Raw genomic sequence first — 57671 nt, 5'->3', positions numbered from 1 at the left:
AATCCCCCTCCTTCAACCCATCTATGATTCATTGTAAACCATTTTCCAGTAAATTGCCTGTTCCAAAAATAAAAGCCCTCTTCCCGTTGGAAAGAAGGCTTTGATTGTGATTCTGCAGGATCTTGTCATATACCTCGGCATGGCTGTTTGGTGCCGAGGGTCGGACTCGAACCGACACGGTGGAAACCCACCCCAGGATTTTAAGTCCTGTGCGTCTGCCAATTCCGCCACCCCGGCAAAGGATAAAAAAATGGAGCGGAAGACGGGATTCGAACCCGCGACCCCCGCCTTGGCAAGGCGGTGCTCTACCCCTGAGCCACTTCCGCTCATTGAGATGGTGGTTCGGGACGGAATCGAACCGCCGACACGAGGATTTTCAGTCCTCTGCTCTACCAACTGAGCTACCGAACCACTGTCATCTGAATTCAGTTCAACCGACGAGATTTATTTTATCACGCCCGTCCACAGAAATCAACACCCTTTTTCAAAAAATCCGGGTCCACGAACAATCAGGATGATCGTTGGTTTTCTCTCCAGTTGGGGCCGTCCACGAAATATACGTCAACATAATGGCGAATCCGCTCCATGATCCGTTTGGCTTTCATCCGCTCCACACCGCCTTTGTGGGAATGGGCCAAATGATCCTCCAGCTCGTCCAACGACAGGTTGGAAGTGTAAATGACAGGCAATCCCTCGGCTACACGATATTGCAAAACCGCCCCCAGCACTTCATCGCGAATCCACGGTGTCAACGTTTCCGCGCCGATATCGTCCAGAACCAACACGGACACTTTTTTTAGTGCATCCAACTTTTCCGCTACGGACCCTTCGTTGATGGCATCGCGCAACTCCCGCATAAATTCCGGCACATACACCATCAGGGAATCCACATTGTAATTGACCAATTCCTGTGCGATCGCACCTGCAATCCGGCTTTTGCCCACACCCAGCGGTCCATACAGATATAATCCGCGGCGAGGCTTGCCATGAGCAAACTGACTGCAAAAATCGATGGCCGCTTCAATGACGTCCGCTCGATGCTCATCCTGTTCGATCAACTCAAATGTGGCCGTCAATACATCTTGCGGGATATGGTGACTGCGGATCAAACGGCTTCGCTTTTGCTGTTCTTGGTGAGCCTCCCACTTCTCACAAGGCGTCATCCGGAAATCGAGATATCCCGCATAAACGGACAGCTCCGACCGGTGTCCCTGCACCAGGTTGGGGCATCGGTTTAATCCCGGACAACGGGAACAATGTTCATGCTCCTGCACGTACTGGTGCAAACGAGACAAAGAACGGCGGTATACTTCCATCGGTATATCCGGATGACGCTGAACGAATACTTGTAGAGAAGGGTGAGACAACAAGGTCCGCAACTGTCGTTCCGGATCGGTTTTCAGCTGTTTTTTCCAATGACTGACGTACTTGTCAATCGAATTCACTGACGATTCCCCTTTTCACCGAGGCGTTTGCGCATCAAGGTGAGTTTCGCTTGGATCCGGGCCCGTTTTTCAGCCAGACTTTCCGAGTTTTTTTCGACAGCCCGGGCATCATCCCGTGTCTGGGTAGCCTGTTGTTGGGCACGCTCCATCTGCATGGCCACCGCGTGGGGGAGCTTCTCTTCCCGGATCGCTTTGGTCCGGGAGCCTGCCGAGGTAAATCGTCTGTTCTCCGACTGTTTTTTCCACTCCCAATTCAATTCGCGGCGGGCGATTTCCATCGCTTCCCGAGCGGTTCGCACTTTTCTTCGTTTCCAATGACCGGCGATTTTTTCCACCAAGGCTTTGGGCAGTTTGTAGTCATGCGTATACAACACGTATTCCAGCAGGACGTTGATCACACCATGTGGCAAACCGTATTCGTGCATCAGACGGGCGACCAATTCGACATCGGCATCCGGGATACGCATACCATCCTGAAAATACGACAGCAATTCCAAGGGTGACAGTTGCTCCAGTTCCCGGATATGTTTCTCTTCTTCCGTCATCGCATCAGGTGATTCCTCCGGTTCGGGTAAAGCCGCCTTTTTCCCTTCTTCTGACATCAACGCTTTCTTTTTAATCATCGGCGGTTCGCCGTACTGCAACCGGTATTCTTTTTTGACGAACCGGCGCAAGCGCTCGATGTCAATCTCACCGCCCCTGGTGATATACGGATTTTGCAACGCCCGAAGCAAATCCGGATCACTCAGTCCGTACAGGAATCGGATCTCCTGAATTTGCCGCTTCACCTCATCCGTCCACGCCTCATCCGGAATCACCGTTTTCAAGCGGGAACGGATCATATCAAACGTATCCTCATCCCAGTGAAACGGCGGGGCTTGTCCATCCTTCACCTCTGATGGCTCCCGCTCCAACGGCAAAAACGATTGGGTATCCGCCTGTGCAGCCGCCACCTCCGAAGGAGACAAACATCCGAATACTTCCTGAAACGATTTGGTGACATTCACTCTCTCATCCGGTTCACCTGTATCTCCTTCTTTGTTCAACAACTGCCGCCGGAGTGCCAGATAGGCATCCTTGCCCAAACGGTGATACAACGTAATACTGAGTACATCACTTTGGAAAAAGCGCTCCGGAACCAATGGCGGCACCAACTCGTACTCGATCCGGTAGGTCGGGTTGTCACGAACCTCATACGTGTTGAGCAGACCCACACCTTCCAGTAAAAATCGATTTTCCAACAAATCCTGCCAAGAAACGGACAGCAGATTCATCAGATACAAATGGGAATGGGCATCCGATCGACCAGCCCGATCCGGCGGTGCCTGATACGCCAGGGTGAGATACAGAGCGATGGCGGTCGAACCGACGATGGGTTGATACAAATGCAACAATCCGATGATATCCGCCAGATGGATGGGGCGGCGGGTTCGGCAGATCCATTCGTCGCGAGGTGTACACTGATTCCATAACATCGACATCCACCAAGCCCCCCGTCGCTTCGTCCAAAATCGTTCTCTTATTTTATCACAGGAAAACGAAAGCGACATAACCGCCACTGAGCCACACCGGTTCGACAAGATCAGGATTTTCCCGTCCTGTTCAGCAAATCCTCCAATTCCCGTACAAATGCATCGATATCCTGAAATTGACGGTAGACGGATGCAAACCGCACATAAGCCACTTCGTCCACATCCACCAGTCGCTCCATGATCATCTCGCCAATCTCCTTGGTGGGAACTTCCGTTTCCCCCCGCTCGCGCAAGGTACGTTCAATTTCATCCACGAGCGCTTCCAGCCGTTCCAGGGGCACATCACGCTTTTCACACGCGCGGAACAAGCCCCGCAGGATTTTTTCTCTGCTAAATACCTCCCGGCCCCCGTCCTTCTTAATCACCATCAGTGGTTTTTCCTCCACAGTTTCAAAGGTGGTGAACCGCCTGCCGCACGCCTCGCATTCGCGACGCCGACGGATCGATTTTCCCTCGTTGGCCGGACGGGAGTCCAGAACCCGGCTTCCCATGCTCCCGCAAAATGGGCACCGCATGCAACATTCCTCCCCGTATTGGACCGTTAACTGTTTCGTATGTAAAGCGCTTTGCCCAGTCCGTCGCTTTGATAGTATTCCATCTTACAGGAAATTTGCAACAGGAAATCAACGTGAGACAAAAAGAAAAAACCGGCTGTGAGAGTCGTCCGTCCGTTCCTCTCCTTGCCGGTCAACATGGTGAGATTGGCGGGGAATCCATTGTCAGACCGTAGCTTCTTGTCTCACTTTCGTTTCATGGTTCAGAAACGAACCAATATGCTTGACCAAATCGACCACACGACAAGAGTAGCCCCATTCGTTATCGTACCACGCCAGCACTTTCACCTGCTTCTCGCTGATCACCATCGTCGAGGGTGCATCAATAATGGCCGAGTGGTCGTTGCCGTTGAAGTCGGAGGAGACCAGCGGGAGTTCACAGTATTGAAGGTATCCTTTCATCGTGGTTTCCGCCGCTTCTTTCAGCACATGGTTCACCTTTTCGACCGTGACCGGCACGCGCAGATCGGCCACCAGATCCACCACCGACACGTTGGGCGTCGGGACGCGCAATGCCAACCCGTTCAGCTTGCCGTTCAGTTCGGGCATGACTTTGCCAATCGCTTTGGCCGCACCTGTTTTGGTGGGAATGATCGATTGGGCACAAGCACGGGCCCGGCGCAAATCCTTGTGCGGATTGTCCAGGTTTTTTTGATCGTTGGTATAGGCATGAACCGTGGTCACCAACCCGCTTTCGATACCAAACGCATCATGCAGTACTTTTACCACCGGCGCCAAGCAGTTGGTGGTGCAGGAAGCATTGGAGATGATATGATGTTTCTCCGGATCGTAATCTCCTTCATTGACCCCCATGACAATGGTTACATCTTCGTCCTTGCCCGGAGCTGTAATCACCACTTTTTTCGCGCCCGCCTGCAAGTGAAGTCCGGCACCCTCCCGGTCACGGAATTTGCCCGTCGCTTCGACCACGACATCTACACCCAGTTCCGCCCACGGCAACCGGGAGGGGTCACGATCACCCACCAGCTTTACTTTGTATCCGTTTACAATGATCCCGTCATCCACCGCACGCACGTCGTCCGTCATCATGCCGTGCACGGTATCGAATTTGACCAGATGGGCCAGCGTCTCCGCCGGATAAGTAGCGTTGATAGCAACAATTTCAATGTCGGGATCATGAATCGCCTTGCGAAAAACCATCCGCCCGATCCGTCCGAATCCGTTGATTGCCATTTTTAGTGGCATAATAATTCCCCTTCCCGTCCTTTATATAACACATCATTCCCCTATATATTATAATCAGTATGTCACATTTTGCAACGTGGAAAATAGAAAAACCTCGCCCTGAATTTGGTGGGATGAGTTGATTGACATACGCGATATTGATCAGATACGCCCCATCCATAAGTCGGATGACCGAAGACTGAGTTTAAAGAAAAAGGCGCACCCGGATCGAATGAATCGATCCAGGCACGCCCTTGAGCGGTTTATTCGGGTGCCAGCGGTCCGTAAATCGTCTTGTATTTTTCGTAGAAAAACATCACCCGTTGGATGTAATGTCGAGTTTCCCCGTAGGGAATCTGTCGGACGTGCGCTTTGGTTCCGTCCCATCTTCCCTGCTTCAGCCATTTTTGCACGTTGCCCGGCCCTGCATTGTACGCGGCGACTGCAGCCACCTTATTACCCTTGAATTCCCGAGTCAAACCGGCGATCCACCAAGTGCCGATATGTATGTTGATCGCGGGATCTTTCACGTTCTCACGAAACGTTTTAGGAAATTTGCCGTGTTGAATGGCCCAATCCACTGTGCTGGGCATCAACTGCATTAATCCTTCGGCTCCTTTGACGGATCGCTTGTTGGGGTCAAATTTGCTCTCCACCCGAATAATGGCCATCACCAAGAAGGGATCGGCTCCGTTAACCTCAGAGCTGTAAAAGATCTGCTCCTCATATTTCAATGGGTACATCCAACGTACAAACAAAGGAAGTGCCACCAATAAGACTGCTGCCACAGTCAAAAACGCGATCAGCATCGTCCGCTTGCGAGGCAGGGCAACTAGCGCCGGTCGTAACCATTTTTTGAGTTTAGCAATTTCCATATTTGATCAACCTGTCTTTCCGTTTCCGCCAAATTTCCTGAATTATCAATCAAAAAGTCAGCAAAACGTTTTTTTTCTTCAATGGATATCTGACTGGCAATCCGTCGCCTAGCCTCCTCTTCGCTCAGACCGTCCCTGGCCATCAGCCGTTGCAATTGCAACGATTCCGGGACATATACAACGATAACTTTTTCTACCGATTTCGTCAAATTCCCTTCTATCAACAGCGGGGTGTCCCAGACGACGATTCCGTCGGGATCGCGTTCCCGCCACCGCTTCGTCAGTATTTGCATCTGTTCTACGATCAGGGGATGCAACATCTGGTTCAATGTTTCCCGCGCTTCGGCATCGCGAAACACCCGTGCCCCCAGCGCTTGCCGATTCAATGTCCCGTCGGGGTGGAACACCTCCTTACCGAAACGGGCACGAATCCGATGCCATCCTTCGGTGTGTGGTTCCACCACCTCCCGCGCCACTTGGTCGGCATCGATAATATGCGCCCCCCGTTCAGCCAACATCCGGGAAACCGTACTTTTCCCCGTCGCAATCCCGCCGGTCAATCCGATAACCACATCCTATCCTCCTTCTGGAGCATGTCTGGTGAATATTGTGCCATTGATTTCCCGACTCGCTCCGCCTGCGCGTGCAAGAAGCGAGTTCATACCGCTCCGATCCGGAGCGCAGAACGCGGGCAAAGTAGGCTTCGCTGAGAGGAAGTTGCCCGCGGTTGCATGCCTGCGATTTCCGGTGCTTCACTCGGGATGGCTTGGTATGTGGCTCATCCGTGAATCGATTTGCTCCTTCAAGACACGCCCCTAGTGAATCAGACGGAACAGACCAATGGCAATCATCAGTAAACCGGGCAGGAACTCCACCGCTGATACCCATCGTCGTCCCGACACTTTCCATCCTGTCCGAATACCGGCCAACAGAAACAGTGCACTGGTTCCGGCGATCGCCAATGCGAGAGGGAACGGCGGATACCCCATCATCGCCGCTCCCAAACCGGCTCCAAAGGCATCCAACGAGAGTGCCAATCCCAACCACACAGCTTCCAAGGGAGAAATCACACCGGATCGGTCCATGTCAGCCGCCATCGGCGTTTTCAAAATCTGTACGACCAATCCGAGCATCCGGATTTCAAAGGACAGTACCGTCTTGCCCGTTTCCGCTTCCCGACGCGCAACCGGTTCCTCCTCCCGTTGTTCGTTGTTGATCAACGTCCATACGCCGATGCCGATCAAAATGAGTGCACCCATCAACCGGCTCCAAAACGGGGAGAAACCGTGTGCGATCCAACGTCCCGCATGCAGGGAGAGAAGCATCAACCCGCCAGAGAATCCAGCTATGACACCGACCGAAGCGATCGGAATCCTCACTTTCCGCATGCCGTAGGTCATACCGGCCACGAAACCGTCAAAGCTGACCGCACTGGCCAGCAACCACATCGACAGGGTGGGCCACACTTCGCTCTCCCCTTTCTCATCAAACTCCACCCTATTTTATGTGGAAAGGGGAGCGGATAGTGCTTATCCCGGCGTCACCGCTGGCAATGCAGGCAGACATGCGTACCCCGACCGGCGACGACCAGCCGCGTGATTGGTTCTCCGCAGCGTACACAGGGCTCGCCTTTGCGTCCGTAAACTTGAATTTGCAGTTGAAACATCCCCATCTCCCCCTTGCTGTCCACATACGAACGGACGGACGAGCCGCCCAGCCGCACCGCCTCGGCCAAGGTGGAGCGGATGCTTTCGTACAACCGCCTCTGCTCCGCTTCGGTCAATGCATCCGCTGGTCTCTCGGGATGGAGTCCGGCGGTAAACAACGCTTCATCGACATAGATATTGCCCAAACCGACCAGAAACTCCTGGTTGAGCAGGAGCGCTTTTAGCTTGGTTTTGCGTCCGGCCAGCCGCGCGCGGAACACATCCAGCGTAAAGTCGTCCGACAGCGGTTCCGGCCCCAGTTTGTTGAGCGGAGGATGTTGTTCCTCCTCCCCCGCTGGATAGAGATGCATGGTACCGAACTGCCGCACGTCGCGGTACCGCAACTCCGTTTTGTCGGTAAAGCGGAAAATCACATGTGTGTGCTTTTCCACCGGCTCATCATGTTGCGCCAGCGAATACCGGCCTTCCATGCGCAAATGGGAGACGAGTACCCAATCACCGAAAAAGATGCGCAGAAACTTGCCCCTGCGCCCCACACCGGTTACCTTAGTTCCGATCAACCGCTGAACAAACAGGTCGACATCCGGCGGTTCCTTGACGATTTTGGGCAGGAAAACGGCAACATCCGCCACCGTTTTCCCAACGATCAATTGCTCCAGCGTTCGTCTCACTGTCTCCACTTCAGGCAATTCCGGCAACGTTCAACCCCTCCTGCGACCATTACTTCGCTTGATACCATGTAGGACCGTGATGGACATCCACTTTGAGCGGAACGGACAGCGCCATCGTACCCTCCATCACTTCCCGTACTGTTTTCTTCATCCAATCCAACTCGGATGCCGGCACTTCGAAAATCAACTCGTCATGCACCTGGAGCAACATGCGGCTTTGGGCGCCCTTCTCCTTCAACACTTCATCCATGCGTACCATCGCCGACTTGATGATGTCTGCCGCAGTTCCCTGGATCGGGGTGTTCATCGCCGTCCGTTCGGCGAAACTGCGCAGGTTGTAGTTACGTGAGCGGATGTCCGGCAGATAACGACGCCGGTTCAGCATCGTGGTGACGTAACCGTCCTGTTTGGCCTGCTCCACAACGCGCTCCATGTACGCTTTGACACCCGGATAGCTCGCAAAATATCTTTCGATGAACTCCGCCGCTTCTTTGCGGGAGATGTTTAGGTTTTGTGACAATCCGTAATCGCTGATCCCGTAGACAATCCCAAAATTGACCGCTTTGGCGTGGCGACGCATCAACGGTGTCACTTCTTCCTCTGACACGCCGAATACATCCATCGCCGTCTTGGTGTGGATGTCCATATCCCGTACAAACGCTTCCTTCAGGTTTTCGTCTCCGGACAGATGGGCCAATACACGCAGCTCGATCTGAGAATAATCGGCGGACAGGATCAGCCAATCCGGCTCGGACGGCACGAACACCTGACGGATGCGACGTCCCTCTTCCAAGCGGATCGGGATGTTTTGCAAATTGGGTTCTGTGCTGGACAGACGACCTGTCGCCGTGATGGTCTGGTTGAACCGGGTGTGGATTTTGCCTGTCTCCGGGTCGATCTCCTTCAGCAACCCCTCTACATAGGTGGAAATCAGTTTGCCCACCTGGCGGAAATGAAGAATCTTCTCCACGATTTCGTGTTGGGGGGCCAGTTTTTCCAGCACGTCAGCACTGGTGGAATAACCGGTTTTGGTCTTTTTCAATACCGGCAGGCCCAATTTGTCAAACAGGATTTCACCCAATTGTTTCGGCGAATTGATGTTGAACTCTGTGCCCGCCAAATCGTAAATCTCTTGGGTCAAGACATCCAATTGTTTTTTCAGTTCCTCACCCAGCTTTTCCAACCGCTCCCGATCCACTTTCACCCCAACGCATTCCATGTCGGCCAGTACGCGGGAGAGCGGCATTTCCAGCTCAGAAAACAACGACATCATCCGAGCGTCGTCCAATTCCTCGACCAGCAAGGGATGGAGGCGCACCATTGCCGCCGTTTTCCGCGCCAGATGGCGGGCCAGCTCGTCTTCATCCGGTTGGCGCCGCTTTTGTCCTTTGCCGTAAAACGATTCGTCGTCCGGCAGACTGCCGTCCAGTTTGCGTCGCACCACATCGGAAAGCTCATGAGTGGACTCCGACGGGTTGAGCAGATAGGATGCGAGCAAAATATCGAACGAAAATCCGGTGACTTGTACCCCGTGACGTCGCAGCGCGACCGTGGCGGCCTTCACATCGTATCCGATCTTTTCCTTTGATGAATCGGCCAACCACGACAGCAGCACATCGTGTTGACGCGCGGTTTCCCACGGCAGGTACACGTGCCGCTCCCCATCGGACAGCGCCACACCGATAATATCAGCGCGATGATAATTCGTCTCGCTCAATTCGACGTGACAAGCGAGGCGTTCCTGTGTGAGCAGCTCGTCCAACTGCGCATCCGATTCATGTACGATTTGGACCTCAATCTCCTGAGCATCGTCTCGATCCGCAGTCTCCTCTGCTTCCCCCAACCGATCGATGAGCGATTGAAAGGCCAGCCGCTTGAACAGTTCCAGCACCCGCTGTCGGTCATACTGGACAAATTTGATATCCTCCAGGTCAAATGTCAGGGGAACATTACAATGGATGGTGGCCAGCTTTTTGCTGAGCCGGGCTTGTTCCCGGTGTTCGGCCACCCGTTCCCGCAACTTTTTGCCAGGCAGTTCATCCACATGCTCCAACACTTCTTCGACGGAACCGAACTGATGGAGCAGTTTGAGCGCCGTTTTTTCCCCCACTCCCGGGATGCCCGGGATATTGTCCGACGGGTCGCCCATCAGCCCTTTCAAATCGATGATCTGTTCCGGCTTTAAGCCGTACCGTTCCTTCACTGCATCGACATCGTACCGTTCCGTTTCGGTGACACCCTTGCGCGTCAGCAACAGATGCACCTTGTCGGTCACCAGCTGAAGCAAGTCCTTGTCTCCGGTGACGATCAACGTGTCGAGGCCGGACCGTTCAGCTTGGCGAGCCAATGTGCCGATGATGTCGTCGGCCTCAAAACCTTCCAGCTCAAAATGGCGGATACCGAACGCATCCAGCACCTCTTTGATCAGCGGGATCTGCTGGGAAAACTCGCCCGGTGTCTTTTCCCGCTTTCCCTTGTACTCCTGATAGTCGTCGTGGCGAAACGTTGTCTTGCCTGCGTCGAACGCCACGAGTATATGGGAAGGTGCTTCCTCTTCCAGCACCTTCATCAACATCATCGTAAAACCGTACACCGCGTTCGTATAGACGCCTGCCGAATTGGATAGGAGCGGCAGGGCAAAAAACGCACGGAACGCGATGCTGTTGCCGTCAATTAATACCAGTTTGTCCATGCCATCGTTCCCCCGCAATCTTTTCGGGCCGGTGATCACCCGACCATTATTGGGTCGTGTCTGGTCAATCCAAGAATCAATGCAGTTGTCTTAGACACACCCTAACCGTTCATTTGCGCACATGTCCATTGTACCCCGAGTAAGCCATTCGGCACAAACAGGCTCCCTTTTTGGGCTAAGTTGTGTTCTGGCGAATATCGTTGTCTTCTGATGCCTTAACCAGATACGCTCCAGGCGTGTTGATCCATCCGAATCTTCCTGCCCGATTTTTTCAAACCGGGACAAATGCGGTTCCCCTTCTTGCCTCTCTCCAATACATTATCACGAAAGCACAGAGAGGAGTTGGATTCCATGAGCGGAGGATTTGGTTACGGATATGGTTTCGGCATCGGCCTGCGCCGTCTGTTGATCTTCCTGTTGGTGATCGCCACCATTTTCGTCTTTGCCGGAGTGGGCTTCGGTTACTGATTCTGATCCTAACCAGGAAGAACTACCAAGAAGCACCCCGTGCATGCACATGGGGTGCTTTTTCATTTTGATGACAAAGCCCTCTCTTGAGACTTCTTTTTTTGAGGAGGGATATTCTTGAAACATTCGTCGATCGTGCACCGCATTTTCCAACAGATTCCCGTGCACAAAGAACTGGCCAACAAACTCCATGGCAAGCGTTCCGTCACAGTCGTGCAATAAGGCAAATCGCAAAAGCACCGCGCCTTTGGCGACCGAAGCGCCCATATCATTGGGAAAAACGGTTCCGTCCGCAAACGGACGCGGTCAACATCAATCGCCCCATAAAGCAAAAAGGGAGCCGACCACTGCCCGGCCCAATCGGCCGGGCAAAGCGGGTTATGGCTCCCATCTTTATTGATACCCTAGCTGAATCCGGGTGGGCCTTTTTCATTCTACAACTAAAACGCCATCATCGCTTCACCACTTTGATCGCATCGGCGACCACATACCCACTACCGGAAGTCCAACGGGAGACGCCGATGATCCAATCGTCACCCGCTCCCAACGAATATGTGCCGAGCAACACCCATTTTCCGCCGTTGATGCGCTGATCCGTATACACCGTCATGTTACCGGTGGTCGTTTTGATCACGAAAGGCGTCGCACTGTTGTACCCGCTGTTGGCCGGCCACCAAGCATATACATCATAGATGCCGGCCGTGGCGATGTTCAGTTTGTACCAAACCGCATCGCTGATGGGCTGCGGGGTGGCAAATCGGTAGTCGGAACCGTATTTCTGCGTATTCCAAGAGCTGACCTGCCAATTGGCACTGGCTGAAAACCGCCCCGACGTGGCGTTGTCGACGATAATCGTGGGTGCCTGAGTCACCAGGGACATATAATAGGTCCAGTCCCATCCCGGTCCTGGGTCGGTATGCGTCGCTCCCGGAACCTCATAATGCCCGATGATGTGCGCCCGATCTTTCGGGATTCCGTACGTGTCGCAGATCCAACGCGTCAGGTTGGCCGAGGACCGATACATCGTATCCGTATACCAACTGGGATCGTTCACGTATCCCTCATGTTCGATCCCGATACTGTGGACGTTGTAGTCCCAGTTTCCCGCATGCCAGGCAATATCCTTGTTTTGTACCATCTGTGTGATCGCCCCGTCGCTGGAGCGGATCACATAATGTGCACTCACTTTGGCCGACGGGTTTTGAAACCAACTAATGGTCCCCGCGTAGCTACCTTCCGTTGTATGAATAATCACATAATTGATCGCATTCCCATCCGCCTCCCGATTGGCCGTGGTGTAATTGCCACTGTTGGCCGGAACCCAAAGAGCGCCCGGATAATCTGGTGTGGCAAAGGGCAGAACCTCTTTCACTCTCTCATAAAGACCGCGGTTCAATGTTACCGCCGTGGGCGGCAGCCATATGTCTTCGCCCCCGGCGGAACGATAGGCGCCGCGCTGGATGATCCGAAACACTTCATCCGCGTACCATTTGGCCGTCAAATCGGAACCAGTACCACCGTACGCCGCTACTGTCGTGTACCAATCCCCCAGTTTGGACGGGAGGCGACCCGCGTGTTGTCGGCGTGCTTCCTGTGCCATGACAGCGGCCGATCCCCTGATATTCTGCTTAACATCGGTTTTCAACGTTTTCACCGACACGCCCAACAAGCGAGCCGCTTCTTTCAATGTGTGGTTGTTGGGATTGTCCGCCAAGTGCATGATTCCGTATCCGTTCAATTGACTCGGTTTCCCTCCGTGATCCATCCATCGAGATTCGGCATAACCCACAGCCTTCAATACCTGTACGGGCAATCCGAACTCTTTGGCCGCCTGCTGAAAATAACGGGATAACCGACCGACCCGCAACGTTTTTTCCGACAGTACCGGCGTCGATACCGTCGATCTCATCAACGGCTTCGACGATGCCCGTTCATGTTCCGTTGACGGGGAGGCAGCCTGCATCGTTGGCGACAAAGCCAGAACCCACCCCAACGTCAACGCCAACCAACACAGCGTTCGACCCAAGCGCATCACGATTCCTCCTGCTCATGGTGATATGCCAGAAACAGGATATTCCCGACCCGCTTGGGCGGTTCTTAGGCATTCACGGAAAAGAAATGATCAGCGTCAATTCTCCCGTCAACCGTACTTGTCCGATCCCGTACGGTAAAATGAAATGATCTCCTTTTTTGACGGAACGGGCACCTGAATCACTGACCAACTCCCCGTTCCCGTCGATGACGCTGACATTCATGAAAGCGTGTGGTTGCCACAAGTCCATGTTCCCGTTGACATCCCATTTTTGAACTGTGAAATAGTCACATGTGATGAAGGTGGTGACACTCCCACCCGGCACCTTACTTACTTGCGGGCAGCAAACCGCGTCCCGATGAGGGTACCGGATCACATCCAACGCCCGCTCGATGTGCAATTCCCTTTTGTTTCCCGCTGTGTCGACCCGGTCGTAATCGTATAGTCGGTAAGTGGTATCAGAATTTTGTTGCGTTTCCAACACCAACATTCCCGCACCAAGTGCATGAACGGTACCGCTGGGTACGTAGAAAAAATCTCCCGGTTTTACTTTGACCCGATGCAGTAACCGGTCCCATTCCCCCTTTTGCAATCGTTCCTCAAATTCTTCCCGGGTTTGTGCCGAATGACCATAGACCATCTCTGCGTCATCGGTGCAATCAATTACGTACCAACATTCCGTTTTGCCGTTTTCTCCCCGCTCCCATCGGTTGGCATATGAGTCGTCCGGGTGCACCTGAACGGAGAGATCATCGTTCGTATCCAATATTTTGACCAAAAGGGGAAACGATTCGGACGGATGGTGACCGAACAGCTCCCGATGATGATTCCACAGCTCTCCCAGTTTCCAACCCGCATAGGGACCATCCGCTACGGTGCTCTGCCCGTTCGGATGTGCGGAGATCGCCCAACATTCGCCGGTTTTTTCGGACGGAATGTCGTAATGAAACCTTTCTCTCAGCGTATATCCACCCCAAATCCGCTCCTTGAACACCGGTTTGAGAAAAATAGGCGCCGGTTGCAACAAACAACCACCTCCGATACAGAGAATATCTTCGACTTTGTTTGACTTTCAGGGGCAATCTTAAAGAGAGATCCGGAAAAGCGAGAAATCGTGACAATGTGGTTAACACGCACACATTTGAGGAGCGGGACCGAATTTCCCGTCGAGGTGCGGAGCGGAGACGGGAAATCGGTGCCCGCCGGATAAATGATGCTTGCGATACGGATCAATTACCTAGACCGCAGCCAACAATTGGAGCGCCTTCTCCTTCGTCGCTACCTCCTGCAAAGCGTTTCGAAACTTCTCGTCGATCAGTTTTTGTGCTAATAACCGAAGGATTTGTAAATGCTCATTTCCGGCTTGTTTTTCGGGTACAGCGATTAGGAAGACCAACTGAACCTTTTCTCCTGATGAGTCCCACACCAATCCTTCCTTTTTCATGCCGAATGCGACACGCGGTGTTTTCACAGCATCTGATTTGCCATGCGGGATGGCGATACCGAACCCGATTCCGGTATGGCCTTGTTTCTCGCGTTCTATGACGGCTTCCCTGAACCTTGAGGCATCGATGAGTACACCCGCACGATCCAACATTTGAATCATTTCATCTAAAACCTCTTCTTTATGGCAACCGTTTAATTGCAAATTAATCAAATCCTCAGTAATCAATTGTGCCATGTTCATTTTCTCCACCCCTCGCCCGTGTTTTCTTACTTACCATCGGAGACCTTTTTTTTCAGTGCATTTACCAACAATGCCGTTACAACCGTCCCCACCACGATGGCAAAGGCAAACATCGGAACATGGTCAACAGCTTGGAATACCGCCACAATCGGACCCCCATGCGGCACATGGTCGGTGACGCCTCCCAGCATGGCGATAACGGCCGCCACCATGGAACCGATCATGATGCTGGGGATGACACGGAGAGGATCCCGGGATGCAAACGGAATCGCCCCTTCCGTGATTCCAACCAGTCCCATGGCCAAAGCTGCTTTCCCTGCCTCCCATTCTTCAGGGTAATATTTTCGTTTATCCAGGAGTGTTGCCAAACCCATGCCCAGCGGTGGCGTGCAAATGGCAGCAGCGATTGCTCCCATGATAAAGGGCTGTCCTTGACCGATCATCGCCGCTCCGAACAGAAATGCCACTTTGTTGATCGGGCCGCCCATGTCAAAAGCAATCATCGCCCCCAAAATCAGCGCCAACACCACTTTGCTGGCACCTTGCATACCGTTGAGCCAATCGGTCAACCCTGTCATGATAGCAGATATGGGTGCACCAATCACATAGATAAAGAGAACAGCGACCAAAATGGACGTGACCAGCGGAATCACCAAAATGGGCATGATGGGCTGAATCATCTTCGGAACACGCAAAGACTTGATGCCTTTGGCAATGTAGCCCGCCAGAAATCCGGCGATAATCCCACCGATGAACCCGGCACCCGCTTCGCTGCCGTAAAAACTCCCGTTAGCCGCAATATAACCACCGATCATACCGGGAGCCAGACCAGGACGATCCGCGATACTGTAAGCAATAAATCCGGCCAAGATAGGGACCATGAACAGAAAACCGGCCTTGCCTACCTCCAGTAACGGTTTCCAGAATGAATGCTCGGGAACCACAAAACCTTCGGGAGTGGGTTTTCCTCCGAACCCGAGCGACAATGCGATCAACAATCCGCCGACCACCACGAACGGGATCATATAGGAAACCCCGCTCATGAGGTTGCGATAAAAGGACCGCTGTGATTCCGTCTTTTGCGCTTGTGTGTCCTCCCGTTCCCGTGCCACTTTTTCCGGGTCCCGGTATACGGGAACATTGCCCTCAGCGAAGCGTTTCAACAACTCTTCCGGTCGATGGATCGCATCCTGCACCGAACATTCCAAAACCCGTTTACCGTGGAAACGTTGCTTGTCCACATCCTTATCCGCGGCCAGAATGATCCCGTCCGCTTCCAGAATCTCTTCTTGAGTGAAAGCATTTTCCACACCGATAGATCCCCAAGTTTCCACTTTGATCGTATGTCCGGACTCTTCCGCCGCTTTCTTCAACTTTTCAGCGGCAATGTACGTGTGAGCGATACCAACCGGACAAGCCGTCACTGCAAGTAGTTTCATCCCTTCCCCCTCGCTTTCACAGTTCATTTAGAAATTGTTCGACGGTATCCACATTTCGCAGTGCATGGAGGCGAACCGGATTTTCCGACAGTTCCACCAAATCCGAAAAGACACGTTCTGCCGTTTCTTTGTCTTGCCACTTCACACACGGCATAAAGACGAGGAAGACCGGCTCGCCATGCCAATCCACCGGTTTGTTCAACCGGGCCACCGCCACAGTCGAATGAAGCACGAGATCGACTCCACCATGCGGGATTGCCACACCTCCCCCGATGTAGGTGCTTGATATTTGCTCCCTTTCCCATGCGCTTTCGACAAATCCTTTCCCTGCGTACCCCGCTTCAATCAGCCGATCGGCCAATAATCGAATGACTTGGTAGCGGTCTACGCCGTCCACATCGAGTAAAACCATCCGTGGATCGATAAACGCTTTCAATGTGGCAACGGAACCCTGTCGGTTCGATTCAGTCGGTGACTATTCTTCCATCACTGCGCGTTGGATGTTTTTCCGATCCCGCTCCCCGAGCAAAGGAGACACATGTACAACGGGAATGTCCGACTCCGTCAATGGGACTGTACTAATCAAAAAATCGGGACGTTCCGACGCGAGCGATTGCTTCAGCCGGGAAGCCGGGATTGTGTCGAGGATGGTCAAGGACGGGAACCAGCGGTTGATTTTGGCTGCCATCAACTGAGAAGTGCCGACACCCGTCGTGCAGACCAGGAGTACCTTTTTCGGTTGTACGTGATGTTTTTTCAACCGCTCCCAAGCCGCTTGAAAATGCATAGTCAGATAGCCCGCTTCGTCTTCCGAAACCCTGCCTTCCATATCGAATTCCATCATAGAAACCGCCAACAGTACGGTTTCAAACATATAGCGGTATGCCCGCTTGATATCATGAAGGATCGGATTGGTGACGTGTAGGCGATGTCTGATCCGGTGAACCGCCGTCTGCATGTGAATCATCAAACCGACCAACAGCTCCCTATCCCGAGTAAGCGGCAATCCCGTCAATTCTTCCATTTTGGCTATCAATTTTTGTGACAGGTGAACCGTTTCCTCATCGACTTTTTCGAGGGATTGCGGCAATTGGCCAATGTTGACGGGAACAAAATGCACTTTGGCACCCAACAGATGCATCGCCAAGTAAGCGATTTCATCCTCGGGCAGGGTGACAGCGAACTTTTTTTCCAATTCCTCTGCCAATTCTTCCGCTAGGCGGTATTCCCGTTTCTCCTGAAGTTGGGCCATTTCAGCGGATGACAGATGGATTTTGCACCCCATTTTGACTCTTTTGATGGCGATCGCCACGTGAATCGTCAACCGTTCGACCGCCTCATCGGTAAAACGCACATCCGATTTCCGTTCGATCTTTCGGACGATATGTTGAATGAAAGGATCTTTACAGAAAGGGTTGAAACGGTCATTTCCCAAACCAGACGACATTTGCGAGAATTTCGCCAAGGCCAATCTTCTGGATCGTTCCTCCCCCTCCACCCATAAACCCATATTGGGTTTGCGAATCAAGCGAAGACCGTATCGCTCCAACCATTGTTCCACCAAGGTCAAATCTTGGCTGACCGTGGCTTTGCTCACGTACAACCGATCGGACAATTGTTGCAATGTAAACACACGCTCTTCCTCAAGCAGTATCTGCAAAAGACTGATTCTGCGATGGAAGGGGTCCGCCAATGTGGTATCAGGGCTGGCCTCATGGGCGTGGTCCAGATGGTGCAATATGGCCTCCCGTTCCTCGCTGGTCGCTCGGAGCGCAACACCCATCCCGGGTTGCCTGATAATCTCCGTACCCAAAAAAGATTGCAACCAACGATCCAATCGTTTCAAATCGTTTCGAACGGTTTTTTCGGATACGTTCAGCTTTTCGGCCAATCTTTCAGTGGTGATATAACCATCCGTATGAACCAAATACCGCAACAATTGCTTTTTCCGCCCATCCATCGCACATATCACCACCCAAACCACTGATAAATCAGCCCCTGTCATTCATTATATAGGGGCATGTCTTTACCAAAATAAAAAATTGTTACCGGAACTCTACGGAAACCGTTGAATATCGTGCACAAAAAAGACCTGTTTCAAATGAAACAGGTCAGGAAATTACCATTATCAGTTCAAATCGGCCTGTTTACCGGTTTCGATATACACAATACTTTCCGCGATATTGGTCGCGTGATCGGCGATCCGCTCGAGATAGCGCGCAACAAAGCAAAGCCGCAACGCCACTTCAGTTTCCGCCTTGTTCTGCTTGATAAACCCGATCAGTTCATTAACGATGGCATGGTACATCCGATCCACTTCGTCGTCCGTGTCGGCCATTTTGCGGGCAAGCGCTACGTTTCCGTCGATGTAGCTGTTAATCCCGTCATGCACCATTCGCTGGGTGATAGCGGCGATTTTCGGGATATCCTCCAGTTCTTTGAACAATGACAGTTTATTCTCGACCAATTGCACTGTCACCTGTGCGATATTGACAGCCAAATCGGCCATCCTCTCCATGTCCGACGCGATTTTCATCGCCGCGATCAACCGCCGCAAATCGGTAGCCACCGGTTGTTGCGTGGCAATCAATTTGGCGACGACATCGTCGATTTTTCCTTCCATTTCATCGATGGCCGGATCGTGTTCCATCACTTCCCGCGCCATACGGACATCCATTCTGGATAGTGATTTGACGGCTTTGTCAATCGCGATTTCCACGTGTTCCCCCATCTGCAGCAACAGGTTTTTCACGTCCTGCAACGACTGGTCAAATTGGCGAATCATCACGATCCACTCCTTATCCTAGCCATACCGGTCAGCCAAACCGACCGGTGATGTAATCCTCGGTCCGCTTGTCCTGCGGATTGGTGAAGATGTTTTCCGTCAATCCGGTCTCCACGACTTCACCGTTCAAAAAGAACGCCGTATAAGTGGAGACCCGGGCGGCTTGCTGCATGTTGTGGGTAACGATGACAATCGTGTATTCCCGTTTCAACTGTTGAATCAATTCTTCCAAACGTTCGGTCGAGATGGGATCGAGCGCGGAAGCAGGTTCGTCCATCAGGATGATCTCAGGCTCCACGGCCAACACGCGCGCCAACACCAGCCGTTGCTGTTGTCCTCCCGAAAGTCCCATCGCCGAAGCGTGCAGACGGTCTTTCACTTCATCCCACAGGTTGGCCTGCCGCAGCGTACGCTCCACGATCTCGTCCAGTTTTTTCTTGTCCTTGATACCGTGAATTTTGGGACCGTAGACGATATTGTCATAGATCGACATCGGAAACGGATTGGGCTGCTGAAACACCATGCCCACCCGTTTGCGCAACTCAACTACGTCCCGTTCGGGCGCGTACACATCCACTCCGTCGATCTCCAACGCTCCTTCAACACGGACATTGGGAATCAAATCGTTCATCCGGTTGATACTGCGCAGGAATGTGGACTTCCCGCAACCAGACGGCCCGATCAGTGCGGTGACGTCCCGTTCCGGAATCGACAAGCGGATCTGTTTGAGCGCCTGGTGTTCGCCGTAATATAAATTGAAATCCCGCACTTCGATTTTTCCGCTCATGACAACGACTCCTTCTCCCCTGGTTCCTCCTCCTGACGCATCAGCCGAAGCGTCCGGTCAGATAATTCTCTGTCTCCTGCCGTTTAGGATTGGTGAACAACCGGTGCGTCTCATTGTGCTCGATCAGTTCTCCCATCAGGAAAAACGCCGTGTAATCGGAGATACGCGCCGCTTGTTGCATGTTGTGTGTCACGATGGCAATCGTGTAATCCTTTTTCAGCTCCTGAATCAGCTCTTCGATCCGTGCCGTAGAAATTGGATCCAACGCGGATGTGGGCTCATCCAGCAGGATGATCCGGGGACGCATCGCGATCGTCCGCGCGATGCACAGACGTTGTTGCTGACCACCCGACAATTGCAAGGCGGAAGTGTGCAGGCGGTCTTTCACTTCATCCCACAAACCGACCTGCCGAAGGCTTTGCTCCACAATGTCCGGCAATTCTTTTTTCTTCACACCATGGATACGCGGGCCATAAGCGACGTTATCAAAAATCGATTTTTGGAATGGATTGGGTTTTTGGAACACCATACCCACCTGACGTCGCAGATTGACCGCGTCGATCGCAGGATCGTTGACGTTAATCCCTTCGATCAAGATTTCCCCAGTCACGCGAGCGTGCGGGATGGTGTCGTTCATCCTGTTCAAACAGCGGAGAAATGTCGACTTCCCGCAACCGGACGGCCCGATGAACGCCGTCACCGTTTTTTCGTACAACTTGAGATTGATGTTTTTGACGGCGTGGTTATCCCCGTAATAGACGTTGAGATCCCGCGTTTCCAACAACACCTTGCTCGACTCGGGCGCAACTGGCTGTTTCGGATTCGGTTGAACTGACCAAGCTATCGTTTCCACCCGTTCCGCTGTTATCACCATCGTTTGATTCCTCCCATCAAGAACCGGATGTCATCCGTTTGTGAATCCAACGTCCCAACGCACGGGCCGTCAGGTTGAAAAACAATACGGCCAATACCAGCACGGCGGAAGCCCCTGCAGCCACTTCTTTGGCATCAGGAATAATCGCTTCCGAATTGATTTTCCAGATATGCACCGCCAACGTTGATGCCGGACGGAACGGATTAAACGGAGAGGAGAGGGAAGTCGGATCCCAGTTGGTAAAGTCCAGCATCGGCGAACTCATCCCAGCCGTGAACAACAGCGCCGCCGCTTCCCCGAACACACGCCCCGCAGCCAAGATCGTACCAGTCAAGATTCCAGGCAACGCCGCAGGCAACACCACTCGGGTAATCGTCTGCCACTTGGTAACACCCAACGCATACGACGCTTCTCGTTGCTCACGCGGAACCGCACGGATGGCTTGCTCCACCACTCGCACCATCAGCGGTAGGTTAAATACCGTCAATGCCAAAGCACCCGCCGCAAGCGAAAATCCCCATCCGGTATATTGTACAAACACCAGAAAACCGAACAACCCCACCACGATTGACGGCAGGGAGGACAGCACCTCGATGCTGAGTCGGAGGATGTCCGTCCACTTACCGGGCTTGGCATATTCCGCCAGATAAATGCCGCCTCCCAAGCCGAGCGGGATGGTGATCAACATCGTCAACACTAACAGATACAACGAGTTGAACAACTGCGGTGCCACCCCGCCACCTGCGGTAAGCGTTGACGGTGGGGAAGTCAGGAAGTGCCAATCGATTACGTTAAGACCCCGTACCAGAATAAAACCGATAAGTCCTGACAGTATGCCTATAATCAACAACGCAATCAGATAAAAGACGATTGTCGCAATCCGGTCGGCCAGTTTTGCGTTCATCAACTTTCTCCCCTTCTCGTCATCCAACGAATCAGCACGATAAAGACCAGCGTCATCAATAGCAGAATCAATGCCATCGACCACAACACATCATTGTAAACAGTTCCGGGAACAGTATCCCCCATGTGCAACGTGATCACGCTTGTCAGGGTGCTGATCGGTTGGATCAGGTTAGTCGGCATGGTATCGGTGTTCCCGATAACCATCTGCACGGCCAGCGCCTCCCCGAATGCACGCGCCATTCCCAGAACGACCCCTGTCATCAGACCGGGCAACGACGTACGTACCAAAACGCGGGAGATGGTTTGCCAGCGCGTGGCTCCCAATGCATAGGAAGCTTCCCGCATCGAACGGGGAATCGATTGCAGGGTGTCGACGGCGATGCTGGTGATCGTGGGCAGAATCATCACTGACAGCACCAGCACCCCGGCAAGCAGACTGAATCCGGGGCCACCTGTCACATCCCGCAAAAAAGGAACAATGACCGTCAAGCCGACAAACCCGTATACAACTGAGGGGATGCCAACCAGCAGCTCGATGACCGGTTGCAAAATCTTTTTCCCCCACGAAGGAGCGATCTCCGTCATATAGATCGCCGCACCGATACCCAGCGGCGCACTGATGACCGCCGCCAGCACCGTCACCATGAACGACCCCAGGATAAACGGCAGGGTACCGAAGGACGGCGGTGTTCCCGCCGGCGCCCATTTCCCAGAGAAAAACTGGGACAGCGAAACACCGTCAAACAGGAACGTAGAAATCCCCTTGGAAGCGATGAAATACAGCAATGAAAACAACGTGAGAATAATGACCCAAGCACTGATCAACGTCATCAATCGCCCTTGCAGTTCCAATCGACGCTGTTTTTTGTCGGGGCGCAGCAATTGGTTCGCCCATTCACTCGTCGCTCGGTTCTCCATCCTGTCGAAATTCAACCCCTTCTACACGGAAAAGCAGGGGACAGCCATAAAGTGGCCTCCCCTCGCTCTTCCGGAGTGTGTCTATCTAAGTTCGGATGTTATTTTTTATTTTTTACATTACCTTGGGCATCCCGTTCCACTTTCATCTCGGTCATCGGGATGTAGCCCATTTTTTCAACCAAGTTCTTTTGCACTTCCGGGGTGAGAATGAAATTGATGAATTTTTCTTCCAGCTCTTTGTTTTTGCCGTCAGCGTTGGTGTACATGTGCTCGTACGCCCAAACTTTCCATTTGTTGGTATATACGTTTTCGTTGGTCGGTTCCACGCCATCCAACTTGACCGGCTTGATCGATTTGTCGAAGTAGGAGAAGGCGAGATAACCGATCGCTCCCGGCGTTTCCGCAACGATTTTACGCACGGTTCCCGAGGAGTCTTGCACAATGCTGTCTTTGCCCCGGTATTCATTCGCTCCGTTCAGAGCATATTTGACGAAAGTCGCGCGGGTACCGGAGTTTTCCGGACGGTTGACCAGCACGATTTTTTGATCGGGACCGCCCACTTCTCTCCAGTTTTTGATTTTGCCGGTGAAGATGTCGACCAACTGTTGTTGAGTCAGATTGTCGATGCCCACTTTCGGGTTGACGACCGGCGCCATACCAACGACAAACACTCTGTGATCCACCATTTTGGTCGGATCTTTTTTCTTCTCTTCGGCAAACAGATCGGAGTTTCCGATGTCGGCGGAGCCGTTCAGTACAGCACTCAAACCGGCACCGCTACCCCCACCCTGAACCGTAATTTGTGTACCCGGATTTTGCGCCATGAATTGGTTCGCCGCTTCCTCCACCAACGGCTGCATCGCAGTAGAGCCAACAGCGGTCAATTTTCCGCCCGCAGCTCCACCGCCCTGTTGATTCCCTTTGGCACAGCCGACGGCGAGACCGAATACCAACACCATCGAGCTGATGGTGGCCAATGTCTTCTTCCACATGGATGAGTGCCCCCTTAAATGATCACGTTTGGTTTTCTGATCCATCCATTACATACATTAGCTTGCGTCTTTTGTCGGCTATTAAATCTAATGTTAAGCTTTTGTTAAGAAAAGGGGGCTGGTCATTGATCTGAGAAAGGAAACCATTTCCCCTCTCGCCCCTTCAATGCATTCACAATGAACGTTTCGTTGGGAAATGGCCACACGTTTAAACAGGAGCGGTCGAAGTACTCGTTGAACAGGCGGAGCTTAGAGCGGGAAAACGGAAATGACAGATTTTGTCTATCACTCAGAGTTCTATAAAGGAAACGTCAATGTAAACGTCGTTCCTTCTCCCACTTGACTTTCCACATGAATCGTACCTTTGTGCACTTCCACCAGATGTTTGACGATAGCCAGACCCAACCCGGTACCGCCCGATGCTCTCGATCGGGCTTTATCCACACGGTAAAAGCGCTCAAAGATCCGCGGTAAATCCTCTTTAGGAATGCCGATTCCCGTATCCGCTACCTGCAACCGCCAAGAATCTGCATCCCGTTCCGCTCGAACAGTCACTTTTCCACCCGATGGGGTATACGCCATCGCATTGGAAAGCAAATTGAGCAGTATTTGCCGGAAGCGGTCCCGATCCACAGTCACGGTAAACGATGGATCCGGCAATTGCACCTCCAATGTCAACTGTTTGGCACGGAATTGGTCCTCCATCGTCTTTGTGGCGGACTGGATCAACTCACCCACCGGGACCGATTCCAGATCCAGATGGATTTGCTTGGATTCGATTTTCGACAGATCGAGAATATCTCCCACCAGTCGCTGCAGGCGGTTACCCTCTTCCAGGATGATTTCCAAAAACTCGCGGCAGGTGTTGGGGTCTTGCATCGCTCCGTCCAACAATGTTTCCGTAAACCCAACAATAGACGTAATCGGTGTCTTCAGTTCATGAGATACATTGGCCACAAACTCTGACCGCATCTTTTCCAACCTGCGAATGGCGGTGATATCATGCAATACCGCCACCACACCCCTGCCGTCTTTTTCGACACCCATCGGCGACAGACTGGCTTCTACAATCCGTTCCTCGGGATAGAAAAAGTGAAGCTCTTTTCGCTGACGCTCCCCTGTCTCCTGGCACCGGGTGATCAGTTGGATCAGCTCATAGGGGCCGGGCAGATGCTGAACCGATTTGCCCTGGATGTCAGAAACGGGAACACCGAACAGCCGTTCAAATGCCGGATTGGCCAAAATGACGCTACCGCTGGGGTCAACTAGAAACAACACACTTTCCATCGTCTCGATGACACTGGTCAACCGACGTTCGCTTTTGCGAATCGCACTCATCTGACTGCGGAGACTGCGTGCCATCCGATTGATCGCCTCTCCCAAGCGACCGATCTCATCCTCCCCGTAAACCGCGACACTGCGATACAGCTTGTTGTGCGCGATATCTTCCGCTACCCGGGTGATATCCTCGATCGGCCGGGTCACATCCCGGGCGAAGCGCGAGCTGGCCAGTGCCGCCAACAGATAAGCGACAGCCAATCCGCCCGCCATCGAAAACCATATTTGTCGGATGGAACGGTTGACATCGGTCACATCCAACTGGATCCATACCGCCCCCAGGATTTGACCATGCCGAATCACGGGGATGGCGGTGTTCAAGCGGTTATCCCGTTTGTGCGCGAATTGATTGGAAGGGGCCATCCCTTTCAACGCCTGCCGAACTTCCGGCAGGTGACGGAGGTTGCGTGTCCCTGCCTTCTGCTTGACGGAATCCCCCAACACTGTACCGTCGCGATCCAGAATCATCACCCGTGCTGACAACGCCCGACCAAATGCGTCCGCTTGGGCATCAAACGAATCCTGCTTTCCCCAGTCCAACGTCTGCGCCAACAAGGTTCCCTCTTTGTTGAGTCGCCCCGTCAGCGAGTCCAGATAGGTGGCCTGTAACAGCAGCCCAACAAATAACCCCGTCCCCAACATGGATAGACCAATCAACACCAAAAACATCCAGGTCAAACGACTGCGTAACGTTCTCATTTTTCCTTCGGACCCTCGAATTTGTAGCCGATACCCCGTACTGTCTTGATAAACACCGGATTACGTGAATCTTCCTCGATTTTGTCACGCAAATGGCTGACATGTACGTCCACGATCCGGGAGTCGCCCACAAAGTCGTAATTCCAGACGGCATTGAGCAGCTGTTCGCGCGACAATACGCGTCCGCGATTTTTGGCCATGTAAACCAGCAGTTCAAACTCCTTGGGTGTCAGTTCCACTTCTTGCTCATCTTTGCGCACTTCGTACCCTACTGGATCGATGTGAAGGTTTCCTACCTGAATCGGTTGCTGTTCTACCGTATCACCCTGCTGCTCGATCGCTTCCATCCGGCGCAAAATCGCCTTGACACGAGCAACCAGCTCTCGAGGACTGAAAGGCTTGGTCATGTAATCATCGGCGCCCAGTTCCAAACCGAGCACTTTATCGAATTCATCCGATTTGGCCGTTAGCATCAAAATCGGGAGATGCCGTTTCGGTTGTTGCCGTAGTTTTCTGCATACATCCAAACCGTCCATCTTGGGCAACATCCAGTCCAATACCACCAGATCCGGAGGATCCTGTTCAATCTTTTGCAACGCGGTTGTGCCGTCATAAGCACTGTCCACGGAAAACCCTTCTTTTTCCAGGTTGAATTGCACCAATTTCACGATGGACGGTTCGTCGTCCACGACCAACACTCTCTTTTGACGATCCATTCCATTCCCCTCCGGTTGCGGCTTTCGATTCCCTGATCCGGGATGAGGAGTCAGGGAATCCCTCCTCATCTTAGCATAAGTCAATTTTCAACCCGGAAAACGTTAAGATTATGCTGAGAAAAAGAAAACGTTTTCATGTGGGTTGGATGCACCATCGAGACGCAAAAAAACGCCGGCTGAAAAGCCGACGTTTCATTGCCGTTCTTGCCTGATTAAAAATTGTCCAACGCGTGATGCAACAACGATGGGATGGGTCGGGGCGGAGCAACGAGCAACTCGCCTTCCACGACGGAACGCCCGTCTTCATCCCGCACCATCGCCTGTACGGTTACCATTTTTTTCTCCGGATGCTTTTCCGTCAGTTCCACGGACAGGGTGACAGTAGCGCCGTGCGGCAACAATCGGGGAAAACGCAACCGCTGTTCCCGGATGACACTGCCCGGCCCCGGTAAACGCGTAGAGACCAATGATGTCAGCCATCCGACCAAAAGCCCCGGCGGAACGGCCAACTGTCCGTACTCTATATCATGGGAATGCAAATAAATTGGGTTGGTATCTTCCATCACACCTAAATGTAGGAGGATGTCACGATCGGCAACGGTCCGGGTGACTTCCACACGCTCTCCGACGCCGAGATCATCCCATTTTTTCCCGGCGGTTTGCTTGTTCCCGAGAATCATCCTTGACGCCTCCACTCCATGTATGCGCTCTCAATGCTATCATGTCACAAAATTCAATTTCAGTCAATTCGAACAGAAGGGGTAAATCTTGGGATCTCTTTATATATGTTCTCCAGAAAACGGTGTCTTATCCATGCCCTGCTGATCGCCTGCCCGATCCATTCATCGGAGAACGGAATGGAACCATCTATCTCCCCGACAAGTGGCAACTTGGCATTCCCGATCCGATCCGTGATTGTGTATTCCGTTTTTGCGCCCTTTTGGGAAAGAACCGAGTGGGAATTGACTGGATACCACGAAATCCCTTCACCATCCGCCGGAGACACCGATGCATTCTCCCGTGATGACAGCAGCTGCGTCCGAGGCCAGATACAAGGCGCAAGCGGCCACCTCTTCCGGTTTGACGAATCGTTTGATCGCCTGTTTGTGCAACAAATGTTTGTGCAAGGCTTCCTCCTGACTGATCTGTTCCGTTTTCGCCAGATGTTGCAGTTGGTTTCGAACCAACGGCGTATCCACTGCACCTGGCATGATCGCATTGACGGTTATCCCGTATTCGGCCACTTCCAGCGCAACGGTCCGCGTCAATCCCACTACACCGTGTTTTGCGGCAATATAAGCGGATTTGAACGGAGAAGCGGTGCGTCCGTGAACAGAGGAAATGTTGATGATGCGGCCGAATCGTTGTCGCTTCATGACAGGCACCGTATATTTGGTCAGCAAAAAAGGCCCGGTTAACATCACATCGATCAGTTGCTTCCACTTTTCCAACGGAAAATCTTCCACCCGATCAATATGCTGCAGACCCGCATTGTTGATGACGATGTCAATGCGCCCATGTGTCTTCTCCACTTTCTCCACCAGTGATCGAACCGATTGTTCCTGTGTGACATCCAGCACATGCCCCTCGGCGAAACCACTCCTTGTTTGATCCGCGATGCGCCGAGCCGCGTTTGATGCAGCTTCCTCATTCAAATCCCCGATCACGACGCGGTCTCCGTTGTTTGCAAACGCTTCCGCGATACTGTAACCGATGCCTCTGGCCGCACCTGTCACCACCACGACACGCCGTTGATCCACAAGGTTCTCCTCCTTTATCTTTGTTGTTGTTTGGATGTACATATTCCTCTCTCAGTTACGGGAGCTCAAAGGTCACCCTTCGGACGGTTTCCGCTCTATCTCACTGATTTCATGACAACACTTACATTCATCATATACAGCAAAGCCCGGGAAAACCCCGGGCCGAAGTATCTTTATCCCAATACCTTCATCACTTTGCGGACTGATTCCGCCGATTTGTCCAATGCTTGTTTCTCTTCCTCGGTCAAATCCAGTTCGATCACTTTTTCCAGTCCGTTGCCACCGATGATCGTCGGTACGCCGAGGTACATGTCGTGGTATCCATATTCGCCTTCCAGATAGGCAATGGCCGGCAGGATGCGCTTTTTGTCTTTCAAAATCGCTTCGGCCATTTGCACCAACGAAGCAGCCGGAGCATAGTATGCGCTGCCCGTACCCAGGAGGTTGACGATTTCACCGCCGCCTTTGCGGGTGCGCTCGACGATGGCATCCAGGCGTTCTTTCGGCAGGAGTTTTTCCAGCGGAATGCCGCCTGCATAGGAGTAACGGACCAGCGGTACCATGTCGTCACCATGACCGCCCAACACGAATCCGGTCACGTCTTCAACGGAGACGCCCAGCTCTTGTGCTACAAAAGTGCGGAAGCGCGCAGTGTCCAATACGCCAGACTGCCCGATGACGCGGTGTTTCGGGAATCCGGACGTCCGGTACACCTCGTAGGTCATCGCGTCCACCGGGTTGGTCAATACCAGCAGGATGCTGTTGGGCGAGTATTTGACCACCTGCTCAGTGACGGAGCGCATCACTTTGGCGTTGATGTTGACGAGGTCATCCCGGCTCATGCCCGGTTTGCGCGCCACACCCGCTGTGATGATCACCAAGTCGGAGTCGGCTGTTTCAGCGTAGTCGCTCGTTCCGACGATGTTGGCGTCAAAGCCCTGTACCGGACCGGCTTCCAACATGTCCAGCGCTTTACCTTTGGTCGGTCCTTCCGCTTCGGGGATATCCACCAAAACGATATCGCCCAATTCTCTTTGCGCCAGCATAAGTGCGGTGGTTGCACCTGTGAATCCTGCACCGATGATGGAAATTTTTCTTCTACGGATGGCCATCTGCTTCTACCCCTCCTGTCAGTGTTTGTTACCGAGACCTTGAATCCTCTTTTTTGTATCTTGCAATTACAGATTATCAATCAAACGATCGGCAAATTCAGAGCACTTCACTTCGGTTGCGCCTTCCATCAGGCGAGCGAAGTCATAGGTCACCGTTTTTTGGCTGATCGTTTTGCTCATCGCGGCATAAATCCGATCTGCCGCTTCCTGCCAACCGAGGTGCTCCAACATCAGCACACCGGAGAGAATGACCGATCCCGGGTTAACTTTGTCCAGACCCGCATATTTCGGCGCGGTTCCGTGCGTGGCTTCGAAAATCGCATGTCCCGTGTCGTAGTTGATATTGGCTCCCGGCGCGATCCCGATGCCGCCCACTTGTGCCGCCAAAGCATCGGAAATGTAGTCTCCGTTTAGATTGAGCGTGGCGATCACGTCATACTCTGCCGGGCGCGTCAGAATTTGTTGCAGGAAGGCGTCGGCGATCGAGTCCTTCACGATCACTTTGCCTGCTTCTTCGGCCTCTTTTTGCGCCTGATTGGCCGCTTCCACGCCTTTTTCCGCTTTGATGCGGTCATATTGCGCCCAGGTAAAGGTCTGATCCGCAAATTCACGTTCCGCCAACTCATAACCCCAGTTTTTAAAGGCACCTTCCGTAAATTTCATGATGTTGCCCTTGTGTACCAGGGTGACACTTTTGCGTCCGTGCTTAAGCGCATAGTTAATGGCCGCTCGCACCAACCGATCCGTTCCCTCCCGAGACACCGGTTTGACACCGATACCGGCGGTTTCTGGGAAACGGATTTTTTTCACACCCATTTCCTCTTGCAGGAAACGGATCACTTTTTTCACTTCTTCGGACCCGGCCGGCCACTCGATCCCGGCATAGATGTCTTCCGAGTTCTCCCGGAAAATGACCATATCCACCAGCTCGGGATGCTTGACCGGGGACGGCACGCCATCAAAGTAACGAACCGGGCGCAAGCATACGTAGAGATCCAACTCCTGTCTGAGCGTCACGTTCAACGAACGAATCCCACCACCGACCGGTGTGGTGAGCGGCCCCTTGATCGCTACGTAGTATTCACGAACCGCTTGAAGCGTCTCTTCCGGCAACCATTGGCCGAAACGGTTGTATGCTTTCTCCCCAGCATACACTTCATACCATGCGATCTTTTTGGCGCCTCCGTAAGCTTTTTCAACAGCAGCATCCAAGACGCGACGGGCGGCTGCCCAAATGTCCGGGCCTGTCCCGTCACCCTCGATAAACGGGATGATCGGATGATCCGGAACATGCAATCTACCGTTGTCGACAACGATTTTTTCACCGGTGGTCGGTTTCTCCCAGAGTGCCATGTCAACCCCTCTTTCTGTTTCTGTCTCAAAAAACAGGGGACAGGCTCAAACCCGCCCCTGACGGTCTCTTATGCAACCGCTTACCGTTGATCGATCGGAATATACGGACGGTTGTACGGTCCCGTGTATTCTGCACGCGGACGGATCAGACGGTTGTTGGCGTATTGTTCCATCACATGCGCGGTCCAGCCCGTTACGCGGCTCATCGCAAAGATCGGGGTAAACAGATCGCGCGGGATACCCAGGTAGGTGTAGACGGAAGCGGAGTAGAAGTCCACGTTCGGCTTCAGACCTTTTTCCTGGTCAACCAAGCGCTCAATGTGCGTGGACATCTCATACCATTTCTTGTCACCTGTCAGATCAGCCAATTGACGGGACATCTCGCGGAGGTGTTTGGCCCGCGGATCGCCATTTTTGTACACACGATGGCCGAAGCCCATGATTTTTTCCTTGTTGGCCAATTTCGACTTGATATAGGATTCCACACGATCCAGTGATCCGATCTCCTCCAGCATCGCCATCACGCGTTCGTTGGCCCCGCCGTGCAGGGGTCCCTTCAAGGTGCCGATCGCAGTGGTGATCGCCGAATACATGTCGGACAGCGTCGCTGTCGTTACGCGGGACGCAAACGTGGAGGCATTCAACTCATGGTCAGCATGGAGAATCAACGCTTTGTCAAACGCTTCCACCGCCACGCGATCTGGTTCCTTACCGGTTAACATGTAGAGGAAATTGGCTGCAAATCCGAGCCCGCTCTTCGGAGCGACGGGTTCCAATCCCTTGCGCATCCGGAAGAACGCCGTGATGATCGTCGGAATCTGCGCTGTCAGCTTAATCGCTTTCTTCTCGTTTGCTTCTGCACTGTTGTCATCCGCTTCCTTGTCATACAATGCCAATGCCGAAACAGAAGTACGCAATACGGCCATCGGATGTGCGCCTGTTTTCGAATACACTTTCAACTGTTCCAATAATTCAGCCGGCAAAGTTGCATATTGATCCAATTGCCGTTTCAGTTCATCTAGCTGCGTACGCGTCGGCAGATGGCCTTTCCACAGCAGGTACACAACTTCTTCAAAACTCGCCTTTTCGGCCAGCTCGTCGATGTCGATACCGCGATAGGCCAACACGCCGTCAATAATCGAGCTGATCTCGGAAGTTACCGCTACTACGCCCTCCAATCCCTTCGCAACCGTCATATGATCGCTCCTTTGCTTCTGGAATGCACTGTCAGGGGACCATTGTCGCAACGCCCCGAATCAAACGGATCATATTTTTATTACAATTCGATTATACGAAATCGCCCGTCGGTTGCCAGCCTTTGTTCGGGATTGCACAACATTCGTAATCTTCCCATATAATCGGGTAACAACCGATCGCATATCTTCTCGATCCGTACCGGAGCGTACCCCCTGCAGTCTGACATTGTTTTATCTCCGTATTTCCCTGAACCCCGCCATCATTAGTGTAACATAAAAATAACACTGTTGGTATCCATCGTCGCAAACCTTGTCGACACCAGATTGTGACGGTTGTAACGTTCTGAATACTTGGATGCGGGGAAGGAAATGGTATAATCATTCATATCAACTGCAAACAGCGAGGAGGAACGCCATGGCACAGCATCCCGGGGTGGGTATCGCGATCCGTGCCGCCGTCGTTTTGCTCGCGATCATCACGGCCTATTATGTACTGAGCTTTTTGATCCCGCTGGTATATCCGTTTTTGATCGGTTGGGTGATCGCCCTGCTGATCCAACCACCCGTCCAATTTTTGGAACGTCGACTTCGTCTTCCCCGTTGGTTGGGCGTATTCCTGATCCTGTTTCTTTTTGTCGGTTCAATCATCACAGGATTGTTGATCCTCATCGCCCAAATGGTACTGGAGTTGACGCATTTGGCCCAGCGCCTGCCGGTTTATCTGCAATATTTTAATCAATACATAGTGGATATACTCACCAAGGATACCCAATTGTCCCGTACCATCGACAACGTCCAAAAATACCTTCAACGCAACCCGGAACACAAAGCGAAAATCATCAGCAGCATTCAAAAAAACCTGGACGTGTTGGCCAACAAAGGAACGGAGATGATCACCGATTTCATCTCAGGTGTCGGATCGTTTCTCAGTGACTTGCCTTATATTGCCACCGTGGTTGTATTCATCGTGTTGGCGGCATTTTTCATCGGAATCGACTGGCCTCAATTGCGCAAACGCATGCTGGGCATCATCCCCAATCATGCGCGCAAAACAGGCGGGATTATCATGCGTGACCTGCGCCATGCCTTATTTGGATTTGTTCGCGCCCAGTTTACATTGATCACGATAACGGCAACCATCGTCTTGATCGGTTTGTTGATTCTGGGAGTCAATTATGCGTTGACGATGGCGCTGATCGCACTCCTGCTCGACCTGTTGCCGTATATCGGAGTCGGTTCGATTCTGGTTCCCTGGTCGATTTACCTTTTGCTGACCGGCGACTACCATCTGGGATTGGGGATTGCCATATTGTACGGCGTCATTGTGATTGTCCGGCAACTGTTGGAGCCCAAGCTGGTCGCTTCCAATGTCGGTCTGGACCCGCTGCCGACCTTGATCGCTCTGTTCGCAGGGCTCAAATTGTTGGGTTTCATCGGTGTCATCATCGGCCCGGTCACGGTGGTCATCCTGATGGCTTTGTACCGTGCAGGAGTGCTGGGAGACATCTGGCGATTCATCCTACAGGGCTTCAAAGTCGAAACTTGAATAAGAGAAAAGCCGTTTCCCGTCGAGCATTCGGATTGACCGATGGGAAACGGCTTTTTTTCGAATCGACATTCTTATCGCCGGTATGACCAATGAAGACGACTATTGAATTTTTTTAGCAGCCAACGTTTGAGCCACAACCGAGCTATACCGCGAGTATATGGAGTTAACAGGAATATCCCGATCACATCGCTGAAAAAGCCGGGAATCACAAGACAAACGCCACCCATCAAGATACACAGGCCATCCAACAGGGTTTCACCGGGCATTTCACCGTTTCGCAATTGGATCTGCAACAGACGCCATGTTTGCCATCCCTGTTGTCGTGCCAGATATGCTCCAAGCAGGCCGGTGGCCAGCACAAGCACTACGGTCGGCAATGGTCCGATCCAGTTGCCGATAGCGACCAATCCGGTAATTTCCAGCACAGGAACGACGATCAGCGCCAAGAGGATCCATCGGAACATGGAATGCTCTCCCCTTCAACCGTTTGTTCCACCAACAGCCGATACAGTTCCGGATTATCACGTTGGATGTTGACCCGCTTCATCTTACGATTCACCCAGATATGTGTGGTGGAGCCGATTGTCAACAACCGGTTGTCGGCAGGTCGAATCACTTCATATGCAAACCGGATCTTGCTGCCGGTCAGCTCCTCCACCACAGTGCGCACGATCACTTCCTCGTCATAATGGGCTGGAGACAAATACCGGCAATGCACGTCCACTACCGGTAATAACAACCCTTTTTCCTCCAAGTCTTGGTAGGAAGTGCCCAACTCGCGAATCATTTCGGACCTTGCCACTTCAAACCAAACGATATAGTTGGTGTGATACACCACGCCCATTTGATCCGTCTCTTGATAACGAACGCGAACAGTGGTTTCAAACACACGTCGATTTCCCATGTTTTATTCCTCCACGACGACTGCGATTTGTGTGGCCATGAACAAGTTGGACAGTATATAAGGCTATTATAACAAATATGGTGAGTAAACCCATCATGTCTTGGGATCTCCCTCGATATTTACATATTTTGATGCAAAGAAACACATAATGTGAATAGCCAAAAGTAACGGTTCCGGATACAATAAAAATACACACCATGTGAACGGATAACTGGATGAAAGGAAAGGAGTGAGGCCGATGAAATTGGCTCGCAGAAGAAAGCGGCGTAAACGGTTGCGCCTGTGGATCTATCCTCGTTTGCGCGTCATTTGATCGGGCTTACTGCCATTATCAAAGAAATCGTTCCCGCCTGCCGGGACACCCTGATAAAAAACGAGGGACCGATTCCGCTGTTTCAGCGGAACGGTCCCTTTTTGATCTGTTAAAGCACTTTGGCCCGTCCGGAGTAAATTTGTCCCCGATCGGAATCCACTGTGATCTCCATTCCGTCTTTCAAGATTTCCGTTGCATTCTCCACACCGACGATGACAGGGATGCCAAGGCTCAATCCCACCACCGCCGCATGGGAAGTCAAACCGCCTTCTTCTGTGATGACCGCGGCAGCCCGTTCAAAGGATTCCATCATGTCCCGATCGGTTGCCGATGTGACAAGAATCGCTCCATCCACCATTTTTTCACGCAACTCTTCCGCCGACCGTCCCACGACTACGGTTCCCGTGACCACCTGTTTGCCGACCCCTTGACCGCTCGCCAACACATCGCCGATTACATGTACCTTCATCAGGTTGGTACTACCGGATTGACCGCTGGGAACACCTGCCGTGATAACAACGAGATCACCGTGGCGAACGTATTTGGTAGCCAACGCTGAACGAATCGCCACTTGCAACATCTCATCCGTATTGGTCACTTTGGTCCCTTTAACGGGATACACGCCCCAAACCAGCGACAGCTTGGCCATCACCCGATCATTGGGCGTCACAGCGATGATCGGCGCTCGCGGACGGTATTTCGAAACCATGCGGGCGGTAAATCCGCTTTCGGTAGACGTAATAATCGCCGACGACTGCAAGCTTTCCGCGGCGTGCACCACCGCCTGACTGATGGAATCGGTGATGCTGACTTCCTGCTCCAAACGGCGCTGGCGGAACAGATCCCGATATCGGAGCGCTTTTTCCGTCCGCAGTGCGATCCGGTCCATCGTTTCCACTGCTTCCACCGGATATTTTCCTGCGGCCGTTTCTCCCGACAACATCACTGCATCCGTTCCGTCCAGAATGGCGTTGGCGACGTCGCTCGCCTCCGCCCGTGTCGGACGCGGGTTGCGCTGCATCGAATCCAGCATCTGCGTGGCGGTAATCACCGGCTTGCCGAGATTGTTACATTTGCGGATCATCTCTTTTTGCACCAACGGCACTTCTTCGGCAGGGATCTCCACACCCAGATCGCCGCGAGCAACCATCAAGCCATCAGCCACTTCCAAAATCTCATCCAAATGCTCCAAGCCTTCGCTGTTCTCGATTTTGGCGATGATCTGAATATCCGCATCGTGCTCTTCTAAAATTTTGCGGATTTCCAAGATATCCTCCGGTTTCCGCACGAACGAGGCCGCAATGAAATCGACCCCTTTTTGGATGCCGAACACGATATCATCGGCATCCTTGGATGTAATACCCGGCAGATTCACCTTCACACCGGGGAGATTGACTCCTTTGCGATTCTTCAACAAACCACCGTTGGCCACGCGGCAATGGATCTCGGTTCCTTCCACCGCTTCCACGTCCAACCGAATCAAGCCGTCATCGATCAAGATGGTGGAACCCGGTTGCACATCAGCCGGTAATCCCTTATAAGAAACCGATACGCGTTGGGCATTCCCCAGGATGGGTTCCGTCGTCAGGGTCAACCGATCGCCAGCCTTCAGCTCTGCTTCTCCGCCTTGCAGCTCACCTGTACGAATCTCCGGTCCTTTGGTGTCCAACAGAATGGCAACCGTTCTTCCCAATTCGGCTGCTGCCTGCCGGACCGCGTCAATGCGCCGACCGTGCTCTTCGTGCGAGCCGTGGGAAAAGTTGAGCCGTGCCACGTTCATCCCGGCCAAAATCAACCGTTTCAGTGTTTCCGGATCTTCACTGGCCGGTCCGATCGTACACACGATTTTCGTCTTCCGCATCCTTCTCCCCCTCTTCCGTCAAATGGCCAAAATGCCTGCCAGATCATAAAGCGACAAGTCGGGTTGATGTTTCATACGGAACGCTTCATCAAACGGTATGCCGACGATGTCCCCTTTCTGGATGGCCACCATCTGATCCTTTTTCCCTTCAAGCAACAATTCGACCGCTTTGGCACCCATCCTGCTCGCCAACACCCGATCCATGGCCGTCGGCGATCCGCCACGCTGAATGTGCCCCAACACCGTAACACGGGTTTCCAATCCCGTCCGCCGTTTGATTTCTTCAGCCACTGTTGAACCATCGGACACACCTTCGGCCACGATGATGAAGCTGTGTTTTTTGCCCCGACGGTTACTGCGGTTCAACCGTTCCACAATTTCATCCCAATCAAACGGCGCTTCCGGAATGATGATGGACTCGGCGCCGTCGGCCAATCCGGCCCACAACGCGATATCCCCGGCGTCACGTCCCATCACTTCGATGATGTACGTCCGCTCATGGGAAGTGGCCGTATCCCGGATCTTGTCAATGGCGTCGATGACTGTGTTGATCGCCGTGTCAAACCCGATCGTGAAGTCAGTACCTGGGATGTCATTGTCGATGGTTGCCGGAACACCGACAGTGGGGAACCCGTGCGCCGTCAGCTTTTGTGCGCCGCGGAACGATCCGTCCCCACCGATGACGACCAGCCCGTCCACTCCGTGCTTTTTCAGTTGTTCAACCGCTTTCTGTTGGCCTTCCTTGGTTTTGAACTCTTCACAACGGGCACTGTATAAAATGGTGCCTCCCCGATGAATGATATCACCGACGGAACCCAATTGGAAAGGAACAAAGTCTCCCTGAATCAATCCGCTGTATCCGCGGTATACCCCCAACACTTCCAATCCATGATGTACGCCCTTTCTCACGACGGCGCGGATGGCGGCATTCATACCGGGTGCGTCCCCGCCGCTGGTCAGTACTGCAATGCGTTTCATCCTGTTCCACCTCACGTTTGAATGTGTGTACTCAATCGGGATGATAAAGCATCCACGTTTTTTGCCCTAAGGGACGTTTTTTGTCCCACATGGTCAAAAAGAGACCCCGACCGCCTAGATGGTCGAAAACAACATGATAGGAACCGGAAACCGTTACTGCCAAGTCCTTGGGCAACACGGCTCCGGCCAGTGAGTGTGAGAATGATCCGAAGGCGCCTATTTCCTTTCGCGGTCAAACTCAACGGTTGCTCAACCGAAAGAGGCCATCCTCTTCTGATACCACCGGATCTGGGTACATCTGATGCCGAATACGGCTGGGAAGCGAGCGGGCGGTTCTCACACTACGCTGGTGTAAACTCCGATCCTCGCATATTTATTGTACCGCTCTTCCCGTAATTCTTCACCATTCATCTGCAACAAATCCTTTAATTCTTCCTCGATCGCTTTTTTGATCTCTGCGGCTTGTGCATCCGGGTCTTTGTGTGCGCCTCCCTTGGGCTCAGGAATGATCCGGTCGATAATACCCAGCTCTTTCAAATCCTGAGCCGTGATTTTGAGCGCCTCAGCCGCTTGTTGGGCATGCGCCGCGTCCCGCCACAAAATGGCTGCTGCGCCTTCCGGCGAGATAACAGAATAGTACGCATGCTCCAGCATCAGCAAGCGGTTACCGACACTGATCGCCAATGCACCGCCGCTACCGCCTTCCCCCGTAACCACGCAGATGATGGGCACGGTAAATCCGGCCATCTCGCGCAGGTTGCGGGCAATCGCTTCACTTTGCCCCCGCTCCTCCGCCTCGACGCCCGGATGTGCCCCTTGCGTATCCACAAATGTGATGATCGGTCGTCCGAATTTATCCGCCTGTTGCATCAGGCGAAGCGCTTTGCGGTATCCTTCGGGATGCGGCAGACCGAAATTGCGGGCGATTTTGTCCTTCGTATCTTTCCCCCGCTCATGCCCGATCACTGTCACCGGTCGTCCGTTCAATTTGGCGATGCCGCCGACGATGGCAGGGTCATCCCCATACAGACGGTCTCCATGCAGCTCGACGAAATCGGTGAAAATACGGCGAATATAATCCAATGTCGTCGGACGGGAGGGGTGTCGGGCGATCTGCACTTTTTGCCACGGTGTCAAATTTCCGTAAATCTCCTGCTCCAATCGCTCCGCCCGTGCCTCCAGCGTCCGGATCTCTTCGGACAGATCCAGGGAGGATTGTTGGGTGAATTTTTTGAGCTCGGCAATCTTTTCTCGCAGTTCGGCGATCGGTTTTTCAAAGGGCAAATATCCGTTGCTCATTCGTGTTCCCTCCCGTACGAGTGCAAGTCCAGCAGACGAATCAGCATCTCACGCAGTTCCGTGCGAGGTACGACCATATCCAATTGGCCGTGTTTCAGCAAAAACTCGGCCGTCTGAAAGTCTTCCGGCAATTTTTGCCGCACCGTCTGCTCAATCACCCGTCGGCCGGCAAAACCGATCAGTGCACCGGGTTCTGCGATGTTGATGTCACCGAGCGAGGCGAAGCTGGCGGACACACCCCCGGTAGTCGGGTTGGTCAGCACGGAAATGAACAATACTTTTTCCCTGTGCATCCGCTCCAAAGCCGCACTGGTTTTGGCCATCTGCATCAGGGAGAGAACCCCTTCCTGCATCCGTGCGCCGCCTGAGGCGGAAAACAGGATGAACGGATACCGTTTGGTTACCGCTCTTTCCGCCGCACGAGCGATTTTCTCACCAACAACGGAACCCATGCTCCCCATCCGGAAACGGGAGTCCATTACGCCGATCACGGCAGGATAGCCACCGATCGTGCCTTCCCCCGTAACCACGGCCTCATTCAGATTGGTTTTCTCCATATCCGACTTCAGCTTTTTTCGGTAATCAGGAAAACCAAGTGGGTCTTCGGAGAGCATGTCCACGTCGTACTCGAAAAATCGTCCTTCATCTACAGTGGCACAAATTCTCTCCGGTGCAGACATCGAAAAATGATAGCCGCACGCCTTGCAGACCTTCAGGTTTTTCTCCAGTTCTTTGGCATACATGATCGTGCCACACTTCGGGCACTTTTGCATGATGCCCTCGGGGATCTCCCGTTTGGCCTGTTCCGAAGGCATAGTAATGGTCGCATATTTTCGTTGCTTCTTGAACAGATCCTTTAACACGTTAACACCTCATCCGCACATAAACTCGGCTTCAATCTATATTTTACAAGATGGAACGCAGTACCTCTTGTGCTTCTTCCAGCTCACCGCTGGGAACGAGCACTTCATATTGGCCAACAGCATAATGCGACGGACGAATCCGTACCCAAAACCCTTCCGATTCCATCTTCTCCCGGATCCGTTCCGCCGTTAACCGATCGGGAGCGAGGTAAATCACCGTCCACATAGGCTTCCTCCAAACTCGCCCTACATCGGAGTCATCATAGCATAGCAGGAAAAACCGCTGCAACGCTTTCGACATACCGAAACCTGCCAACTCCACTGTCAACCACTTTTACGGCATGGAGGGAGTTGACAAAGTTCCGTAAGCGCCGTCGACCGATCGAGGTAGTGGATACATTTTTCCTCTCGCTCCTGTTTCGCTTTGTCCAACAGTGGCTCGCTGGAAACTGGCCGTCCCTTGCCGGGTTTCACGATCACCGTCACGCACTCGTGTTGGCGAGACCTGACTGCACCAAGTGGTGCTTCATCGCTTCCGCAGCCCGCTCTGGGTCATGCGATGCGATCGCCGCCAGCACCTCCCGGTGTTCCGCCAACGCTTGCAAGGGTCGACCGGGCCAGGATGAAGCGTTTAGGCGTACACATTGACTAAAATGCAAGATGGGATACCACACACGCGACAACAACCGGTTTTTGGCGGCTGAGATGATCTGCCGATGAAAAGCGAAGTCTTCCGCAACCGGGAGTTGGTTCTGCCTGATCTTTTCCTTCATCTTCTCCAGTATATCCGACATTTGTGCAATTTCTTCGGCAGTGACGCGCTCAGCTGCCAGCCGTGCCGCATCCATCTCCAACAATAGACGCATCTCCAGCAAATCTTCTTGGGACCGTTCATCACGCAAAATATAGAACGCCAAAATATCTACCAAATAATGTGCATCATGCCGGTTCAGAAACCTTCCTTCGCCTCGACGCGTCGTGATTAAACCGAGCAACTCCAATGCCCGTAACACTTCCCGCACGGAAGAGCGCCCTGCTCCCAGCCGTTCGGCCAACTCCCGTTCCGAAGGTAAACGGTCCCCCGGCTTTAACCGGTCCTCTTCGATCAAATGATTGATGCCGTGCAAGATGGCTTGAAACTTGTCGGACCCCACCTCCGGCAACATCAATTTCCCACCTTCCTCATCCGTCCAAGGTTGCTTCCGGATCGCGGCGCGTCAGGCGGATGGTGCGCTCATAGACTTCTTGAACATCCACTTGAATTCGCGCCTCACCGGTCTCCATCGCCGCCTTGGCCACTGCCATCGCCACATGCGGTGCCACTCGCGGATCAAACGGTGCGGGGATGACGTAATCCGGCTGCAACTCGTCTTCACTGATCAAATCGGCGATTGCATACGCCGCCGCGATTTTCATCTCTTCATTGATCGCCCGGGCCCGTACGTCCAAAGCACCACGGAAAATTCCCGGGAATGCCAACACGTTGTTTACCTGGTTGGGGAAATCGGAGCGTCCCGTCCCCACCACTTTCGCTCCGGCCTCATAAGCGTCTTCCGGCATGATTTCGGGTACCGGATTGGCCATCGCAAAAATGATCGGGTCTCGGTTCATCGAAGCGACCATCTCTTTGGTAACCGCTCCTTCAACAGACACCCCGACAAACACGTCCGCCCCTTTCAACGCATCGGCCAATGTGCCCTGCACCTTGTCCCGGTTGGTCATTTGGGCCAGGGATTCCTTCATCGGGTTCATCCCGTACGGGCGCCCCTCATATATGGCCCCCTTACTGTCGCACATAATGACATCCCGTACACCCATGCGCAGAAGCAATTTGACGATGGCGATCCCGGCCGCTCCGGCTCCATTGGCCACAACGCGAATCTCTTCCATCTTTTTGCCGACTACTTTGAGGGCGTTGAGTAACCCTGCCAGTGTCACGATCGCTGTACCATGCTGATCATCATGAAACACGGGGATGTCGATTTCTTTCTTCAACCGTTCCTCAATGATGAAGCATTTCGGTGCCGCGATGTCTTCCAAGTTGACGCCGCCGAAAGTGGGAGCGAGCAACTTGACCGTTTCCACGATCTTATCGATCTCCGTGGAATCGATGACCAGCGGAAACGCATCCACACCGGCAAACGATTTGAACAGCACTGCTTTTCCTTCCATCACCGGCATGGCTGCATGCGGACCGATGTTACCCAACCCCAAAACGGCCGTCCCATCCGACACGACGGCCACCAGATTTCCTTTCATCGTGTAATCGTACACCTTGTTCACATCGCTGTGAATCTCTTTACAAGGCTCGGCCACGCCTGGAGAATACGCTAGACTGAGATCGCGGGCATCATGGACGGGAACCTTGGATTCCACACGCAGTTTTCCCTGGTGCTCCAGATGCAGCCGCAAAGATTCTTCACGCAGTGATGACAACGTCCATCCTCTCCTTTTATGTACACCCCCGGTGGTCTGACCACTTCAAAGTACAACTATTATACCAAAGTGATAGTCGGAATAAAACGATGAACCCAGTTTTGTCAACGGTTGATCGGTTTTTTGCCAACCGAGAGGAAACCGATTTTCCGGTACACTGTCACCCCCGGTGCAGTAGGGTTTGGGGAAACTTGTCGGGATATTTCAGTCCGAAGCTAAAGAAGCGTACCAAATCGGTGTGGGCCGCCAACCCTTTATATGACAAATGGAAAGGCCCACTATGTAAGTGTGCCCTCCCCATACATTTGTTTGTTTCAGTTCAGCGATTTTTCATCCAGTCCAACGTTTGTTGAAGACCCACTTGAAAAGGTGTTCGCGGAATATCTCCGATGTGTTTGATACTTTTGCCCGTCCAATAAAAACGGTCGATCGTACAGATAGTACAGTTCCACCATTTCACGCATCGTTTTGTCTCCGATCCCCAGCAGTCTCAACATCCATTTCTTCACTGAAACCACTTTTGGTTCATATCCCAGAATCTTGGACGCGTATTTGATCACCTGGTGCCCCGTGATCCCGCCCTCTCCGGGAACGTTCCACGCCTGCCCGGCTGCATGATCCTCCCTTGCCAATCGGACCAAAGCCTTTGCGGCATCAGGCATGAAAACGTACTCTCTCTCCACATTCAGCGGACCCACCCAGTAAACGGTTTTCTTTTCCAAAAACGACCGCAAAACCGAATGCAAATGTCCGCATAAGGTCCGTAAAAATCAGGGAAACGTGCAACGACTCCCTCGATCTTCCCTTTGTCGTGGGCTTTTGCCAACATTTCCTCCATCTCACGCCGAATTTTCCCTTTTTTGGTTTGCGGATCGGTGGGGTGCGTTTCCGACACCAAAGGTGTTTGGGGGTATCCGTACGCATAAACGGAATGTACCAACACCATCCTTTTCGCCAGTCCCGAAGCGCCTTGCAGGATCGTGTTCATAATGGGAATCTGCTTGGATTCCCACTCCGGGTAAGGAAGTCCCACCGAGTGAAAAACCAGCTCCACTCCGTCACACATCCTGCGGACAAACGCACGGTCAGTGGCGTCACCCGGACAAATCTCGACCGGGAGATTTCCGAATTGCTCCTGCATCCTTTGAGCATTGCGGGCCACAGCGCGCACCTGATAGCCTACTTCGATCAATTCTTTGACAAGGGAATGTCCCCTCCTCCCGAAGCTCCGCATACCGTAGCAATGGGTGCGGACATCACGATTCCTCCCAACCTCACTGGTTTGACGCTCCAATCATCGCCACCAATAACTTTGCTCCAGCAAAACTGTCATAACCCCGCATTCCCGTTCAAACCAATGTCGCATCTGCGTCTTCATCACCAAAAACTCCGATGCTGCATGGGAGACACCGATCAATGACATCGAGGTGGTTGGGACGTAGTCCATCATTTCTTGAAAGCGCCTTCTGCTGTCATCTCGCTCAACGCCCTTTCCAACTCGGATAACAGCACCGCGTTTGCCCCTTCCCTTTGACGTGGAACAGAACAATCTCAACCGAAAATACACAATATTAATTCGATTATAACGGGGAAAGGGGTTACGGTAACAGATGAAAAACGAAAAATTCATCACACGAAAAAGATCCCTCAAAAAAAACACCGGCTTTCCGCGAAACCGGAAGCCGGTGTTTTTTGTACGGATTCGCCTTTATCCTTCCTCATCCATTCCGGTTGATTTATCCTTATCCGCCTCATATCGCTCCATATCGGGATGACGGTGCGCGATGCGGGCAGAAGCCGCCGCCGCAACACCGGCCACCAGATCGTCCAAAAATACATGGATTTTTCCATTTCGATGATTCAACCGTTTCAAGATCCCCACTTTGATTTTGTCTAAATAGCCGAAGCTGGTCAGCCCAATTGTCCCGTACACGTTGATGATGGATAGCGCCAGGATTTCATCCACACCGAAGAGCGGCTCATCAATTTCCATCATCGTTTGCAAGGGTTGCGGCAGTTTCTTGGCTTCCGCCAGTTCATCGAGGGCAATTCCCGTAAGGAGTGCGTTCTGGACTTCCCTTTTTTTCAGGACGTGGGATACGCTTTCCACACATTCATCCAGAGAAAGTGTATCATTGTAGGGCCGCTGGAGCCCGTACACGATCTCCCCGATCGCTTCCAGCGACACCCCCCGCTTCTCCAACAGGTTGACCACATGGCGATAAAACACGCCACCCACCTCTTCCAAAAAACGAATCGTTCCCCATCTTATGCACCTGAGGGAGACAAGGTTCCACTTCGTCTCACGATTTGAAACGCGTGTTTTCCTAGGATAGCCTCGATTTGCGTTCGGCATTCGTCTGTGGGGTCGATACCGAATTTGTCGGTGGGCAGCGCCAGAACTTTTCGCGTACGCTCGTAATACAGATAAACGGGCACCTCTCCACGGTGGGCGAGCAGAACGCGTTTCAATGCTTCCAAGCGGCTTTTCTCCTCACGATCTGCCGGGATACGGATATATGCGCGCCTGTTTTCCGTCTTTTTTGCTGCATCGGGACGTTGGGCCAACACCTCCAACTCTTCCACCTTGTCGGCCAATATTTTGACGCCGTTCTCATGGTGATTTACCCTTCCCGTTACCAACACGAGCCGGTCGAGACGCACCGATGCGCGATACCGTTCCAACACGCGGGGAAACAGAACCACTTCCACCTGCACACCTCTCTCCTCGATCTGTGCGAATGCCATCGCCTCGCCGCGTTTTGTGGTGATCGGCTTCACTTCGGTGATCACGCCCGCCACGGTCACCGTTTCCGATTCGCGGCATTCATCCAGTTGAGCAGCTGTATGGGTGGCATACGCTTCGATCAAGCGGCGGTAGGGTTGCAGGGGATGGCCGGATACGTACAAGCCCAGTAATTCCCGCTCCAGCTCCAACTTCTCCTTTTCCGAAAACGGAGTCACATTGTCATAAGAGAAACGGGTACGCGGTCCCTCAGGCTCCTCATCCCCGAATAATCCCAGCTGGTCCTCAGATCGGCTTTTTTGCACTGAAGTACCGTACTCCATCGCTTCATCCAACATGGCCAGCCATTGGGCGCGATGACCGGGAAACGTGTCCATCGCCCCGCATTGGATGAGCGCTTCCAACACCCTGCGATTGCAGACGCGCAAATCCACCCGCGCGCACAAATCGAACAAGTCGCGAAACGGACGCTTTTCCCGCTCCCGGATAAGCGTACGGATTGCACCCTTCCCCACGTGTTTGACTGCAGCCAGACCGAAGCGGATCGCACCATCTTCCACTGAGAACGCAGCGGCGCTTCGGTTTACATCCGGCAACCGCACTTCAATACCCATACGGCGGCACTCCTCGATGTATTCGGCCATCTTACCGTGACTGCCCATCACCGTAGTAAGCAAAGCAGCCATATATTCCAGGGGATAATGCGCCTTCAGAAACGCTGTCTGGTAAGCCAGCACAGCATAGGCGGCGGAGTGACTGCGGTTGAAACCGTAGTCGGCGAATCGGACAATCAGGTCGTACACTTTTTCGCCTGTCTTCTCGTCATACCCGTTGGCCACACACCCCTTTACAAATGCGGTGCGCTGTTCGTCCAGCAACGTCCGATTTTTCTTGGAGACAGCCCGCCGGAGCAAATCGGCCTGCCCCAAAGTAAATCCAGCCATCTTGGCGGCGATTTGCATGATCTGTTCCTGATAGACGATAATCCCGTAGGTGTCACGCAGGATGGGCTCCAGATCAGGATGCGGATACTGTACTTTTTCCAACCCGTGCTTGGCACGGATAAACCGCGGAATCTGATCCATCGGTCCCGGGCGGTACAAGGCCAAGACGGCGATCAGATCTTCAAAGTGAGACGGTTTCAGCTCCCGGAGCACCTTTCTCATCCCTGCCGACTCCAATTGAAACACGCCGGTCGTTTCACCGCGGGAAAGCAGGGCGTACGTTTGGGGATCATCGTACGACATGCGGCTGAAATCAATCGCTTTTCCGTGATGCTTCCGGATCAACTCGATCGCCCGTCCGATCACCGTCAAGTTGCGCAATCCCAGGAAATCGGCCTTGAGCAATCCGATCCGCTCCAGCACCTCCATCGGATACTGGGTCAACCTGCCCCCATCGTGCCCTTCCTGTAACGGTGTATGTGCTGTCAACGGCTGATCGGCGATCACCACTCCGGCGGCGTGCGTAGAGGCGTGACGGGGAAGCCCTTCCACCTTCCTAACGACCTTCATCAACTCCGCAATCCGGGGATGATCGTTGCACAGCTGTTGCAACCGCGGTTCAGCGGCAAACGCTTTTTCCAGCGTCATGCCCGGTGCCGCCGGAATCAGTTTCGCCGCACGATCCACATCGGCGTACGGTAACCCCATCACCCGGCCCACATCCCGTACCGCAGCACGGGGAGCCATCGTACCAAAGGTGATGATCTGAGCAACACGATCAGCGCCGTATTTACGCGTCACATACGCAATCACTTCATCCCGCCGCTCGTAATCAAAGTCGATGTCAATGTCGGGCATCGATACCCGCTCGGGGTTCAAAAAGCGTTCAAACAGCAGGCCATACCGAATCGGATCAATATCCGTGATCCGCAACACGTACGAGACGAGACTGCCCGCCGCCGATCCGCGCCCGGGTCCGGTCATGATCCCCTGCTCACGGGCAAACCGGACAAAGTCCCATACGATCAAAAAATAATCGCTGAACCCCATCCGCTCGATCACGGACAACTCATAATTCAACCGCTGCTTCGCTTCCGCGGTGGGGGTTCCGTATCTTTCCCGCAAACCGCGTTCGCACAACTTCCGCAAATACGAAGCGGCTGTCTCCTCATCCGGCACGGGAAAACGCGGCAATAATCGCTGTCCCAGCGGAATCTCCACATGGCACTGCTCCGCAATCCTGACCGTGTTGGCCAGTGCTTCCGGCACATGAGCAAACAGGCGGCACATTTCTTCCGGCGATTTCAGGTAAAACTGATCCGACGGAAACCGCATCCGGTCCTCATCCGCCAGACGTCGCCCGGTGCCAATACAGAGCAGACAGTCGTGCACGCCATGGTCCTCTTGTCTGAGGTAGTGCACATCATTGGTGGCGATCAGCGGTATGCCCGTTTCCCGACTCAGCTCGATCAAAAACCGGTTCACCTTTTGCTGTTCCGGCATGCGATGATCCTGCAATTCGAGAAAAAAGTGGCCTTCTCCGAAGATCTCCAGATATTCTCTTGCCAACCGTCGCGCATCCGAGTAACGATCTTGAAGAATCGCCTGCGGAATCTCCCCGGCCAGACAGGAGCTGGTAGCGATCAAGCCGCCTGAAAGCTCCCGCAGCACGCGCTTGTCGATCCGGGGTTTGTAGTGAAACCCCTCCAGATGCGCGATCGTGGAAAGTTTCATCAAGTTGCGGTAGCCTTCGTTGTTTTTAGCGATCAGCAACAAGTGATACATCCGGTGCTCTCGCGGGGAAGGACGTTCATGCAAATCGCCGTCCGTCAGATAACATTCACAACCGATGATCGGCTTGATTCCCGCAGACCGGCACGCTTCGTAAAACGGCACCACCCCGTACATGGCCCCATGATCCGTGATGGCCAACGCCGGCATGCCGAGCCGTCGTGCTTCCTCGACCAGCGCGTCGATTCGGGCGGCGCCGTCCAACAAACTGTATTCAGTATGTACATGCAGATGCACGAACGAGGTATTCACATGAACCACCCGCCGGTTTCCGACTTTTCCCCCTCATTATAACGAATTCCCGTACAGGGACGAAACGCAATGCCAAATAGCCAGGAGAAACGGGGGTTGGGGAGAGGGAAAACCCTCTCTTTTTTGTGTGGCGAATACCCTCCAAAGGAAAATTGGGCACCTCAGAGGGCAAAATTTTGGGGCTAAGAGGGGTATATGAGGATAGAAAGAACCCAGCATAAAAGCTGGGCAAAATCCATGTTAGTGAGGTTTTCTAATTTCACAGTAGCCAAATTTGGGTAGGGCGGTGTTCCAGTCACCAGAGTTGAATGAGGACTACATAGCAGAGATGGAGTACATCATGCAGAGAGCATTGTATGAGGATATGGCGGAGGTCGTGACTTACGCCACCATTTATGGACCGGAACAGTTCTGCGGCTTTATAACAAAGGTGAATCCATATGAAAAGTGGTTGGAGATCGCCAACAGGGATTGTCGGAAAATCATACGCTTTGAGGATTTGTTGAGGCTGGAAGAGGCACAGGAGGATGTGTAAATGAACGAATGGTTTTCGGTATTTTTTCGGAGTCCCATTTTTGAACGACCGGGGAAAATTTGCAACAGAACCCACTAATATTTATAAATCATTAGAAACAACAGATAAAAAACAACAAAAAAACAAAACAATTAACCTCATTTAAAATATTTATTCCAATTACCTTTTTGTGTAGAAACTTTACCCCTAAAAACCCTAGAGCATATCATGGAGTGCTATTTGGTCCTGTTTTTTCTATTTCCGCCAAAAAGTTGAACAGTCTGCCTTATCCTTGATATTAAATTCAATTATCTTCTCTAGCAATTCGTAATTAACAGGTTCAGTCCACGGAATTCGGAACAAGCGTGAAGAAGCGCTGTAGCCAGCTTGGGCGATTTCATCGGCAAAATGCACCATTGTCTGTTCTTCGGGTAAAATGCTCAAATGATTTTTTGCTGTGGCAAACATAATGATGTATGTGCCGTGATCGGTAAACGTGGGTTTGTTCCACTTGATTTGCGGTTCCAAATTTGGAAATTTCTTAGTTACCCAAGTCAAAACTTCTTCCGTTCGGGCCCGATGTTGCGGGTTATCAATATGCGCTAAATATTCTGCAAAAACTTCCATGTTGTTCCCTCCTAAAATAAAAATTATGTCGTTCAAAGAAGTTCCTCAAACCCATTCGTCGTTAAAACTCCTCACAGAACCGCTCAGACACGTTCTTAAACAACACCTATTTCCAACTATATATTTTAGTCAAAATGGCTTAAAACGCAAATTAGAGGCTTTAAAAAGTATCTGACTTATATCGCCAGCAATAGCTGGTCTGTCTAAAAGTATATAACTACATGTCATCTATAGTTACATAACATAAATAATATTTTTAATTTTCAGGGGCGGCTTGCCACATATGCTGTAGGATGGGGGTGGTCAGGGTCGGGATGGGGCCACCTTCTTTTTTGTGTTAGGAAGAAATCAAAAAAGAGCATGCATGCCACTACGCTACTGCACCTACCGCCCAAGGCCCGATCGAAAAATCGAGGTGATGGCACAGGCCTATTACAATGTTAAGATAGTAGGAGGGATTAAAACCACATTGTGGATTTTGCCCAGCTTTTTTATTGCTGGGTTTTTCTTTTGGTTCGACATTGAGAAAAGTCGCAGTATTTTTCATGTCGGTGGGGCTCTTTTGATCAGTATGGCTCATGCTATATGCTATTTCCGATTATTTCCTTTGGTTTACAGAATCCAGGGAATGAGCCGACGGGATCGCTGTTGATACGTCCGGTATTCGTCTCCAAATTGTGTGACCAGCAGCTTTTCTTCCAATCCGCTTTTCACCCAATAGGAAGCAACCACAAGGATCCATCCCAGAAACCCCGTCCACTGCGGGTTTATCAGGTTCAATCCCAAGATGATCAGGATGATACCGGTGTAGATGGGATGCCTGACCCAGCGGTAAGGCCCTGTTTGCACAACCTGCTGTTTCTCACGCAACTGCACAGCGGAGCTCCAATGTATGCCGAGATTCAGTCGCGCCCACACCGCCCAAACCATCCCCGACACCAAGAGAATCCATCCTGTCCACAACGACCAGTTGAAGGGATAAAATGGACGGACTCCCCACCAGCCGGGAAGGTGTGTCACACTGACCGTGATGGCCAACGCGACGATCAACAGATGAATCCGGTAAAAGATCGGTGTAGACTCATGAGTTTTTTGATTTTCTCTCGATGTTATCCACCCGTACAACAACCAGAAACCAAAAAAGACGCCAACCATCCAGGGAGCCATGTACACTAACGACAATCCCATTTATCCCCTCTCCTTGATTTTGTTTTCATCCAATTGTATCGCATTCTTGCCCGCGGTTTTCTTCGATGTTGGCTTTGGGCGGATTAGCCTCGACCGTTTAAAGACTCATGCCCATCAAACCAAAAGTCCCCCAAAACAAAAAATGGGCTATATCAGCAGCCTTGTCGGATTGCTCCCCGCCCGCTCCTATTCCTCACGCTCCCCTTGTCCACATATTTTTCCGGGTCGGTTCATAAAGTGGTGACAAAGGGATGGGGAAACCATGTACCAAAGGACGGGATCGACCGTGAGCCATTTCATATCCACGACCGTACTTGATTTTTTCATCGCCTTGGGCGTCGTCTTGGGCGGGGTTCTGCTGGGGGGCATCGGTGCAGTCATCGGTGGAAAACCGCCGATGGACACTATGCTCAACTTGGCGGAACAACTCAAAATCTGGGCGATGGTGGCCGCGATCGGGGGTACGTTTGACGCCATCCGCACATTTGAAGTCCATATTCTCGAAGGCAAATTGAACCAAGTGATTCAACAGATGGTGTTCATCTTCAGTGCGTTTATCGGTGCCCATGTCGGCACGGTCCTGATCCGCTGGCTCATCCAGGGGAACGGATGATGAGACACCACATAACCGGTCGATTCCGCCCTCATCCGCGTATCTGGGTCGTCTTCATCTTCGGCATCCTGATTGGTGCCGCTGGTATGCTGGTCTATCTGGGAGAAAAATTGGACAGTTTTTATCTGGAACGGGATGCCATGTACTATGCCAACAACCAAAAGCAAAAGGAAATTTTACGTCTCAAAACGGAACTGGACCGGCTGACACACGAAGAATCGAAGCGCAGGGAAGCCGCCGGCAAGATCCGCAAAATACAGGTGGAAGTGTTGACACCGCAACGTTTCGGACAAGAAACGATCAAAGCTGAGGTGGAGAAATTATTGCAACCGTTCGTGGGTAAATCGATCGAGTGGTTGGGGCGCAACCCGGATTTGGTGGACACCGTCCTGCAGGGTAGAACGATCCGTTTGTCCGATCCCAAGGCAAGTGCGGTTCAACTCCATGTCAAATATGTGACACTGGTGGATTCCGACCTGAAAGTGTGGATTGATGCGCGGGATGTTCCCGCGGATGAATAGCGTGGTGTAATAGGGGAGTGTATCTGGCCCACGAGTTCACATTTTGAGGGCATTAGTTTATTCTTTACTTCTGTTTCACCGTTTGTAGAAACCTTTCAAGTAATACCGCCGCTTGCGAATTTTTGTGGTGAATAAAATAAATGTGTGATAAAGAAACTTTTTCGGGCAATGGGTAAAGAGTAAATCGGTTGAGATGGCCGGTGTGTTGCAAATAGTGATGAGACACGATCGAGATTCCGATCCCAGCTTCGACATAGGACAAAATGGCCTCAAGCGAATCCAAAACCATAATCCTGTTGGTGTGGTACCCTTGTTCATTCATCCAAGTGATCAACCTGTTTCTATATGAGCAACCCTCTTCAAACACCAACAGATATTTTTTCCGTACATCCAATAAGCTGAGAGGTTCATTTTGGGAAGATATCATGACCAGTTCTTCCTCAAAAACAGGCTCCTGTACTATATTGGGATGGTCAATTGCCGCACTTACAAATGCTCCATCCAATTGAAAATCAAGAACATCCTCAACTAACCTCTTTGACGAATTGATTATCAGATTTAAGTTGACATCAGGATACTCTTTGGAAAAACGGGAGATTGAACCCGGCAACCTCGAAACCGCCACGGATTCAATAGATCCGATTTGAAGCGATCCCATCGATGTGTTGGTCTTCATCACCGCTTCCTTTGTTTCCTCAATTAAGTCAAAGATTCTTTCTGCATATTGCAGAAGAATTTTCCCCTTTGGTGTTAATGTCACTCCTTTGGAATGCCTGTAAAACAGTTGAGTTTTTAGCTGTTTCTCCAAGTGCTTGATTCGGGAAGTAACGTTTGATTGTACATAATTCAGTTTTCTAGCTGCTTTCGAAATACTCCCTCCTTTTGCAGTGACATAAAAAATTTCAAGATCACTTATCTCCATAAAGACTCCCCTTTGACCAAATTCATTAGGGCGTGTCTGGTGAATACTGTCCAATCGCTTTCTCGGCTCACTCCACCTGCGCCCTGCAAGGAAGCTTGCCGTTTCAGTACGCAGGACGCGGGTAAAGTACACTTCGCTTAGAAGTTTTTGCCCGCGATTTCAATCCTACACTTCCCGGGTCTTCGATCGGCCGGGCTTGGTCAGTCGATCGCCTGAGAAAACATTGCCTCTTTAGCCCCATACAATGGTGAACTATCAGTAATGAACCACCTTCGTCCAACGCTCGCTCTCATCCCCCATAGCTGAAGCCGGGAGTTTTCTCGCCTATAAATAATAGTGATGCGCAAGTATCAATATTAAGAATTATCTTTGTTCAATGGAGGTGTAGTAAGATAAAGGTACAAAGACAGCTAATAAGGCAGTGATGATGAATATGAGCCCAATATCATGGAAAAAAGGCTTAAAAACTGGTATTCATACATCTTGGACTTTGGGAAAAGTCATATTTACAGTAACACTCTTGGTCAATATTCTTCAATATACAACGGTCATCAAAAATTTGTCCCAAGCATTGACACCCACCATGAAGTGGATCGGATTACCTGGGGAAGCGACAATCCCCCTGATCCTTGGTAATTTGATTAACTTGTATGCAGGAATCGGGGCTATTTTATCCATTTCCCTGACGAAGAAAGAGGTCTTTATTTTGGCCGTCATGCTTAGTTTTTCTCATAATTTGGTTCTAGAGTCCGTCATATGCAAAAAGATTGGGGTGAATCCCTTACTCATTTCCTTCTTTCGAATTTTTACCGCCATTTTATTTGGATGGATTGTTCAAATTTGCTGGAATGGAGGTAATTCCCAAGCTCAATATGGATTAATCAACACGAATCCTGCAATTCCAAATGGATGGACCGAAATCTTCACGCAAGGGCTAAAGACAGCTACCTTCAACACTTTACAATTTTGTCTCATAGCCATTCCATTGTTGATTATGATTCAAGCATTGCATGACATGAATTTGATACATCGGTTTACCAGATGGACAAGTTTCTTTGTTGAATCGATTGGCATTGAAAAACGAGCAAATCTCACAATCACCAGCGGATTATTGTTCGGGCTCATGTTTGGTGCCGGAATGATGATTCAACAAGTAAAGGAGAGGGTATTCAAAAAAAGGGACCTTACAATCATGATGATTTTATTATCTCTCTGCCATGCAGTAGTTGAAGATACGATTGCCTTTATTCCGTTAAACACGTACCTTGTCACAATGATCATCATCAGATTTGGAGGAGCGATGATTATTTCCCTCATCGTTGCCCGCATACTGCTTCCAAAACCACAAATACAAAAGGAGAAAAGAGTTGGTTAGGCACACGGATCAGGGTCTATTTACATTTTTTAATAGCAACCCGCCTACAGTCGAGAAAAGTGCGCCCATTCCCAGAAAGCTGATTGCATATATGGGGATATCTCCTTCAGGAACTGTTTCATCGATTTCAATCCCATAAAAGTCCATTTCCACCCCGACATGAACGGATGTGTTCATCAGCTCTACAAACTTCCATAAGCAAAGCACACCAAAAACCAGGAGCAACGTACCCGATAATCTGTAGGCATACTTTTTCATCATCTTTCCTCCCTGTAACTTTGTTCTATCATCAACAGTTTCGACATGTTCCCAAACCGTTACCTTTCATATGTCGGAAACTTGCCCTTTTTTCCCAGAGACGGTATACTGAAATATGGAAAATCATGTAGTTTTAGGCGATGAAATCATCACGATCTAGGAACATTTTTTTCAGAAATTCATTATAATAAGAATAGGGCGCCATTTCATTTTCTATTCGTACGACAAAGGATGAAAAGGAATGACGGATAGGAAAGTGGATTTCGGCAATACCACCTGCGATTACGTAAAGTATCGGGTAGGTTATCCGGAATCGTTGTTCCGCTGCCTGAAAACCTTTGGAATCGGACACACCGGACAGACCATCCTGGATATCGGCACGGGCACGGGATACTTGGCCCGGCCCCTGGCCAAACAAGGAGCAAAAGTGACAGGAATGGATCCTTCCGCCGAAATGTTAGCCGCAGCTGCACAATTAGACCGGGAACAGGATGTCACCATCCGTTATGTTCAGGGGAGAGCGGAAAATCTCCCTTTTCCGACTCGTTCCTTTCATGTCGTGACAGCCGGTCAGTGCTGGCATTGGTTTGAAAGGGATCAAGCCGCTCGGGAAGTGTACCGGGTACTTCAACCCGAAGGAAAAGTTGCCATCGTTAATTTCGACTGGATTCCTCTTCCTGGAAACGTCGTTTCCGTCACTGAACAACTGATTCTACGTTACAACCCGAAATGGAAAGGCGGCGGTGGGACGGGTATTTACCCTCAATGGCTGACAGACTTGTCGGAAGCCGGATTTCAAGACTTAGAATCGTTCTCGTTCGATGTAAATGTGCCGTACACACATGAAAGTTGGAGAGGGAGAATCCGTGCCAGCGCCGGAGTCGGAGCCAGTTTGCCTCCCGAGCGAGTGAATGCCTTTGACGCTGAATTGCAAAGAATATTGACGTCTTCCTACCAAGACCCGCTCATGATCCCTCATCGCGTGTTCGCGGTCATCGGAACCAAAAAAGAGTGAGAAGCCCAAGCTGGTCTGACAATGCTGTGACCGGTTGACAAAACGTGTCGCAAATCCTTTCATTTTAGGGTATGATGAAACATAGAAGGAAAGGGGGAACCACCATGATCATCAGTCGTAAACACTTGGCCAAAGCCAAATTGGAAAAGATCAAAAAGGGCTATTCCGCATATGCGGAAACGGAAGAAGTGGCCCAATGGATTGAAAAAGAATTGGCCACTATGGATATTCCGGTTCATATCGACCGCACACCGCATGGGTACTGGTTCATCCCTGAAAAACAGGAAGGTTGACGGTAACATCCACAAGTTTCGCCTCCACCCGTCACGGTGGCGGCGTTCTATTGTGTACATAATCATGTTGTTCTGTAGGAGGATGTCATGAAAACGCTTTTATTGTTCTTCGTCGCCATCATCATCGTGACGGCGATTCTCGTCTTTATCAACAACCTGGCCGCCCGCCGTTCTGAAGGAAACCGGCGCGGTTTTCACCAAGCCAAAATGAACATCAGCATGGGGGTCATGTTTCTCGCCATCGCCGGCATGCATTTCGCCACTCCGGGCGGTGCCTGGTTGCGAACCTTGTTGAACACGTTGATCCTAGTTATCGGCTTGATTAATTTGTATTATGGAATTAAACATTATCGCTATTTTCGCACGTTGTTGGATCAGGAAGGTGATACTGCGGAAACGCCGACAACCAAAGACGACAGCGCTGACAATGACTCCAACAACGAAACCGATCCCGCCCGTGGATAAGGGACGGCTTTTGACCGGCCGTTTTCTTTTTATGTTCATTATTGGGAGGGATGATCTTGAGCAGTTTGCTCCTGTTGGTTGGCGTCCTCGTCTTTGTGATCGCTTTCGTACTGCTGATACGGCTTTATTTCAAGTTCCGACGGGCGGAAGAAACCAAAAAACAGGTGATCCAGGGACAATTTTTCGTCTATATCGGCATGATTTTTCTTTCCATGTCCCTGATCGAGGCAGTCACCAACGACGGACATCCGTGGCTAAAACTTGCCTTGGGCGTGAGTTGTTTGTTGGATGGCATTCGGCGAGTTCGGGACAAAAAGGGAGAGTCGATGTGAGTACTTCAGCCGCTCAGTGCGGCTTTTTTCCTGCCAATATATAATAAGTGGGATGATACACCGAGCAGGTAGGGGTCTGTCGCCAGTTCAATCAGTAAATCCAGCAGCTTTACAAATTCTTTCTCCCCACGATTCCGCCAATATTCCCACTGCTTTGGTGTAAGAACAGCCCCGAGGTTGGTTGAACCGATCAAGCGCAAGGTCTCAAATCCATGGCTTTCCATAAACGGTCGGATTTCATCGATGGAAAAATAATATGCGCCCGTAAATCGTCCTTCGTCATGGTGATCAAAAATGCCCGTCTTCATAAATTGGCGGATCGTGTCCATCTCATCGTTGGGCTTCCATTGCTGCGGTTCCAACAGCGAATTGAGCACATGCCTCACCCTGGACATGAATGCAACAAAGACCACCCCACCTTTTTTGGTAACGCGATATAACTCCTTCACCGCTGCGATCCGATCCTCTTCGGCCTGCAGGTGATATAAGGGTCCCATCATCAAAGCGGCGTCAAATTGTCCCTCTTTCCATTGTTTCAGATCTCTGGCATCTGCTACGAAAAAACCGTCGAATCGATCCATCAATCCAAGCTCAGCCGCTTTGTTTCTGGCGATGTCAACCAGCCGTGGTGTGATATCCGTCAATGTCACACGATATCCGTGTTGGGCCAATGCCATCGAGTATTTTCCCGGGCCAGCTCCATTGTCCAATATGCTTCCGCCTGGTGGAAGGTATCGTTTGATATAATGCCAATTGATGTGAAACTCGAGAGGCTCCCGGTCAAGACGCCCCCACTCATCAAATGACTGGTAATAGCGAATCACTTTCTCCACTGGTTGTTCACTCCTATTGAAAATAGTATCGACTTCTCGGACCATGGAAGGATTGAGGAATAAACCGAAATCCTTTATCATTTTTCTGGATAATGTCAGACCATTCCTTGGTCAGGTGATCTTTTTTCAGCGAAGTCCCAAGCGCCAGATTGATCAGACACCCCGGAAACATTTCAAAAAGAGAGGACATTCTATTCACATGATTCACGGACTGGCTGAGTTGTATTTTCTCGAGAAGGTATATCAACATCATGCGCAGGTGAGTTCATTGGGCTTCGAGATCATCACCTCGATCTTTCAGTTGATCAGTTTACTGATTTTCGTTGGCATTCCCATCACTATCATCTGGTTCATCGTCTGGATGGTAAAAAAGGTGAAAAGGATCGAAACACATTTGGAGACCATCGCGAAGAACATGGAAAAAGAAGCGAAGAATTAAATAAACTTCAGCGGAATTACGGGTCCGATATCAGGGGTCTTATTCGGCGTGTCGATAGCAGAAAAATATATTGGGTGCTTGCGTTGAAAAAACGGGAGCCGCTCCCCACCCCAGCTCTGACCAACCGTCTACTGAGTAAGCGTGGGAATACCGGCTCCCGTGACAAGTCAGCATGGAATTCCAAGAGGAGATTCATCACCGTTCAAACACCTGCGCTGATACCAACGCTTTGGAAACCAATTGTTCTTCGTGGTAAACTTCCATATCCACCTTGGCGAACTTGCGTCCCATTTCCAATATGCGTGGAACGAGCTGGATTTCGCTCTCCAACTGTACCGGCTTTAACAGATAGATTGTCAGGGTTTCCGGCACCAGGTCGCTGCGCCGCTGGCGACGCAGGACGCGGTTGGCCGCTTCCGTGATCAGGGCAGTCAGCACCCCGGTACTAAGCGTCCCCAGCGAATCCGTCATCTGCGGCGTCACCATGCCCCGGAACGCCACCTGGCCGTTTTTGTCCCGCACTTCGCTGAACCCCTGGAAGATCAGGTCGTGGATCGTTTCCCCCACTTGTGGCTGTTTGGACATATATTGCAGCGATTTGATCACATCCTGGCGGCTGATCACACCCAACAGTTTGCGCTGTTCGTTGACCACAGG

At 51.8% G+C, this 57671-nt stretch carries 57 protein-coding genes, 3 tRNA genes and 1 pseudogene (1 of these 61 running past the window's edge); 11 read left to right on the top strand and 50 right to left on the bottom strand.

Annotated elements, in window-relative coordinates:
- Nucleotides 1–148 precede the first annotated feature (148 nt).
- From KI215_RS04445 to polA, 12 genes are all read right to left on the bottom strand, one after another.
- Nucleotides 149–237, bottom strand: a tRNA-Leu gene (locus tag KI215_RS04445).
- A 14-nt stretch (nucleotides 238–251) separates the two neighbouring features.
- A tRNA-Gly gene (locus tag KI215_RS04440) sits at nucleotides 252–326 on the bottom strand.
- 9 nt (nucleotides 327–335) lie between these two features.
- Nucleotides 336–411: transfer RNA gene (locus KI215_RS04435), tRNA-Phe, on the bottom strand.
- A 98-nt stretch (nucleotides 412–509) separates the two neighbouring features.
- Entirely contained in the window at nucleotides 510–1445 is a 936-nt protein-coding gene (gene dnaI, locus KI215_RS04430) for a primosomal protein DnaI (RefSeq protein WP_212774371.1), read from the bottom strand.
- Nucleotides 1442–2926 carry a replication initiation and membrane attachment family protein gene (locus tag KI215_RS04425; protein WP_212774370.1) on the bottom strand — a complete coding sequence of 495 codons (1485 nt, stop codon included), beginning with the start codon at nucleotides 2924–2926 and terminating at the stop codon, nucleotides 1442–1444. Before KI215_RS04425 ends, dnaI begins: the two co-directional genes overlap by 4 nt.
- A gap of 101 nt (nucleotides 2927–3027) precedes the next feature.
- Entirely contained in the window at nucleotides 3028–3492 is a 465-nt protein-coding gene (gene nrdR / locus KI215_RS04420) for a transcriptional regulator NrdR (protein WP_212774369.1), read from the bottom strand.
- 204 nt (nucleotides 3493–3696) lie between these two features.
- A complete protein-coding gene (locus KI215_RS04415; protein WP_212774368.1) occupies nucleotides 3697–4737 on the bottom strand; it encodes a glyceraldehyde-3-phosphate dehydrogenase in 1041 nt (346 codons plus the stop codon).
- A 242-nt stretch (nucleotides 4738–4979) separates the two neighbouring features.
- The gene (locus KI215_RS04410) at nucleotides 4980–5591 is read right to left on the bottom strand and encodes a lytic transglycosylase domain-containing protein (protein ID WP_212774367.1); all 612 of its coding nucleotides are present in this window, start codon (nucleotides 5589–5591) and stop codon (nucleotides 4980–4982) included.
- Nucleotides 5549–6163: a dephospho-CoA kinase gene (coaE, locus tag KI215_RS04405; RefSeq protein WP_212774366.1), complete on the bottom strand. Its 615-nt coding sequence runs from the start codon at nucleotides 6161–6163 to the stop codon at nucleotides 5549–5551. The genes KI215_RS04410 and coaE overlap by 43 nt, the downstream gene beginning before the upstream one ends.
- Before the next feature lie 243 nt (nucleotides 6164–6406).
- Nucleotides 6407–7057, bottom strand: coding sequence for a sporulation membrane protein YtaF (gene ytaF, locus KI215_RS04400; protein WP_212774365.1), 651 nt, complete (start codon nucleotides 7055–7057; stop codon nucleotides 6407–6409).
- Between the two features lie 74 nt (nucleotides 7058–7131).
- Nucleotides 7132–7956: a DNA-formamidopyrimidine glycosylase gene (gene mutM / locus KI215_RS04395; RefSeq protein WP_212774364.1), complete on the bottom strand. Its 825-nt coding sequence runs from the start codon at nucleotides 7954–7956 to the stop codon at nucleotides 7132–7134.
- Between the two features lie 22 nt (nucleotides 7957–7978).
- The gene (gene polA / locus KI215_RS04390; RefSeq protein ID WP_212774363.1) at nucleotides 7979–10621 is read right to left on the bottom strand and encodes a DNA polymerase I; all 2643 of its coding nucleotides are present in this window, start codon (nucleotides 10619–10621) and stop codon (nucleotides 7979–7981) included.
- 351 nt (nucleotides 10622–10972) lie between these two features.
- Between polA and KI215_RS04385 the strand changes: the two genes are divergently transcribed.
- Nucleotides 10973–11089 carry a sporulation protein YjcZ gene (locus tag KI215_RS04385; RefSeq protein ID WP_212774362.1) on the top strand — a complete coding sequence of 39 codons (117 nt, stop codon included), beginning with the start codon at nucleotides 10973–10975 and terminating at the stop codon, nucleotides 11087–11089.
- Between the two features lie 451 nt (nucleotides 11090–11540).
- Here KI215_RS04385 and KI215_RS04380 read toward each other — a convergent pair whose 3' ends face one another.
- The 18 genes and pseudogenes from KI215_RS04380 to citZ form a co-directional block, all read right to left on the bottom strand.
- Nucleotides 11541–13121, bottom strand: a complete 1581-nt coding sequence (locus tag KI215_RS04380; protein WP_212774361.1) for a golvesin C-terminal-like domain-containing protein — start codon at nucleotides 13119–13121, stop codon at nucleotides 11541–11543.
- A 73-nt stretch (nucleotides 13122–13194) separates the two neighbouring features.
- The gene (gene manA / locus KI215_RS04375; RefSeq protein WP_212774360.1) at nucleotides 13195–14145 is read right to left on the bottom strand and encodes a mannose-6-phosphate isomerase, class I; all 951 of its coding nucleotides are present in this window, start codon (nucleotides 14143–14145) and stop codon (nucleotides 13195–13197) included.
- 213 nt (nucleotides 14146–14358) lie between these two features.
- Nucleotides 14359–16247, bottom strand: a pseudogene (locus tag KI215_RS04365) (fructose-specific PTS transporter subunit EIIC).
- A 16-nt stretch (nucleotides 16248–16263) separates the two neighbouring features.
- Nucleotides 16264–16683, bottom strand: coding sequence for a PTS sugar transporter subunit IIA (locus KI215_RS04360; protein WP_212774357.1), 420 nt, complete (start codon nucleotides 16681–16683; stop codon nucleotides 16264–16266).
- Nucleotides 16684–16722: 39 nt separating this feature from the next.
- Nucleotides 16723–18207 carry a BglG family transcription antiterminator gene (locus KI215_RS04355; protein WP_212774356.1) on the bottom strand — a complete coding sequence of 495 codons (1485 nt, stop codon included), beginning with the start codon at nucleotides 18205–18207 and terminating at the stop codon, nucleotides 16723–16725.
- Between the two features lie 168 nt (nucleotides 18208–18375).
- The gene (gene phoU, locus KI215_RS04350) at nucleotides 18376–19032 is read right to left on the bottom strand and encodes a phosphate signaling complex protein PhoU (RefSeq protein WP_212774355.1); all 657 of its coding nucleotides are present in this window, start codon (nucleotides 19030–19032) and stop codon (nucleotides 18376–18378) included.
- 31 nt (nucleotides 19033–19063) lie between these two features.
- A complete protein-coding gene (gene pstB / locus KI215_RS04345; protein WP_212774354.1) occupies nucleotides 19064–19819 on the bottom strand; it encodes a phosphate ABC transporter ATP-binding protein PstB in 756 nt (251 codons plus the stop codon).
- 40 nt (nucleotides 19820–19859) lie between these two features.
- A complete protein-coding gene (gene pstB, locus KI215_RS04340; protein ID WP_212774353.1) occupies nucleotides 19860–20693 on the bottom strand; it encodes a phosphate ABC transporter ATP-binding protein PstB in 834 nt (277 codons plus the stop codon).
- A 16-nt stretch (nucleotides 20694–20709) separates the two neighbouring features.
- Nucleotides 20710–21597, bottom strand: a complete 888-nt coding sequence (pstA, locus tag KI215_RS04335) for a phosphate ABC transporter permease PstA (protein WP_212774352.1) — start codon at nucleotides 21595–21597, stop codon at nucleotides 20710–20712.
- Entirely contained in the window at nucleotides 21597–22517 is a 921-nt protein-coding gene (gene pstC / locus KI215_RS04330; protein WP_212774351.1) for a phosphate ABC transporter permease subunit PstC, read from the bottom strand. Before pstC ends, pstA begins: the two co-directional genes overlap by 1 nt.
- Nucleotides 22518–22615: 98 nt before the next feature.
- On the bottom strand, nucleotides 22616–23509 hold the full coding sequence (locus KI215_RS04325; protein WP_212774350.1) for a phosphate ABC transporter substrate-binding protein PstS family protein: 894 nt from the start codon (nucleotides 23507–23509) through the stop codon (nucleotides 22616–22618).
- 297 nt (nucleotides 23510–23806) lie between these two features.
- Nucleotides 23807–25546, bottom strand: a complete 1740-nt coding sequence (gene pnpS / locus KI215_RS04320) for a two-component system histidine kinase PnpS (protein ID WP_212774349.1) — start codon at nucleotides 25544–25546, stop codon at nucleotides 23807–23809.
- Nucleotides 25543–26262, bottom strand: coding sequence for a response regulator transcription factor (locus KI215_RS04315; RefSeq protein WP_212774348.1), 720 nt, complete (start codon nucleotides 26260–26262; stop codon nucleotides 25543–25545). The genes pnpS and KI215_RS04315 overlap by 4 nt, the downstream gene beginning before the upstream one ends.
- A gap of 212 nt (nucleotides 26263–26474) precedes the next feature.
- Nucleotides 26475–26942, bottom strand: a complete 468-nt coding sequence (locus tag KI215_RS04310) for an FAS1-like dehydratase domain-containing protein (protein WP_212774347.1) — start codon at nucleotides 26940–26942, stop codon at nucleotides 26475–26477.
- Nucleotides 26943–27248: 306 nt separating this feature from the next.
- Nucleotides 27249–28022, bottom strand: a complete 774-nt coding sequence (locus KI215_RS04305) for a 3-hydroxybutyrate dehydrogenase (protein WP_246512194.1) — start codon at nucleotides 28020–28022, stop codon at nucleotides 27249–27251.
- Between the two features lie 173 nt (nucleotides 28023–28195).
- Complete coding sequence (mdh, locus tag KI215_RS04300; protein WP_212774345.1) at nucleotides 28196–29134, bottom strand: malate dehydrogenase; 939 nt, start codon at nucleotides 29132–29134, stop codon at nucleotides 28196–28198.
- Between the two features lie 66 nt (nucleotides 29135–29200).
- Complete coding sequence (gene icd, locus KI215_RS04295) at nucleotides 29201–30487, bottom strand: NADP-dependent isocitrate dehydrogenase (protein WP_212774344.1); 1287 nt, start codon at nucleotides 30485–30487, stop codon at nucleotides 29201–29203.
- A gap of 80 nt (nucleotides 30488–30567) precedes the next feature.
- The gene (gene citZ, locus KI215_RS04290) at nucleotides 30568–31683 is read right to left on the bottom strand and encodes a citrate synthase (RefSeq protein ID WP_212774343.1); all 1116 of its coding nucleotides are present in this window, start codon (nucleotides 31681–31683) and stop codon (nucleotides 30568–30570) included.
- Nucleotides 31684–32098: 415 nt separating this feature from the next.
- On the opposite strand from citZ, the gene ytvI reads away from it, so the two are divergent.
- A complete protein-coding gene (ytvI, locus tag KI215_RS04285) occupies nucleotides 32099–33229 on the top strand; it encodes a sporulation integral membrane protein YtvI (RefSeq protein WP_212774342.1) in 1131 nt (376 codons plus the stop codon).
- A 74-nt stretch (nucleotides 33230–33303) separates the two neighbouring features.
- Here the strand turns inward: ytvI and KI215_RS04280 are convergent, their stop codons facing one another.
- The 14 genes from KI215_RS04280 to KI215_RS04215 form a co-directional block, all read right to left on the bottom strand.
- The gene (locus tag KI215_RS04280) at nucleotides 33304–33696 is read right to left on the bottom strand and encodes an FxsA family protein (protein WP_212774341.1); all 393 of its coding nucleotides are present in this window, start codon (nucleotides 33694–33696) and stop codon (nucleotides 33304–33306) included.
- Nucleotides 33669–34136: an acyl-CoA thioesterase gene (locus tag KI215_RS04275; RefSeq protein ID WP_212774340.1), complete on the bottom strand. Its 468-nt coding sequence runs from the start codon at nucleotides 34134–34136 to the stop codon at nucleotides 33669–33671. The genes KI215_RS04280 and KI215_RS04275 overlap by 28 nt, the downstream gene beginning before the upstream one ends.
- A gap of 422 nt (nucleotides 34137–34558) precedes the next feature.
- On the bottom strand, nucleotides 34559–36310 hold the full coding sequence (gene pyk / locus KI215_RS04270; RefSeq protein ID WP_212774339.1) for a pyruvate kinase: 1752 nt from the start codon (nucleotides 36308–36310) through the stop codon (nucleotides 34559–34561).
- Between the two features lie 18 nt (nucleotides 36311–36328).
- Nucleotides 36329–37288 (bottom strand): 6-phosphofructokinase, encoded by a 960-nt coding sequence (gene pfkA, locus KI215_RS04265; RefSeq protein ID WP_212774338.1) that lies wholly within the window; start codon nucleotides 37286–37288, stop codon nucleotides 36329–36331.
- Nucleotides 37289–37624: 336 nt separating this feature from the next.
- Nucleotides 37625–38587: an acetyl-CoA carboxylase carboxyltransferase subunit alpha gene (locus KI215_RS04260; RefSeq protein WP_212774337.1), complete on the bottom strand. Its 963-nt coding sequence runs from the start codon at nucleotides 38585–38587 to the stop codon at nucleotides 37625–37627.
- A complete protein-coding gene (gene accD / locus KI215_RS04255) occupies nucleotides 38584–39450 on the bottom strand; it encodes an acetyl-CoA carboxylase, carboxyltransferase subunit beta (RefSeq protein WP_212774336.1) in 867 nt (288 codons plus the stop codon). The genes KI215_RS04260 and accD overlap by 4 nt, the downstream gene beginning before the upstream one ends.
- Before the next feature lie 43 nt (nucleotides 39451–39493).
- Nucleotides 39494–39676 (bottom strand): glutamate decarboxylase, encoded by a 183-nt coding sequence (locus tag KI215_RS04250; protein WP_212774335.1) that lies wholly within the window; start codon nucleotides 39674–39676, stop codon nucleotides 39494–39496.
- Between the two features lie 256 nt (nucleotides 39677–39932).
- Entirely contained in the window at nucleotides 39933–40616 is a 684-nt protein-coding gene (locus KI215_RS04245; RefSeq protein WP_212774334.1) for a FadR/GntR family transcriptional regulator, read from the bottom strand.
- A 16-nt stretch (nucleotides 40617–40632) separates the two neighbouring features.
- Nucleotides 40633–41886 (bottom strand): NADP-dependent malic enzyme, encoded by a 1254-nt coding sequence (gene ystJ / locus KI215_RS04240; RefSeq protein WP_212774333.1) that lies wholly within the window; start codon nucleotides 41884–41886, stop codon nucleotides 40633–40635.
- A gap of 314 nt (nucleotides 41887–42200) precedes the next feature.
- Nucleotides 42201–42548 (bottom strand): Rossmann-fold NAD(P)-binding domain-containing protein, encoded by a 348-nt coding sequence (locus KI215_RS04235; RefSeq protein WP_212774332.1) that lies wholly within the window; start codon nucleotides 42546–42548, stop codon nucleotides 42201–42203.
- Between the two features lie 23 nt (nucleotides 42549–42571).
- Nucleotides 42572–43180 (bottom strand): NAD-dependent epimerase/dehydratase family protein, encoded by a 609-nt coding sequence (locus KI215_RS04230; protein ID WP_212774331.1) that lies wholly within the window; start codon nucleotides 43178–43180, stop codon nucleotides 42572–42574.
- A complete protein-coding gene (locus KI215_RS04225) occupies nucleotides 43181–43336 on the bottom strand; it encodes a hypothetical protein (RefSeq protein WP_212774330.1) in 156 nt (51 codons plus the stop codon). It abuts the gene before it with no gap.
- Nucleotides 43337–43594: 258 nt separating this feature from the next.
- Nucleotides 43595–44116, bottom strand: coding sequence for a phosphatidylglycerophosphatase A family protein (locus tag KI215_RS04220; RefSeq protein WP_246512193.1), 522 nt, complete (start codon nucleotides 44114–44116; stop codon nucleotides 43595–43597).
- A 38-nt stretch (nucleotides 44117–44154) separates the two neighbouring features.
- The gene (locus KI215_RS04215; protein WP_212774328.1) at nucleotides 44155–47619 is read right to left on the bottom strand and encodes a DNA polymerase III subunit alpha; all 3465 of its coding nucleotides are present in this window, start codon (nucleotides 47617–47619) and stop codon (nucleotides 44155–44157) included.
- 340 nt (nucleotides 47620–47959) lie between these two features.
- On the opposite strand from KI215_RS04215, the gene KI215_RS04210 reads away from it, so the two are divergent.
- The gene (locus tag KI215_RS04210; protein ID WP_246512192.1) at nucleotides 47960–48154 is read left to right on the top strand and encodes a hypothetical protein; all 195 of its coding nucleotides are present in this window, start codon (nucleotides 47960–47962) and stop codon (nucleotides 48152–48154) included.
- Between the two features lie 234 nt (nucleotides 48155–48388).
- Here the strand turns inward: KI215_RS04210 and KI215_RS04205 are convergent, their stop codons facing one another.
- Entirely contained in the window at nucleotides 48389–48760 is a 372-nt protein-coding gene (locus KI215_RS04205) for an iron chaperone (protein ID WP_212774326.1), read from the bottom strand.
- A 612-nt stretch (nucleotides 48761–49372) separates the two neighbouring features.
- Nucleotides 49373–49948 (bottom strand): methyltransferase family protein, encoded by a 576-nt coding sequence (locus tag KI215_RS04200; protein WP_212774325.1) that lies wholly within the window; start codon nucleotides 49946–49948, stop codon nucleotides 49373–49375.
- 286 nt (nucleotides 49949–50234) lie between these two features.
- Between KI215_RS04200 and KI215_RS04195 the strand changes: the two genes are divergently transcribed.
- Nucleotides 50235–50561 carry a YtrH family sporulation protein gene (locus KI215_RS04195; protein WP_275956751.1) on the top strand — a complete coding sequence of 109 codons (327 nt, stop codon included), beginning with the start codon at nucleotides 50235–50237 and terminating at the stop codon, nucleotides 50559–50561.
- Nucleotides 50561–51082: a sporulation membrane protein YtrI gene (locus KI215_RS04190; protein WP_212774323.1), complete on the top strand. Its 522-nt coding sequence runs from the start codon at nucleotides 50561–50563 to the stop codon at nucleotides 51080–51082. Before KI215_RS04195 ends, KI215_RS04190 begins: the two co-directional genes overlap by 1 nt.
- 64 nt (nucleotides 51083–51146) lie before the next feature.
- On the opposite strand, the gene KI215_RS04185 is transcribed toward KI215_RS04190, so the two are convergent.
- Nucleotides 51147–52004: a LysR family transcriptional regulator gene (locus KI215_RS04185; RefSeq protein WP_212774322.1), complete on the bottom strand. Its 858-nt coding sequence runs from the start codon at nucleotides 52002–52004 to the stop codon at nucleotides 51147–51149.
- A 424-nt stretch (nucleotides 52005–52428) separates the two neighbouring features.
- Between KI215_RS04185 and KI215_RS04180 the strand changes: the two genes are divergently transcribed.
- Complete coding sequence (locus KI215_RS04180; protein WP_212774321.1) at nucleotides 52429–53379, top strand: nucleoside recognition domain-containing protein; 951 nt, start codon at nucleotides 52429–52431, stop codon at nucleotides 53377–53379.
- A gap of 9 nt (nucleotides 53380–53388) precedes the next feature.
- Here KI215_RS04180 and KI215_RS04175 read toward each other — a convergent pair whose 3' ends face one another.
- The gene (locus KI215_RS04175) at nucleotides 53389–53637 is read right to left on the bottom strand and encodes a hypothetical protein (protein WP_212774320.1); all 249 of its coding nucleotides are present in this window, start codon (nucleotides 53635–53637) and stop codon (nucleotides 53389–53391) included.
- A 241-nt stretch (nucleotides 53638–53878) separates the two neighbouring features.
- On the opposite strand from KI215_RS04175, the gene KI215_RS04170 reads away from it, so the two are divergent.
- From KI215_RS04170 to KI215_RS04155, 4 genes are all read left to right on the top strand, one after another.
- The gene (locus KI215_RS04170; RefSeq protein ID WP_212774319.1) at nucleotides 53879–54652 is read left to right on the top strand and encodes a class I SAM-dependent methyltransferase; all 774 of its coding nucleotides are present in this window, start codon (nucleotides 53879–53881) and stop codon (nucleotides 54650–54652) included.
- Nucleotides 54653–54756: 104 nt separating this feature from the next.
- Nucleotides 54757–54945: a YtzJ family protein gene (locus KI215_RS04165; RefSeq protein ID WP_212774318.1), complete on the top strand. Its 189-nt coding sequence runs from the start codon at nucleotides 54757–54759 to the stop codon at nucleotides 54943–54945.
- Nucleotides 54946–55032: 87 nt separating this feature from the next.
- Nucleotides 55033–55410, top strand: a complete 378-nt coding sequence (locus KI215_RS04160) for a YtpI family protein (protein WP_212774317.1) — start codon at nucleotides 55033–55035, stop codon at nucleotides 55408–55410.
- Between the two features lie 56 nt (nucleotides 55411–55466).
- The gene (locus KI215_RS04155; RefSeq protein ID WP_212774316.1) at nucleotides 55467–55742 is read left to right on the top strand and encodes a hypothetical protein; all 276 of its coding nucleotides are present in this window, start codon (nucleotides 55467–55469) and stop codon (nucleotides 55740–55742) included.
- 5 nt (nucleotides 55743–55747) lie between these two features.
- Here KI215_RS04155 and KI215_RS04150 read toward each other — a convergent pair whose 3' ends face one another.
- Complete coding sequence (locus KI215_RS04150) at nucleotides 55748–56575, bottom strand: class I SAM-dependent methyltransferase (protein ID WP_212774315.1); 828 nt, start codon at nucleotides 56573–56575, stop codon at nucleotides 55748–55750.
- Between the two features lie 199 nt (nucleotides 56576–56774).
- Here KI215_RS04150 and KI215_RS04145 point away from each other — a divergent pair, with 199 nt between their 5' ends.
- On the top strand, nucleotides 56775–57014 hold the full coding sequence (locus KI215_RS04145) for a hypothetical protein (protein ID WP_212774314.1): 240 nt from the start codon (nucleotides 56775–56777) through the stop codon (nucleotides 57012–57014).
- 195 nt (nucleotides 57015–57209) lie between these two features.
- On the opposite strand, the gene KI215_RS04140 is transcribed toward KI215_RS04145, so the two are convergent.
- Nucleotides 57210–57671, bottom strand: partial view of a DRTGG domain-containing protein gene (locus KI215_RS04140; protein WP_212774313.1) — the 3' portion only. 852 nt of this gene lie beyond the right edge of the window; the window shows 462 of its 1314 coding nt (coding positions 853–1314); its start codon lies off the right edge, out of view; the stop codon is at nucleotides 57210–57212.

The sequence above is a fragment of the Polycladomyces abyssicola genome (assembly GCF_018326425.1).
Taxonomy (GTDB): Bacteria; Bacillota; Bacilli; order Thermoactinomycetales; family JIR-001; genus Polycladomyces; species Polycladomyces abyssicola.
This window is presented reverse-complemented; position numbering and strand designations above follow the sequence as displayed.

Coding starts and splice junctions, on each gene's coding strand:
- KI215_RS04425 (WP_212774370.1), bottom strand. CDS start 2,926: ATGTCGATGTTATGGAATCAGTGTACACCTCGCGACGAATGGATCTGC.
- nrdR (WP_212774369.1), bottom strand. CDS start 3,492: ATGCGGTGCCCATTTTGCGGGAGCATGGGAAGCCGGGTTCTGGACTCC.
- KI215_RS04415 (WP_212774368.1), bottom strand. CDS start 4,737: ATGCCACTAAAAATGGCAATCAACGGATTCGGACGGATCGGGCGGATG.
- KI215_RS04410 (WP_212774367.1), bottom strand. CDS start 5,591: ATGGAAATTGCTAAACTCAAAAAATGGTTACGACCGGCGCTAGTTGCC.
- polA (WP_212774363.1), bottom strand. CDS start 10,621: ATGGACAAACTGGTATTAATTGACGGCAACAGCATCGCGTTCCGTGCG.
- KI215_RS04385 (WP_212774362.1), top strand. CDS start 10,973: ATGAGCGGAGGATTTGGTTACGGATATGGTTTCGGCATCGGCCTGCGC.
- KI215_RS04380 (WP_212774361.1), bottom strand. CDS start 13,121: ATGCGCTTGGGTCGAACGCTGTGTTGGTTGGCGTTGACGTTGGGGTGG.
- KI215_RS04355 (WP_212774356.1), bottom strand. CDS start 18,207: ATGGATGGGCGGAAAAAGCAATTGTTGCGGTATTTGGTTCATACGGAT.
- phoU (WP_212774355.1), bottom strand. CDS start 19,032: ATGATTCGCCAATTTGACCAGTCGTTGCAGGACGTGAAAAACCTGTTG.
- pstB (WP_212774354.1), bottom strand. CDS start 19,819: ATGAGCGGAAAAATCGAAGTGCGGGATTTCAATTTATATTACGGCGAA.
- pstB (WP_212774353.1), bottom strand. CDS start 20,693: ATGGTGATAACAGCGGAACGGGTGGAAACGATAGCTTGGTCAGTTCAA.
- pstA (WP_212774352.1), bottom strand. CDS start 21,597: ATGAACGCAAAACTGGCCGACCGGATTGCGACAATCGTCTTTTATCTG.
- pstC (WP_212774351.1), bottom strand. CDS start 22,517: ATGGAGAACCGAGCGACGAGTGAATGGGCGAACCAATTGCTGCGCCCC.
- KI215_RS04325 (WP_212774350.1), bottom strand. CDS start 23,509: ATGTGGAAGAAGACATTGGCCACCATCAGCTCGATGGTGTTGGTATTC.
- pnpS (WP_212774349.1), bottom strand. CDS start 25,546: ATGAGAACGTTACGCAGTCGTTTGACCTGGATGTTTTTGGTGTTGATT.
- KI215_RS04315 (WP_212774348.1), bottom strand. CDS start 26,262: ATGGATCGTCAAAAGAGAGTGTTGGTCGTGGACGACGAACCGTCCATC.
- KI215_RS04310 (WP_212774347.1), bottom strand. CDS start 26,942: ATGATTCTCGGGAACAAGCAAACCGCCGGGAAAAAATGGGATGATCTC.
- mdh (WP_212774345.1), bottom strand. CDS start 29,134: ATGGCCATCCGTAGAAGAAAAATTTCCATCATCGGTGCAGGATTCACA.
- icd (WP_212774344.1), bottom strand. CDS start 30,487: ATGGCACTCTGGGAGAAACCGACCACCGGTGAAAAAATCGTTGTCGAC.
- citZ (WP_212774343.1), bottom strand. CDS start 31,683: ATGACGGTTGCGAAGGGATTGGAGGGCGTAGTAGCGGTAACTTCCGAG.
- ytvI (WP_212774342.1), top strand. CDS start 32,099: ATGGCACAGCATCCCGGGGTGGGTATCGCGATCCGTGCCGCCGTCGTT.
- KI215_RS04280 (WP_212774341.1), bottom strand. CDS start 33,696: ATGTTCCGATGGATCCTCTTGGCGCTGATCGTCGTTCCTGTGCTGGAA.
- KI215_RS04275 (WP_212774340.1), bottom strand. CDS start 34,136: ATGGGAAATCGACGTGTGTTTGAAACCACTGTTCGCGTTCGTTATCAA.
- pyk (WP_212774339.1), bottom strand. CDS start 36,310: ATGCGGAAGACGAAAATCGTGTGTACGATCGGACCGGCCAGTGAAGAT.
- pfkA (WP_212774338.1), bottom strand. CDS start 37,288: ATGAAACGCATTGCAGTACTGACCAGCGGCGGGGACGCACCCGGTATG.
- KI215_RS04260 (WP_212774337.1), bottom strand. CDS start 38,587: ATGAGCAACGGATATTTGCCCTTTGAAAAACCGATCGCCGAACTGCGA.
- KI215_RS04250 (WP_212774335.1), bottom strand. CDS start 39,676: ATGTGGACGGTGATTTACCTCGCTCCCGATCGGTTAACGGCGGAACGG.
- KI215_RS04245 (WP_212774334.1), bottom strand. CDS start 40,616: ATGTTGCCGGAGGTGGGGTCCGACAAGTTTCAAGCCATCTTGCACGGC.
- KI215_RS04235 (WP_212774332.1), bottom strand. CDS start 42,548: ATGCCTGATGCCGCAAAGGCTTTGGTCCGATTGGCAAGGGAGGATCAT.
- KI215_RS04225 (WP_212774330.1), bottom strand. CDS start 43,336: ATGATGGACTACGTCCCAACCACCTCGATGTCATTGATCGGTGTCTCC.
- KI215_RS04210 (WP_246512192.1), top strand. CDS start 47,960: ATGCAGAGAGCATTGTATGAGGATATGGCGGAGGTCGTGACTTACGCC.
- KI215_RS04205 (WP_212774326.1), bottom strand. CDS start 48,760: ATGGAAGTTTTTGCAGAATATTTAGCGCATATTGATAACCCGCAACAT.
- KI215_RS04200 (WP_212774325.1), bottom strand. CDS start 49,948: ATGGGATTGTCGTTAGTGTACATGGCTCCCTGGATGGTTGGCGTCTTT.
- KI215_RS04190 (WP_212774323.1), top strand. CDS start 50,561: ATGAGACACCACATAACCGGTCGATTCCGCCCTCATCCGCGTATCTGG.
- KI215_RS04185 (WP_212774322.1), bottom strand. CDS start 52,004: ATGGAGATAAGTGATCTTGAAATTTTTTATGTCACTGCAAAAGGAGGG.
- KI215_RS04180 (WP_212774321.1), top strand. CDS start 52,429: ATGATGAATATGAGCCCAATATCATGGAAAAAAGGCTTAAAAACTGGT.
- KI215_RS04175 (WP_212774320.1), bottom strand. CDS start 53,637: ATGAAAAAGTATGCCTACAGATTATCGGGTACGTTGCTCCTGGTTTTT.
- KI215_RS04170 (WP_212774319.1), top strand. CDS start 53,879: ATGACGGATAGGAAAGTGGATTTCGGCAATACCACCTGCGATTACGTA.
- KI215_RS04165 (WP_212774318.1), top strand. CDS start 54,757: ATGATCATCAGTCGTAAACACTTGGCCAAAGCCAAATTGGAAAAGATC.
- KI215_RS04160 (WP_212774317.1), top strand. CDS start 55,033: ATGAAAACGCTTTTATTGTTCTTCGTCGCCATCATCATCGTGACGGCG.
- KI215_RS04145 (WP_212774314.1), top strand. CDS start 56,775: ATGATTCACGGACTGGCTGAGTTGTATTTTCTCGAGAAGGTATATCAA.